The sequence below is a fragment of the Burkholderia cenocepacia genome (assembly GCF_014211915.1).
Classification (GTDB): Bacteria; Pseudomonadota; Gammaproteobacteria; order Burkholderiales; family Burkholderiaceae; genus Burkholderia; species Burkholderia orbicola.
This window is the reverse complement of sequence record NZ_CP060039.1, coordinates 1-57,223: the sequence shown is the minus strand read 5'-3', so window position 1 is coordinate 57,223 and position 57,223 is coordinate 1. Positions and strand designations below refer to the sequence as shown.

Annotated in this window: 48 protein-coding genes, 3 pseudogenes and 1 riboswitch (1 of these 52 cut by a window edge); of the genes and pseudogenes, 26 read left to right on the top strand and 25 right to left on the bottom strand. The window is 68.1% G+C overall.

The window, feature by feature from the left end:
* The 12 genes from ubiB to SY91_RS00200 form a co-directional block, all read left to right on the top strand.
* Positions 1 to 1,032, top strand: partial view of a ubiquinone biosynthesis regulatory protein kinase UbiB gene (gene ubiB / locus SY91_RS00255; protein WP_006487907.1) — the 3' portion only. It extends 546 nt beyond the left edge of the window; 1,032 of the gene's 1,578 nt are visible here — the last part of the coding sequence; the start codon falls outside the window, past its left edge; its stop codon occupies positions 1,030 to 1,032.
* 17 nt (positions 1,033 to 1,049) lie between these two features.
* Complete coding sequence (locus SY91_RS00250) at positions 1,050 to 1,676, top strand: SAM-dependent methyltransferase (protein WP_023477303.1); 627 nt, start codon at positions 1,050 to 1,052, stop codon at positions 1,674 to 1,676.
* A 95-nt stretch (positions 1,677 to 1,771) separates the two neighbouring features.
* The gene (locus SY91_RS00245; protein ID WP_011546185.1) at positions 1,772 to 2,125 is read left to right on the top strand and encodes an FmdB family zinc ribbon protein; all 354 of its coding nucleotides are present in this window, start codon (positions 1,772 to 1,774) and stop codon (positions 2,123 to 2,125) included.
* A gap of 61 nt (positions 2,126 to 2,186) precedes the next feature.
* Complete coding sequence (locus tag SY91_RS00240; protein WP_006477842.1) at positions 2,187 to 2,837, top strand: DUF502 domain-containing protein; 651 nt, start codon at positions 2,187 to 2,189, stop codon at positions 2,835 to 2,837.
* 67 nt (positions 2,838 to 2,904) lie between these two features.
* Positions 2,905 to 4,707 carry an aspartate--tRNA ligase gene (gene aspS, locus SY91_RS00235; RefSeq protein WP_006477843.1) on the top strand — a complete coding sequence of 601 codons (1,803 nt, stop codon included), beginning with the start codon at positions 2,905 to 2,907 and terminating at the stop codon, positions 4,705 to 4,707.
* Positions 4,708 to 4,865: 158 nt separating this feature from the next.
* Positions 4,866 to 5,360 carry a dihydroneopterin triphosphate diphosphatase gene (gene nudB / locus SY91_RS00230; protein WP_011546183.1) on the top strand — a complete coding sequence of 165 codons (495 nt, stop codon included), beginning with the start codon at positions 4,866 to 4,868 and terminating at the stop codon, positions 5,358 to 5,360.
* The gene (gene clsB, locus SY91_RS00225; RefSeq protein WP_006477845.1) at positions 5,357 to 6,631 is read left to right on the top strand and encodes a cardiolipin synthase ClsB; all 1,275 of its coding nucleotides are present in this window, start codon (positions 5,357 to 5,359) and stop codon (positions 6,629 to 6,631) included. Before nudB ends, clsB begins: the two co-directional genes overlap by 4 nt.
* 199 nt (positions 6,632 to 6,830) lie before the next feature.
* The gene (locus SY91_RS00220) at positions 6,831 to 7,430 is read left to right on the top strand and encodes a TetR/AcrR family transcriptional regulator (RefSeq protein WP_006477846.1); all 600 of its coding nucleotides are present in this window, start codon (positions 6,831 to 6,833) and stop codon (positions 7,428 to 7,430) included.
* A gap of 58 nt (positions 7,431 to 7,488) precedes the next feature.
* Positions 7,489 to 9,276 (top strand): acyl-CoA dehydrogenase C-terminal domain-containing protein, encoded by a 1,788-nt coding sequence (locus SY91_RS00215; protein WP_006477847.1) that lies wholly within the window; start codon positions 7,489 to 7,491, stop codon positions 9,274 to 9,276.
* 118 nt (positions 9,277 to 9,394) lie between these two features.
* Positions 9,395 to 11,830, top strand: a complete 2,436-nt coding sequence (locus tag SY91_RS00210) for a 3-hydroxyacyl-CoA dehydrogenase/enoyl-CoA hydratase family protein (RefSeq protein WP_023477434.1) — start codon at positions 9,395 to 9,397, stop codon at positions 11,828 to 11,830.
* Between the two features lie 22 nt (positions 11,831 to 11,852).
* Complete coding sequence (locus tag SY91_RS00205) at positions 11,853 to 13,052, top strand: acetyl-CoA C-acyltransferase (protein WP_006477849.1); 1,200 nt, start codon at positions 11,853 to 11,855, stop codon at positions 13,050 to 13,052.
* A gap of 91 nt (positions 13,053 to 13,143) precedes the next feature.
* The gene (locus SY91_RS00200; protein ID WP_006477850.1) at positions 13,144 to 13,911 is read left to right on the top strand and encodes an enoyl-CoA hydratase; all 768 of its coding nucleotides are present in this window, start codon (positions 13,144 to 13,146) and stop codon (positions 13,909 to 13,911) included.
* A 51-nt stretch (positions 13,912 to 13,962) separates the two neighbouring features.
* On the opposite strand, the gene fdhD is transcribed toward SY91_RS00200, so the two are convergent.
* Positions 13,963 to 14,817: a formate dehydrogenase accessory sulfurtransferase FdhD gene (gene fdhD, locus SY91_RS00195; protein ID WP_006477851.1), complete on the bottom strand. Its 855-nt coding sequence runs from the start codon at positions 14,815 to 14,817 to the stop codon at positions 13,963 to 13,965.
* Between the two features lie 114 nt (positions 14,818 to 14,931).
* Between fdhD and SY91_RS00190 the strand changes: the two genes are divergently transcribed.
* Positions 14,932 to 15,414 carry a nitrate reductase associated protein gene (locus SY91_RS00190; RefSeq protein ID WP_006477852.1) on the top strand — a complete coding sequence of 161 codons (483 nt, stop codon included), beginning with the start codon at positions 14,932 to 14,934 and terminating at the stop codon, positions 15,412 to 15,414.
* 36 nt (positions 15,415 to 15,450) lie between these two features.
* On the opposite strand, the gene SY91_RS00185 is transcribed toward SY91_RS00190, so the two are convergent.
* Entirely contained in the window at positions 15,451 to 15,846 is a 396-nt protein-coding gene (locus SY91_RS00185; protein ID WP_006485741.1) for an acyl-CoA thioesterase, read from the bottom strand.
* Positions 15,847 to 16,021: 175 nt separating this feature from the next.
* On the opposite strand from SY91_RS00185, the gene SY91_RS00180 reads away from it, so the two are divergent.
* Positions 16,022 to 17,893, top strand: a complete 1,872-nt coding sequence (locus SY91_RS00180) for an ABCB family ABC transporter ATP-binding protein/permease (RefSeq protein ID WP_023477432.1) — start codon at positions 16,022 to 16,024, stop codon at positions 17,891 to 17,893.
* A gap of 215 nt (positions 17,894 to 18,108) precedes the next feature.
* Here the strand turns inward: SY91_RS00180 and murU are convergent, their stop codons facing one another.
* A complete protein-coding gene (gene murU / locus SY91_RS00175) occupies positions 18,109 to 18,831 on the bottom strand; it encodes an N-acetylmuramate alpha-1-phosphate uridylyltransferase MurU (RefSeq protein WP_034174409.1) in 723 nt (240 codons plus the stop codon).
* Positions 18,832 to 18,856: 25 nt separating this feature from the next.
* Positions 18,857 to 19,906 carry an aminoglycoside phosphotransferase family protein gene (locus tag SY91_RS00170; protein ID WP_006477857.1) on the bottom strand — a complete coding sequence of 350 codons (1,050 nt, stop codon included), beginning with the start codon at positions 19,904 to 19,906 and terminating at the stop codon, positions 18,857 to 18,859.
* 221 nt (positions 19,907 to 20,127) lie between these two features.
* Here SY91_RS00170 and SY91_RS00165 point away from each other — a divergent pair, with 221 nt between their 5' ends.
* From SY91_RS00165 to rsmA, 4 genes are read left to right on the top strand one after another with little or no spacing between them, the layout of a single operon-like run.
* Entirely contained in the window at positions 20,128 to 22,488 is a 2,361-nt protein-coding gene (locus SY91_RS00165) for an LPS-assembly protein LptD (RefSeq protein ID WP_011546173.1), read from the top strand.
* A gap of 51 nt (positions 22,489 to 22,539) precedes the next feature.
* Positions 22,540 to 23,898 (top strand): peptidylprolyl isomerase, encoded by a 1,359-nt coding sequence (locus SY91_RS00160; RefSeq protein ID WP_011546172.1) that lies wholly within the window; start codon positions 22,540 to 22,542, stop codon positions 23,896 to 23,898.
* 10 nt (positions 23,899 to 23,908) lie between these two features.
* Positions 23,909 to 24,898 (top strand): 4-hydroxythreonine-4-phosphate dehydrogenase PdxA, encoded by a 990-nt coding sequence (gene pdxA, locus SY91_RS00155; protein ID WP_023477429.1) that lies wholly within the window; start codon positions 23,909 to 23,911, stop codon positions 24,896 to 24,898.
* Between the two features lie 47 nt (positions 24,899 to 24,945).
* Positions 24,946 to 25,773 carry a 16S rRNA (adenine(1518)-N(6)/adenine(1519)-N(6))-dimethyltransferase RsmA gene (gene rsmA, locus SY91_RS00150; protein ID WP_006477861.1) on the top strand — a complete coding sequence of 276 codons (828 nt, stop codon included), beginning with the start codon at positions 24,946 to 24,948 and terminating at the stop codon, positions 25,771 to 25,773.
* Positions 25,774 to 25,866: 93 nt separating this feature from the next.
* Here rsmA and SY91_RS00145 read toward each other — a convergent pair whose 3' ends face one another.
* The gene (locus SY91_RS00145; RefSeq protein ID WP_023477428.1) at positions 25,867 to 26,802 is read right to left on the bottom strand and encodes a DMT family transporter; all 936 of its coding nucleotides are present in this window, start codon (positions 26,800 to 26,802) and stop codon (positions 25,867 to 25,869) included.
* Positions 26,803 to 27,164: 362 nt separating this feature from the next.
* Here SY91_RS00145 and gloA point away from each other — a divergent pair, with 362 nt between their 5' ends.
* Positions 27,165 to 27,548, top strand: a complete 384-nt coding sequence (gene gloA, locus SY91_RS00140) for a lactoylglutathione lyase (RefSeq protein ID WP_006477863.1) — start codon at positions 27,165 to 27,167, stop codon at positions 27,546 to 27,548.
* A gap of 108 nt (positions 27,549 to 27,656) precedes the next feature.
* Here gloA and SY91_RS00135 read toward each other — a convergent pair whose 3' ends face one another.
* From SY91_RS00135 to glyQ, 5 genes are read right to left on the bottom strand one after another with little or no spacing between them, the layout of a single operon-like run.
* Positions 27,657 to 28,544, bottom strand: coding sequence for a M48 family metallopeptidase (locus SY91_RS00135; protein ID WP_006477864.1), 888 nt, complete (start codon positions 28,542 to 28,544; stop codon positions 27,657 to 27,659).
* Positions 28,545 to 28,589: 45 nt separating this feature from the next.
* The gene (locus SY91_RS00130) at positions 28,590 to 29,354 is read right to left on the bottom strand and encodes a lysophospholipid acyltransferase family protein (protein WP_006477865.1); all 765 of its coding nucleotides are present in this window, start codon (positions 29,352 to 29,354) and stop codon (positions 28,590 to 28,592) included.
* Positions 29,355 to 29,397: 43 nt separating this feature from the next.
* Positions 29,398 to 29,961 carry a D-glycero-beta-D-manno-heptose 1,7-bisphosphate 7-phosphatase gene (gmhB, locus tag SY91_RS00125; RefSeq protein WP_023477426.1) on the bottom strand — a complete coding sequence of 188 codons (564 nt, stop codon included), beginning with the start codon at positions 29,959 to 29,961 and terminating at the stop codon, positions 29,398 to 29,400.
* 10 nt (positions 29,962 to 29,971) lie between these two features.
* Complete coding sequence (gene glyS / locus SY91_RS00120) at positions 29,972 to 32,083, bottom strand: glycine--tRNA ligase subunit beta (RefSeq protein ID WP_409557526.1); 2,112 nt, start codon at positions 32,081 to 32,083, stop codon at positions 29,972 to 29,974.
* 9 nt (positions 32,084 to 32,092) lie between these two features.
* Positions 32,093 to 33,097 (bottom strand): glycine--tRNA ligase subunit alpha, encoded by a 1,005-nt coding sequence (gene glyQ / locus SY91_RS00115; protein ID WP_006477868.1) that lies wholly within the window; start codon positions 33,095 to 33,097, stop codon positions 32,093 to 32,095.
* 283 nt (positions 33,098 to 33,380) lie between these two features.
* On the opposite strand from glyQ, the gene SY91_RS00110 reads away from it, so the two are divergent.
* A complete protein-coding gene (locus SY91_RS00110; protein WP_185920993.1) occupies positions 33,381 to 35,063 on the top strand; it encodes a hypothetical protein in 1,683 nt (560 codons plus the stop codon).
* Between the two features lie 54 nt (positions 35,064 to 35,117).
* Here SY91_RS00110 and lnt read toward each other — a convergent pair whose 3' ends face one another.
* The 8 genes and pseudogenes from lnt to SY91_RS00070 form a co-directional block, all read right to left on the bottom strand.
* On the bottom strand, positions 35,118 to 36,818 hold the full coding sequence (gene lnt, locus SY91_RS00105) for an apolipoprotein N-acyltransferase (RefSeq protein ID WP_034174412.1): 1,701 nt from the start codon (positions 36,816 to 36,818) through the stop codon (positions 35,118 to 35,120).
* A gap of 52 nt (positions 36,819 to 36,870) precedes the next feature.
* On the bottom strand, positions 36,871 to 37,758 hold the full coding sequence (locus SY91_RS00100) for an HlyC/CorC family transporter (RefSeq protein WP_006477871.1): 888 nt from the start codon (positions 37,756 to 37,758) through the stop codon (positions 36,871 to 36,873).
* 295 nt (positions 37,759 to 38,053) lie between these two features.
* Positions 38,054 to 38,203, bottom strand: coding sequence for a hypothetical protein (locus SY91_RS00095; protein ID WP_171984331.1), 150 nt, complete (start codon positions 38,201 to 38,203; stop codon positions 38,054 to 38,056).
* An 88-nt stretch (positions 38,204 to 38,291) separates the two neighbouring features.
* Positions 38,292 to 38,924 carry a gamma-glutamylcyclotransferase gene (locus tag SY91_RS00090; RefSeq protein WP_011546161.1) on the bottom strand — a complete coding sequence of 211 codons (633 nt, stop codon included), beginning with the start codon at positions 38,922 to 38,924 and terminating at the stop codon, positions 38,292 to 38,294.
* Between the two features lie 12 nt (positions 38,925 to 38,936).
* Positions 38,937 to 39,712 (bottom strand): annotated as a pseudogene (ybeY, locus tag SY91_RS00085) (rRNA maturation RNase YbeY).
* Between the two features lie 141 nt (positions 39,713 to 39,853).
* Complete coding sequence (locus SY91_RS00080; protein WP_006477874.1) at positions 39,854 to 40,900, bottom strand: PhoH family protein; 1,047 nt, start codon at positions 40,898 to 40,900, stop codon at positions 39,854 to 39,856.
* 33 nt (positions 40,901 to 40,933) lie between these two features.
* A complete protein-coding gene (gene miaB / locus SY91_RS00075) occupies positions 40,934 to 42,307 on the bottom strand; it encodes a tRNA (N6-isopentenyl adenosine(37)-C2)-methylthiotransferase MiaB (RefSeq protein ID WP_185920992.1) in 1,374 nt (457 codons plus the stop codon).
* A 207-nt stretch (positions 42,308 to 42,514) separates the two neighbouring features.
* The gene (locus SY91_RS00070) at positions 42,515 to 43,447 is read right to left on the bottom strand and encodes a LysR family transcriptional regulator (protein ID WP_006477876.1); all 933 of its coding nucleotides are present in this window, start codon (positions 43,445 to 43,447) and stop codon (positions 42,515 to 42,517) included.
* Between the two features lie 147 nt (positions 43,448 to 43,594).
* On the opposite strand from SY91_RS00070, the gene SY91_RS00065 reads away from it, so the two are divergent.
* The 3 genes from SY91_RS00065 to ribB all read left to right on the top strand — a co-directional run bounded on the left by SY91_RS00065 (position 43,595) and on the right by ribB (position 46,841).
* Complete coding sequence (locus SY91_RS00065; RefSeq protein ID WP_043887575.1) at positions 43,595 to 44,770, top strand: MFS transporter; 1,176 nt, start codon at positions 43,595 to 43,597, stop codon at positions 44,768 to 44,770.
* A gap of 219 nt (positions 44,771 to 44,989) precedes the next feature.
* Positions 44,990 to 45,676: a helix-turn-helix domain-containing protein gene (locus SY91_RS00060; RefSeq protein ID WP_011546157.1), complete on the top strand. Its 687-nt coding sequence runs from the start codon at positions 44,990 to 44,992 to the stop codon at positions 45,674 to 45,676.
* Positions 45,677 to 45,863: 187 nt separating this feature from the next.
* A riboswitch (FMN riboswitch) is annotated at positions 45,864 to 46,012 on the top strand.
* A gap of 118 nt (positions 46,013 to 46,130) precedes the next feature.
* Positions 46,131 to 46,841, top strand: coding sequence for a 3,4-dihydroxy-2-butanone-4-phosphate synthase (gene ribB / locus SY91_RS00055; protein WP_023476272.1), 711 nt, complete (start codon positions 46,131 to 46,133; stop codon positions 46,839 to 46,841).
* A 70-nt stretch (positions 46,842 to 46,911) separates the two neighbouring features.
* On the opposite strand, the gene SY91_RS00050 is transcribed toward ribB, so the two are convergent.
* From SY91_RS00050 to SY91_RS00030, 5 genes are all read right to left on the bottom strand, one after another.
* Positions 46,912 to 47,598, bottom strand: coding sequence for an HAD family hydrolase (locus SY91_RS00050; protein WP_006477880.1), 687 nt, complete (start codon positions 47,596 to 47,598; stop codon positions 46,912 to 46,914).
* 188 nt (positions 47,599 to 47,786) lie between these two features.
* Entirely contained in the window at positions 47,787 to 48,773 is a 987-nt protein-coding gene (gene iolG, locus SY91_RS00045) for an inositol 2-dehydrogenase (RefSeq protein ID WP_023476270.1), read from the bottom strand.
* A 74-nt stretch (positions 48,774 to 48,847) separates the two neighbouring features.
* Positions 48,848 to 49,672 (bottom strand): TIM barrel protein, encoded by an 825-nt coding sequence (locus SY91_RS00040; RefSeq protein ID WP_023476269.1) that lies wholly within the window; start codon positions 49,670 to 49,672, stop codon positions 48,848 to 48,850.
* Positions 49,673 to 49,712: 40 nt separating this feature from the next.
* Positions 49,713 to 50,714 (bottom strand): hypothetical protein, encoded by a 1,002-nt coding sequence (locus tag SY91_RS00035; RefSeq protein ID WP_023476268.1) that lies wholly within the window; start codon positions 50,712 to 50,714, stop codon positions 49,713 to 49,715.
* Positions 50,715 to 50,857: 143 nt separating this feature from the next.
* Positions 50,858 to 51,922, bottom strand: coding sequence for a LacI family DNA-binding transcriptional regulator (locus tag SY91_RS00030; protein ID WP_006477884.1), 1,065 nt, complete (start codon positions 51,920 to 51,922; stop codon positions 50,858 to 50,860).
* 165 nt (positions 51,923 to 52,087) lie between these two features.
* Between SY91_RS00030 and SY91_RS00025 the strand changes: the two genes are divergently transcribed.
* The 3 genes from SY91_RS00025 to SY91_RS00015 are packed head-to-tail and all read left to right on the top strand — an operon-like array spanning position 52,088 to position 54,770.
* Entirely contained in the window at positions 52,088 to 53,170 is a 1,083-nt protein-coding gene (locus SY91_RS00025) for a fatty acid desaturase family protein (protein ID WP_043887572.1), read from the top strand.
* Between the two features lie 36 nt (positions 53,171 to 53,206).
* Complete coding sequence (locus tag SY91_RS00020; protein WP_006477886.1) at positions 53,207 to 53,515, top strand: non-heme iron oxygenase ferredoxin subunit; 309 nt, start codon at positions 53,207 to 53,209, stop codon at positions 53,513 to 53,515.
* 4 nt (positions 53,516 to 53,519) lie between these two features.
* The gene (locus SY91_RS00015) at positions 53,520 to 54,770 is read left to right on the top strand and encodes an NAD(P)/FAD-dependent oxidoreductase (RefSeq protein WP_023476265.1); all 1,251 of its coding nucleotides are present in this window, start codon (positions 53,520 to 53,522) and stop codon (positions 54,768 to 54,770) included.
* A 60-nt stretch (positions 54,771 to 54,830) separates the two neighbouring features.
* On the opposite strand, the pseudogene SY91_RS00010 reads toward SY91_RS00015, so the two are convergent.
* Positions 54,831 to 55,546 (bottom strand): annotated as a pseudogene (locus SY91_RS00010) (MIP/aquaporin family protein).
* 80 nt (positions 55,547 to 55,626) lie between these two features.
* Positions 55,627 to 57,127, bottom strand: a pseudogene (gene glpK / locus SY91_RS00005) (glycerol kinase GlpK).
* Positions 57,128 to 57,223: the final 96 nt, after the last annotated feature.

Here is a 57,223-nt window from a genome sequence, read left to right as displayed (position 1 = left end):
CGCCTGAAGCCGCGCGAGGTCGTCGCCGAATTCGACAAGTACCTGCACGACGAGCTCGACCTGATGCGCGAGGCCGCGAACGGCAGCCAGCTGCGCCGCAACTTCGCGGGCCTCGACCTGCTGCTCGTACCCGAGATGTTCTGGGATTTCTCGACGTCGCAGGTGCTCGTGATGGAGCGCATGACGGGCGTGCCTATCAGCCAGGTCGAGACGCTGCGTTCGGCCGGCGTCGACATCAAGAAGCTCGCGCGCGAAGGCGTCGAGATCTTCTTCACGCAGGTGTTCCGCGACGGCTTTTTCCATGCGGACATGCACCCGGGCAACATCCAGGTGAGCCTCGACCCGAACACGTTCGGCCGTTATATCGCGCTCGATTTCGGGATCGTCGGCGCACTGTCCGATTTCGACAAGAATTACCTCGCGCAGAACTTCCTCGCGTTCTTCAAGCGCGACTATCACCGTGTCGCGACGCTCCACCTCGAATCGGGCTGGGTGCCGCCCGAGACGCGCGTCGAGGAGCTCGAAAGCGCGATCCGCGCGGTGTGCGAGCCGTATTTCGATCGCGCGCTGAAGGACATCTCGCTCGGCCAGGTGCTGATGCGCCTGTTCTCGACGTCGCGCCGTTTCAACGTCGAGATCCAGCCGCAGCTCGTGCTGCTGCAGAAGACGATGCTGAACGTCGAAGGGCTCGGCCGCTCGCTCGATCCCGAACTCGACCTGTGGAAGACCGCGAAGCCGTATCTCGAGCGCTGGATGACCGAGCAGATCGGCCTGCGCGGCTGGTACGAGCGGTTCAAGGTCGAGGCGCCGCAGTGGAGCAAGACGCTGCCGCAACTGCCGCGCCTGATCCACCATGCACTGGCCGCGCGCCACGACGCGCCGCGTGCCGCGAGCGAGGAGCTGATGCGTCAGGTCCTCGTCGAGCAGAAGCGGACGAACCGGCTGCTGCAGGCGTTGCTGATCTTCGGCCTGGCCGTCGGCGTCGGGGCGCTCGTCGCGCGCGTGCTGCTCGCGCTCGCGTACGGCGCTTGATCGAAAGGAGCGCGGCGATGTCCGATCCGAAGCAACCGGCCGCACCGTCGGCCGCCGATTTCGCGACGCGCGACCCCGGTAGCGCATCGTTCTGGGACGAGCGTTTCGCACGCGGCGTGACGCCGTGGGAATTCGGCGGCGTGCCGGACGGGTTTCGCGCATTCGCACAGCGGCACGAGCCGTGCGCGGTGCTGATTCCCGGCTGCGGCAGTGCGCAGGAGGCCGGCTGGCTCGCGCAGGCCGGCTGGCCGGTGCGTGCGATCGATTTCGCCGCGCAGGCGGTCGCTGCGGCGAAGGCGCAGCTTGGCGCGCATGCGGACGTCGTCGAGCAGGCCGATTTTTTCGCGTATCGGCCGCCGTTCGACGTGCAGTGGGTGTACGAGCGCGCGTTCCTGTGCGCGTTGCCGCTGAGCCTGCGCGCCGGTTATGCGGCGCGGATGGCCGAGCTGCTGCCCACGGGCGGATTGCTGGCCGGCTATTTCTTCGTGGTGGCCAAACCGAAGGGGCCGCCGTTCGGGATCGAGCGAGCGGAACTCGATGCGCTGCTCGCGCCGCACTTCGCGCTGCTCGAGGATTTGCCCGTGACCGATTCGCTGGCCGTGTTCGACGGGCACGAGCGCTGGCTCACGTGGCGCCGTCGCTGATGCGCGGGCGTCGCGGCCATTGCCGGAGCGCGCCGGGGTTTCGGCTATAATTCAAGGTTTTGCAAGCCGTTTCCAGTTTCTGCGGGAAAAATATCATGCCGATCTACGCCTATCGATGCGAAGCGTGCGGTTTCGCGAAGGACGTGCTCCAGAAGATGAGCGACGCGCCGCTGACGCAATGTCCTGAATGCGGGAAGGATGCTTTTCGCAAACAGGTGACCGCCGCCGGTTTCCAGCTGAAGGGCTCGGGGTGGTATGTCACCGATTTCCGCGGCGGCTCGGGCGGCGCCAGCGCACCGGCGACGGCGTCGGGCGACGCGGCGCCGGCAGCACCCGCGGCGGAAGCCGCACCCGCCGCTGCCGCGCCGGCTGCGGCGAGCAGTTCGGGCAGCACCACGACGACGAGCGCCGCGCCGGCTCCGGCCGCGACGCCCGCCGCCGGCAGTTGACCGTCGCGGCCCGGCCGGGTCGCGACCCACTCGCGCCGCAGGCGCGGTTCATTGACGGCAGATGATGAAAAAGACGACCCTGAAAACGGTGTTCCTGACCGGCTTGCTGGTTCTCGTCCCGCTCGCGATCACGCTGTGGGTGCTCGGCCTCATCATCGGCACGATGGACCAGACGCTGCTCCTGCTGCCCGAATCGTGGCAGCCCGAGCGGATGCTCGGCTTCCATCTGCCGGGGATCGGCGCGGTGCTGACGCTCGCGTTCATCTTCGTCGTCGGGCTGGCCACGCAGAACTTCATCGGCCAGAAGCTCGTCACGTGGTGGAACGCGGTGGTGCGCCACATCCCGGTCGTCGGGCCGATCTACACGAGCGTCAAGCAGGTATCGGACACGCTGCTGTCGAGCAGCGGCAACGCGTTCCGCAAGGCGCTGCTGATCGAATACCCGCGCCGCGGCTCGTATACGATCGCGTTTCTGACCGGCACGCCCGGCGGCGACGTGGTCAACCATCTGACGGAAGAGTACGTGAGCGTGTACGTGCCCACGACGCCGAACCCGACGTCGGGCTTCTTCCTGATGTTGCCGAAGAGCGAAGTCATCGAACTCGACATGTCGGTCGATGCCGCGCTCAAGTACATCGTCTCGATGGGCGTCGTGGCGCCTTCGGCGCCTGCTCCGGCGCCCGCCCGCCGTCCCGTCGAGCCGCCGCTGTAAGTAAAGAATCATCGCCCGGGCCGCGCGTTGCGGCGCCCGTTGATCAAACCGAACGAAAGCAAACATCATGTCGATGCGTACTGAATACTGCGGTCTCGTGACCGAACACCTGCTGGGCCAAACCGTGTCGCTGTGCGGCTGGGTGCAGCGCCGCCGCGATCACGGCGGTGTGATCTTCATCGACCTGCGCGATCGTGAAGGCCTCGTGCAAGTGGTGTGCGACCCGGATCGCGCCGAGATGTTCGCGACCGCCGAAGGCGTGCGCAACGAGTTCTGCGTGCAGATCAAGGGCCTCGTGCGCAACCGTCCGGAAGGCACGGTCAACGCCGGCCTGAAGAGCGGCAAGATCGAAGTGCTGTGCCACGAACTGAACGTGCTGAACGCGTCGGTCACGCCGCCGTTCCAGCTCGACGACGACAACCTGTCGGAAACGACGCGTCTCACGCACCGCGTGCTCGACCTGCGTCGCCCGCAGATGCAGCACAACCTGCGCCTGCGCTACCGCGTCGCGATCGAGGCGCGCAAGTACCTCGACGAGCAGGGCTTCATCGACATCGAGACGCCGATGCTGACGAAGAGCACGCCGGAAGGCGCGCGCGACTACCTCGTGCCGTCGCGCGTGAACGCGGGCCAGTTCTTCGCGCTGCCGCAGTCGCCGCAGCTGTTCAAGCAGCTGCTGATGGTCGCGAACTTCGACCGTTACTACCAGATCACCAAGTGCTTCCGCGACGAGGATCTCCGCGCGGACCGTCAGCCGGAATTCACGCAGATCGACTGCGAGACGTCGTTTCTCGGCGAGCAGGAAATCCGCGACCTGTTCGAGGACATGATCCGTCACATCTTCAAGACGACGATCGACGTCGAGCTCGACGCGAAATTCCCGGTGATGCCGTACTCGGAAGCGATGGCGCGTTTCGGTTCGGACAAGCCGGACCTGCGCGTGCAGCTCGAATTCACCGAGCTGACCGACGCGATGAAGGACGTCGACTTCAAGGTGTTCAGCACGCCGGCCAACGCGAAGGACGGCCGCGTCGCGGCGCTGCGCGTGCCGAAGGGCGGCGAGCTGTCGCGCGGCGACATCGACGGCTACACGGAATTCGTGCGGATCTACGGCGCGAAGGGCCTCGCGTGGATCAAGGTCAACGAGAAGGCGAAGGGCCGCGACGGCCTGCAAAGCCCGATCGTCAAGAACCTGCACGACGCGTCGATCGCGGCGATCCTCGAGCGCACCGGCGCCGAAGACGGCGACATCATCTTCTTCGCGGCCGACCGCGCGAAGGTCGTCAACGACAGCCTCGGCGCGCTGCGCCTGAAGATCGGCCATTCGGAATTCGGCAAGGCGAACGGTCTGGTCCAGGCCGGCTGGAAGCCGCTGTGGGTCGTTGACTTTCCGATGTTCGAATACGACGACGAAGATGCACGCTACGTCGCCGCGCACCACCCGTTCACGAGCCCGAAGGACGAGCACCTCGAGTATCTCGAGACCGACCCGGGTCGTTGCCTCGCGAAGGCCTACGACATGGTGCTGAACGGCTGGGAAATCGGCGGCGGCTCGGTGCGTATCCACCGCGAGGAAGTGCAGAGCAAGGTGTTCCGCGCGCTGAAGATCGGCGCGGAAGAAGCGCAACTGAAGTTCGGCTTCCTGCTGGACGCGCTGCAGTACGGCGCGCCGCCGCACGGCGGTATCGCATTCGGTCTCGACCGCATCGTCACGATGATGGCCGGCGCCGATTCGATCCGCGACGTGATCGCGTTCCCGAAGACGCAGCGTGCGCAGGATCTGCTCACGCAGGCGCCGAGCCCGGTCGACGAGCGTCAATTGCGCGAGCTGCACATCCGTCTGCGTCAGCCGGAGCAGCCGAAGGCGTAACGCGCTTTCGCCCCCGGTCGTGTGTGCGGTCACGCACGCACGGCACCCTGAAAAAGGCGCAGTGATGCGCCTTTTTCGTTTTTTGCGGTACAGTCGCAGCACTTGCCGCACGTTCGGGCGCAGGCCCGGCGCACGGCCCTGTGCCGCATGAAACAAAGATGACGAAGCCGCCGAAAATCCCCGAATCCGTTCTCGTCGTGATCTACACGCCCGACCTCGATGTGCTCGTGATCAAGCGTGCCGACCAGCCCGATTTCTGGCAATCGGTCACCGGCTCGAAGGACACGCTCGACGAGCCGCTCGCGCTCACCGCCGCGCGTGAAGTGGCCGAGGAAACCGGCATCGCGGTCGGCACGCCGGACGTGCCGGCCAGCGCGCTCGTCGACTGGCATCACCGGATCGAGTACACGATCTATCCGCAATACCTGCATCGCTATGCGCCGGGCGTCACGCGCAACGTCGAGCACTGGTTCGGCCTGTGCGTGCCGCATCGCGTCGACGTGACGCTGTCGCCGCGCGAGCATGTCGACCATGCGTGGCTGCCGTTCCGCGAGGCGGCCGCGCGCTGCTTCTCGCCGTCGAACGCCGAGGCGATCCTGCAATTGCCCGCACGCGTGGCCCTCGCGCGTGCGCCGCACGGCTCGTCCGCATGAATGCGGAGACCCGCAAGCGCTTCGCGCAATTGCGGCAGATGTTCCTGCAGGAGCGCGGCTCCGCGTCGCGGCTCGCGTTTACGGCCGGCAACACGGTGCGGCTGTGCGAAACCGGCGGCGAATTCTTCCACGCGCTGATCGAGCGGATCGACGCCGCCCGCGAGCAGGTGATGCTCGAAACCTACATCTTCTGCGACGACGAGGCCGGCCGTCCGGTGTCCGACGCGCTGATCCGCGCGGCGCAGCGCGGCGTGCGCGTGCGTGTGATCACCGACGGCATCGGCACCGCGCGCCTGCCGCTGTTCGACACATGGGCCGAAGCCGGCGTCGAGCACTGCATCTACAACCGTTTCCTGTTCGGCCGTTTCGGCTTCTCGCGCACGCACCGCAAGCTCGCGGTGATCGACCAGACGGCCGCGTTCTGCGGCGGCATCAACATCGTCGACGACTACACGCAGGGCAGCGCGACGCTGCCGTTTCCGCGCTGGGATTTCGCGGTCGAGATGGCCGGGCCCGCGGTGTCCGACGTGCGCGCCGCGTTCGAGCTGCAGTGGCACCGGATCCAGTTCGGCCACAAGCCGTATGCGCAGTACGCGGCCGGACTGCACGGCGGCGAAGCGTTCCCCGACATGTTCCGGCGCTGGATGCGCAGCCACCGGTGGGTCAAGGCCGGCGCGCTGCGGGTCGTGACGGAGCCGAGCGTCGCGTTCGTCGCGCGCGACAACGTCGTGAACCGCCGCGCGATCGAAAAGGCGTATCTCGCGGCGATCGGCCAGGCGCGCCAGCGCATCCTGCTCGCGAATCCGTACTTCATGCCGGGCCGCAAGCTGCGCCGCGCGCTGACGGGCGCGGCACGGCGCGGCGTCGACGTGCAGGTGCTGATCGGCCGCAAGGAGTTCACGGCGCTCGATACGGCCGTGCCGTTCCTGTATCACTCGCTGTTGCGCGCGGGCGTGCGCGTGGCCGAATACGACAAGACGATCCTGCACGGCAAGGTCGCCGTGATCGACGACAACTGGGCGACGGTCGGCTCGTCGAATCTGGACGCGCTGAGCCTGATGCTGAACAATGAAGCGAACGTCGTGCTGGTGCGCTACGATGCAGTGACGAACCAGTTGCGCGACGCGATCGCCACCGCGTTTGCCGAAGGGCGGGAGATCGACGCCGCGCACTATGCCGCCCGCCCGCGCATCGAACGGCTGCTGAACTGGCTCGCGTACACCACGTACCGCGTCGTGATGAAGGCGCTGACGGTCGGCGGTTACGACTGACGCCGACTAAGTATCCGCTTCAAAAATCTGTCCGCACGTTCGTGCGGAAAAGCCGCTCCGGTCCCGCCGGAATCGCGCAAAATAGCGGCTCGGTTAGACACCGGTTTCTAATAATTTCCTTGTTTCGCGAGCGGCCGCACTCAATAATAGTACGGCCGTTCGATTTTATTCGAACCCCCGAACGGTTACAGAAATAGCTATGCGAAAAGGCGAACAGACGCGTGCCGCGATACTTGAAGCTGCTTTGGACCTCGCCAGCCGTGACGGGCTGGAGGGGCTGACGATCGGCCTGCTGGCCGAGCGCATGCAGATGAGCAAGAGCGGCGTGTTCGCGCACTTCGGATCGCGCGAAGACCTGCAGGTCGAGGTCGTCCGCGAGTACCACCATCGTTTCGAGAACGAGGTGTTCTTTCCGAGCCTGCGCGAGTCGCGCGGTCTGCCGCGTCTTCGGGCGATGCTGGCGCGCTGGATCGAGAAGCGCATCCAGGAGGTGACGACCGGGTGCATCTACATCAGCGGCGCAGTGGAGTACGACGACCGGCCGGACAGCCCCGTGCGCGAGCAGTTGATCGCGAGCGTGACCGCCTGGCGTGCCGCGTTGCTGCGCGCCATTTCGCAGGCGATGGAAGAAGGGCATCTGCGTGCGGATACGGATCCGGAACTGATGCTCTTCGAGTTGTACAGCTTCACGCTCGGCCTGCATCACGACGCACGCTTCCTGCATTCGCCGGACGCCGTGCGCCTCACGTGGGCCGCGCTGGAAAAGACGATTGTTTCGTATCAGAGCGAGAGCCGTTAGCGGCGCGTGACCCGCCCGCCAGGAGCTCGAGCCGATTTGCCCACCTTTGGAGAGAGTCATGGGACAGTACGCCGCGCCGCTGCGCGACATGCAATTCGTGTTGCACGAGCTTCTGAACGTCGAAGCCGAAGTCAAGCAAATGCCCAAGCATGCGGACCTCGACGCCGACACGATCAACCAGGTCCTCGAGGAAGCGGGCAAGTTCTGCTCCGAGGTACTGTTCCCGCTGAACCAGGTCGGTGACCGCGAAGGCTGCACGTATGAAGGCGACGGCGTCGTGAAGACCCCGACCGGCTTCAAGGAAGCCTACCAGCAGTACGTCGAGGCCGGCTGGCCGGCGCTCGGCTGCGATCCGGACTACGGCGGCCAGGGCCTGCCCGCGTTCGTGAACAACGCACTCTACGAAATGCTGAACTCGGCGAACCAGGCGTGGACGATGTATCCGGGCCTGTCGCACGGCGCGTACGAATGCCTGCACGCGCACGGCGCGCCGGAACTGCAGCAGCAATACCTGCCGAAGCTGGTGTCGGGCGAATGGACGGGCACGATGTGCCTGACCGAGCCGCACTGCGGCACCGACCTCGGCATCCTGCGCACCAAGGCCGAACCGAACGGCGACGGCTCGTACTCGATCAGCGGCACGAAGATCTTCATCTCGAGCGGCGAGCACGACATGTCGAAGAACATCATCCACCTCGTGCTCGCGCGCCTGCCGGACGCGCCGCAAGGCACGAAGGGAATCTCGCTGTTCATCGTGCCGAAGTTCATTCCGGACGCCGCGGGCGAGCCGGGCGAGCGCAACGGCATCAAGTGCGGCTCGATCGAGCACAAGATGGGCATCCACGGCAACTCGACGTGCGTGATGAACCTGGACGGCGCGAAGGGCTGGATGGTCGGCGAGCCGAACAAGGGCTTGAACGCGATGTTCGTGATGATGAATGCCGCGCGCCTCGGCGTCGGCATGCAGGGCCTCGGCCTCACGGAAGTCGCGTACCAGAACTCGCTGACGTACGCGAAGGAACGCCTGCAGATGCGCTCGCTGACGGGCCCGAAGGCACCGGACAAGCCGGCCGACCCGATCATCGTGCATCCGGACGTGCGCCGCATGCTGCTCACGCAGAAGGCCTACGCGGAAGGCGCGCGCGCGTTCACGTACTGGTCCGCGCTGCAGATCGACAAGGAGCTGTCGCACGCCGACGAAGCGGTGCGCAAGGAAGCGGCCGACCTCGTCGCGCTGCTCACGCCGATCATCAAGGCGTTCCTGACCGACAACGCGTTCGAGTCGACCAACCACGCGATGCAGATCTACGGCGGCCACGGCTTCATCTCCGAGTGGGGCATGGAGCAGTACGTGCGCGACGCGCGGATCAACATGATCTACGAAGGCACCAACTCGATCCAGTCGCTCGACCTGCTGGGCCGCAAGGTGCTCGGCGACATGGGCGCGAAGCTGAAGAAGTTCGGCAAGCTCGTGACCGAATTCGCGGAAACCGAAGGCGTGAAGCCGGAAATGGCCGAGTTCATCAACCCGCTCGCCGACATCGGTGAAAAGGTGCAGAAGCTGACGATGGAAATCGGCATGAAGGCGATGCAGAACCCGGACGAAGTCGGCGCGGCCGCCGTGCCGTACCTGCGTACCGTCGGCCACCTGGTGTTCTCGTACTTCTGGGCGCGCATGGCGCGCCTCGCCCTCGACAAGGAAGCGTCGGGCGATCCGTTCTACAAGTCGAAGCTCGCCACCGCCCGCTTCTACTTCGCGCGTCTGCTGCCCGAAACGGCATCGACGATCCGCGCCGCGCGCGCCGGTTCGAAGACGCTGATGGAAGTCGACGAATCGCTGTTCTGACGCGAGTCCGGGCGGTGCGCGCCGCGTGCCGCGCCGCCCGAACGCAACGGTTCCTGGTACTCACTTCGCCGTGCAGCCCTCACATTCCGCGCTGCACGACACTATCCGGAGACATCCCGTGAGCAATTTCCTGATTCGCAAGGTCGCCGTGCTGGGCGCCGGCGTGATGGGCGCGCAGATCGCCGCGCACCTCGTCAACGCGCGCGTGCCGGTGCTGCTGTTCGACCTGCCGGCCAAGGAAGGCCCGAAAAACGCGATCGCGCTGAAGGCGATCGAAAACCTGAAGAAGCTGTCGCCCGCGCCGTTCGGCGTGAAGGACGATGCGAAGTACCTCGAGGCGGCGAACTACGAAGACGACATCGCGAAGCTCGCCGAATGCGACGTCGTGATCGAAGCGATCGCCGAGCGGATGGACTGGAAACACGACCTGTACAAGAAGGTCGCGCCGCACATCGCGCCGAACGCGATCTTCGCGACCAACACGTCGGGCCTGTCGATCACGAAGCTGTCCGAAGGTTTCTCGGACGAGTTGAAGGCGCGCTTCTGCGGCGTGCACTTCTTCAACCCGCCGCGCTACATGCACCTCGTCGAGCTGATCCCGACCGCGCATACGCGTCCGGAAATCCTCGACCAGCTCGAAACCTTCCTGACGAGCGTCGTCGGCAAGGGCGTCGTGCGCGCGAAGGACACGCCGAACTTCATCGCGAACCGCGTCGGCATCTTCTCGATCCTCGCGGTGATCACCGAGGCCGCGAAGTTCGGCCTGCGCTTCGACGAAGTCGACGATCTGACCGGCAGCCGCCTCGGCCGCGCGAAGTCGGCGACGTTCCGCACCGCGGACGTGGTCGGCCTCGACACGATGGCGCACGTGATCAAGACGATGCAGGACAACCTCGCCGACGATCCGTTCTTTCCGGTCTACCAGACGCCCGCCGTGCTCGCCGAACTGGTGAAGCAGGGCGCGCTCGGCCAGAAGACGGGCGGCGGGTTCTACAAGAAGGAAGGCAAGGCGATCAAGGTGCTCGACGCGAAGACGGGCAGCTACGTCGATTCCGGCGCGAAGGCGGACGAAACGGTCGGCCGCATCCTGAAGCGCCCGCCGGCGGAACGCCTGAAGCTGCTGCGCGAGACGGATCATCCGCATGCGCAGTTCCTGTGGTCGATCTTCCGCGACGTGTTCCACTACATCGGCGTGCATCTCGAGTCGATCGCCGACAACGCGCGCGACGTCGACCTCGCGATCCGCTGGGGCTTCGGTTGGAACGAAGGCCCGTTCGAAGGCTGGCAGGCCGCCGGCTGGAAGCAGGTCGCCGAGTGGGTGCAGGAAGACATCGCGGCCGGCAAGGCGCTCGCGAACGTGCCGCTGCCGTCGTGGGTGCTCGAGGGCCCGGTCGCCGAGAAGGGCGGCGTGCACACGGCCGAAGGCTCGTGGGCGCCGGCATCGAAGCGCTTCGTGCCGCGTTCGGACCTGCCCGTGTACCGCAAGCAGGTGTTCCGCGCGCCGCTGCTGGGCGAAGCGGGCGCCGATCCGAAGACGTACGGCAAGACGCTGTTCGAGACCGACGCGGTGCGCGCGTGGGTCGACGACCGTGCCGGTGAAGACGACGTCGTGATCGTGTCGTTCAAGTCGAAGATGAACACGATCGGACCGAGCGTGATCGACGGCCTCGTGCAGGCGATCGAACTCGCGGAGAAGGACTACAAGGGCGTCGTGATCTGGCAGCCGACGTCGCTGAAGCTCGGCACGCCGGGCGGCCCGTTCTCGGCCGGCGCGAACCTCGAAGAGGCGATGCCCGCGTTCATGATGGGCGGCGCGAAGGGCATCGAGCCGTTCGTGAAGAAGTTCCAGGAAGGCATGCTGCGCGTGAAGTACGCGAACGTGCCGGTCGTGGCAGCCGTGTCGGGCATCGCGCTCGGCGGCGGGTGCGAGCTGATGCTGCACAGCGCGAAGCGCGTCGTGCACGTCGAGAGCTACATCGGCCTCGTCGAAGTGGGCGTCGGCCTCGTGCCGGCCGGCGGCGGCCTGAAGGAAGCGGCGCTGCGCGCGGCAGACGCCGCGACGGCCGCGAACGCGACCACCGACATCCTGAAGTTCGTCACGAAGTCGTTCGAGAACGCGGCGATGGCGAAGGTGTCGGCGTCCGCGCACGACGCACGGGCGATGGGCTACGTGAAGCCGTCCGACACGATCGTCTTCAACGTGTTCGAACTGCTCGACACCGCGAAGAAGGAAGCGCGTGCGCTGGCCGATACCGGCTATCGCGCACCGCTGCGCGCGAAGGACGTGCCGGTCGCGGGCCGCTCGGCGATCGCGACGATCAAGGCATCGCTCGTCAACATGCGTGACGGCCGCTTCATCAGCGACCACGACTACCTGATCGCGAGCCGCATCGCCGAAGCCGTGTGCGGCGGCGACGTCGAAGCCGGCAGCCTCGTCGACGAAGAATGGCTGCTCGCGCTGGAGCGCCGCGCGTTCGTCGAGCTGCTCGGCACGCAGAAGACGCAGGAACGGATCATGGGCATGTTGCAGACCGGCAAGCCGGTGCGTAACTGAGCGAGCAGACAAGGAGTCTGAAATGAGCAAACAACTGCAAGACGCATACATCGTCGCCGCCAGCCGCACGCCGATCGGCAAGGCCCCGCGCGGTGTCTTCAAGAACACGCGCCCCGACGAGCTGCTGGTTCACGCGATCAAGTCGGCCGTCGCGCAGGTGCCCGGTCTCGACACGAAGGTGATCGAGGACGCGATCATCGGCTGCGCGATTCCGGAAGCCGAGCAGGGCCTGAACGTCGCGCGCATGGGCGCGCTGCTCGCCGGCCTGCCGCAGACGGTCGGCGGCGTGACGGTCAACCGCTTCTGCGCGTCGGGCATCACCGCGCTGGCGATGGCGGCCGACCGCATCCGCGTCGGCGAATCGGACGCGATCTTCGCGGGCGGCTGCGAATCGATGAGCATGGTGCCGATGATGGGCAACAAGCCGTCGATGTCGCCGCACATCTTCGATCGCAGCGAAGACTTCGGCATCGCGTACGGGATGGGCCTGACGGCCGAGCGCGTCGCCGAACAGTGGAAGGTGAGCCGCGACGACCAGGACGCGTTCTCGGTCGAGTCGCACCGCAAGGCGCTCGCCGCGCAGCAGGCCGGCGAGTTCGGCGACGAAATCGCCGCGTACACGATCACCGAGCGGTTCCCGAACCTCGCGACCGGCGAAGTCGACGTGAAGACGCGCGAGATCAAGCTCGACGAAGGTCCGCGCGCCGATACGTCGCTCGAAGGCCTCGCGAAGCTGCGCACGGTGTTCGCGAACAAGGGTTCGGTCACGGCCGGCAACAGCTCGCAGACGTCGGACGGCGCGGGTGCGCTGCTCGTCGTGTCGGAGAAGGTGCTCAAGGAATTCAACCTGACGCCGCTCGCGCGCTTCGTGAGCTTCGCGGTGCGCGGCGTGCCGCCGGAAATCATGGGGATCGGTCCGAAGGAAGCGATTCCGGCCGCGCTGAAGGCCGCGGGCCTGAAGCAGGACGATCTCGACTGGATCGAGCTGAACGAGGCATTCGCCGCGCAGTCGCTGGCGGTGATGCGCGACCTCGGTCTCGATCCGTCGAAGGTCAACCCGATGGGCGGCGCGATCGCACTGGGCCACCCGCTCGGCGCGACCGGCGCGATCCGCGCGGCGACCGTCGTGCACGGCCTGCGCCGCCGCAACCTGAAGTACGGGATGGTCACGATGTGCGTTGGCACCGGCATGGGTGCGGCGGGCATCATCGAACGCCTGTAAGCGGGACACGACGAGAAGCGACGACGGTGCGCGGGCCACGAGCTCGCGCACCGTTTTTTCATTCCGGTAGAGACAGTCAAAGGAGACGGTTGTGGCCGACATTCAAGTGGAACGCGCCGACGGCGTGATGACGATCACGATCGCGCGCCCGGCGAAGAAGAATGCGCTGACGGCGGCGATGTACCAGACGATGGCCGATGCGCTCGCCGACGCGCAGGAAGACAAGGCGACGCGCGTGATCCTGCTGCGCGGCAGCGACGGCAATTTCAGCGCGGGCAACGATCTCGAGGATTTCCTGAAGGCACCGCCGCAGGACGACACCGCGTCGGTGTTCCAGTTCCTGGCGCGGATCAGCAGCGCGAGCAAGCCGGTCGTGGCCGCGGTGCCGGGCATCGCGGTCGGCGTCGGCGTGACGATGCTGCTGCACTGCGATCTGGTCTACGCGGCCGACACCGCGACGTTCTCGCTGCCGTTCGTGCAGCTCGGGCTGTGCCCGGAAGCTGCGTCGAGCGCACTGCTGCCGCGCCTGGCAGGCCATCAGGTCGCCGCCGAGAAGCTGCTGCTGGGCGAGGCGTTCGACGCGCTGGAAGCGCACCGGATCGGCATCGTCAACCGCGTGCTGCCGGCGGCCGAACTCGACGCGTTCGCGGCGAAGCAGGCGGCGAAGCTGGCCGCGTTGCCGGCGGCATCGCTGCGGGTGACGAAGGCGCTGCTCAAGGATACGGGCGGCGTGGCGACGCCCGCGCGGATGGCCGAGGAAGCCGCGCACTTCTCCGAGATGCTGCGCGCGCCGGAGGCGCGCGAGGCGATGACCGCGTTCTTCGAGAAGCGCAAGCCGGATTTCCGTCAGTTCGACTGACGGACCGGCGCGCGCCAGCGGGAGACCGTCGGCGCGCTCGCACGGTCTGGATCAGGCCGTGCCGTAATCGACGTGGCCGGTTTCGCGGCAGAAGCTGACGAGCCGCAAGCCGGCCGCCTTCGCGATCTCGATCGCGAGCGACGACGGCGCGGAGATGGTCGCGACCAGCGGGATGCCGACCCGCGCGGCCTTGCGTACGAGCTCGTAGCTCGCGCGGCTCGACAGGAACACGAAGCCGTCGGTGGTATCGGCGCGCGACAGCACGAGCGAGCCGATCAGCTTGTCGAGCGCGTTGTGGCGGCCGACATCCTCGAATGCCGCGCGAATCGCGCCTGTTGCGTCGCACCACGCGGCCGCGTGCAGGCCGCCGGTCAGTTTCGTGAGCGCCTGATGCGCCGGCAGCGCATGCGCGGCGCGCGCCAGCGCGTCGGGCGCGAGGCGCGCGAGAAAACCGGTATCGGGCACGCGTTCGGGCGCGAGGTCGAGCAGGTCGATGCTCTCGATGCCGCAGACGCCGCAGCCCGTGCGCCCCGCGAGCGCGCGGCGCCGGTCCTTCAGCGCGGCGAACGCCTGCTGGACCACTTCCAGATGGACTTCCGCATGCGGCAGCGGCGCGTCGGCGTGCAGGATCACCTCGATGTCCTTGATGTCGCTGCCGCGCGCGACGATGCCTTCCGAGATCGCGAAGCCGACCGCGAACGCTTCGAGGTCGCATGGCGTACACATCATCACCGCGTGCGAGATGCCGTTGAAGACGAGTGCGACCGGCCATTCCTGGCCGACGAAGTCGTGCGCGGTTTCGACCGCGCCGCCGCGCGTGCGGCTCACGGGCAGCTCGATCGCGCCGCGCGGTTCGTCGCGCAACGTGTCGCGCAGTTCGTCTGATTGGGTCGGATTCACGAGCACTCCCGTTGATTCGAAGCGCGGCCGGCGACGATCGTGCCGCCGCCCGCGCGCAGAGGTTCTAAAATACCCCAGGCAAGCCGGCCGCGCCGGCATCCGCCACGTCAGGTAACGACCATGGGACTCAGCGACGCTCCGTTGCTCTTCAACTTCGAACACGATTCGTCGGAAAACTTCACGTACATCCCGATGATCGTGCGTTTCAATCTCGACCGCTTCGGGCTGCGGATTTCGCTCGAACAGTGGCAACTGCTGCCGCTCGAGGACCGCAAGCTGCTCGCGCGCTTTCCGGCCGACGACGACACCGCGATCGAGCCCAATTTCGATCACGCGCTGTTCGAAATGCTGCGCACGCACGCCGATCTGGAGCCGTCATGGTTCCACCCCGACGAGCAACCGGCCTGGCGCGCCGTCGACACGGTGCCGGCGTCGCTCGTGCAGCAAAGCGCGCTGGCCGGGCTGCCGGCGCCGGCGCTCGCGCAGTGGCAGCGGCTTGCGCCATTCCAGCGCTACGTGCTGGTCAAGCTGTCGCGCAAGCCGACGCTGAATCACGATTTCGTGCCCGCGATGCGGGAGTTCGGGCTGGCCGCCACGCACTGACGGCCGCATGCCGCGCTGCGGCGCGGCGCGTGCGCGTCAGAGCGGCGGCAGTTGGCGCGGCTTGCGGTCCGGGCCGGTCGCGACGTAGGTGAGCGTCGCTTCGGTGACTTTCACGACTTCGCCCATCAGGCGCATGCGCTGTGCGTACACCTCGACGTCGACGGTGATCGACGTGTTGCCGGTGCGCATGATGGTGGCGTAGAAGCTCAGCAGATCGCCGACGAATACCGGCTGCTTGAACACGAACGAGTTGACCGCGACCGTCGCGACGCGGCCGTTCGCGCGCTGGCTCGCGGGGATCGAGCCGGCGATGTCGACCTGCGACATGATCCAGCCGCCGAACACGTCGCCGTGGACGTTCGCGTCGTGCGGTTGCGGGACGACGCGCAGCGCGGGTTGCTTCTGCGGGAGTTCGAGGGTCGAATCGGTCATGGCGGGGGCTTTCATCCTGTAATAAATGAGCCGCCGCGCGCAGGCTTGGCCGGCGAGGGCGCCGGCAGCGGCGCGAAGCGGCTTCTGCGACAATACAACGTTCACAAATTGTACGAGAAAGCGCGCGAGCCGGCCGTCGAGACACGGTTGGAGCCCCGCCGCGGAACCCTTCCCCATGCGCCGATTTCCTGCTTCCGGCGAGCCCGCGCCGGCTTCGACCGGGCCTCGCAACGACTGGCAGACCATCCGGTCGCTGCTGCCGTACCTGACCACCTACAAATGGCGCGTCGCGCTCGCGCTCGGCTGCCTGATCGGTGCGAAGGTCGCGAACCTCGGCGTGCCGGTCGTGATGAAGCGCATCGTCGACCATCTGTCCTACGTTCAGCAGCTCACCGCGCTCGGCCGTGCCGAACAGTCGGCCGGCATCGTGCTCGCGGGCGGCGTCGGGCTGCTGGTGGTCGCGTATGCGCTCGTGCGGCTGTCGACGTCGCTCTTTACCGAGCTGCGCGAGATCCTGTTCTCGAAGGTCACCGAGAGCGCGGTGCGCCAGCTCGCGCTGCAGGTGTTCCGGCATCTGCACGGGCTGTCGCTGCGGTTTCATCTCGAACGCCAGACGGGCGGCATGTCGCGCGACATCGAGCGCGGCACGCGCGGCATCCAGCAACTGATTTCGTATTCGCTGTACAGCATCCTGCCGACGCTCGTCGAGGTCGGGCTCGTGCTCGGCTTCTTCGTGGTCAAGTACGAGGCCTACTACGCGTACGTGACGTTCGCCGCGCTGGTCACGTACATCGTGTTCACCGTGAAGGTCACCAACTGGCGCACGCACTTCCGCCGCACGATGAACGAGCTCGATTCGCGCGCGAACTCGCGGGCCATCGATTCGCTGATCAACTACGAGACGGTGAAGTACTTCGGCAACGAGGAGTGGGAGGCGCAGCGCTACGACGAGAACCTGAAGCGCTACCGGAAGGCCGCGATCCGCTCGCAGAACTCGCTGTCGGTGCTGAACTTCGGCCAGCAGGCGATCATCGGCACGGGCCTCGTGTTCATCCTGTGGCGGGCGACGCAGGGCGTGCTCGCGGGCAAGCTGACGCTCGGCGATCTCGTGCTGATCAACACGTTCATGCTGCAGCTGTACATTCCGCTGAACTTCCTCGGCGTCGTCTATCGCGAGCTGAAGCAGAGCCTGACCGACATGGACCGGATGTTCGGGCTGCTGTCCGCGCCGAAGGAAGTGGCCGACCGGCCCGATGCGCGGCCGCTCGCGGTGGCCGGCGCGCAGGTGCGCTTCGAGCACGTGAACTTCGCGTACGAGCCGTCGCGGCAGATCCTGCACGACGTGACGTTTACGATCGAGGCCGGCACGACGACCGCGGTGGTCGGCCACAGCGGTTCGGGGAAATCGACGCTGTCGCGGCTGCTGTTCCGCTTCTACGATCTCGACCGCGAGACGGGCGGTGCGATCCGGATCGACGGTCAGGACATCCGCGACGTCACGCAGGAGTCGCTGCGCGCATCGATCGGGATCGTGCCGCAGGACACCGTGCTGTTCAACGACTCGATCTACTACAACATCGCGTACGGCCGGCCGACGGCGACCCGCGACGAGGTGGTCGCGGCCGCGCGCGCCGCACACATCCACGATTTCATCGAAACTTTGCCGAAGGGCTATGACACGCCGGTGGGCGAGCGCGGGCTGAAGCTGTCGGGCGGCGAGAAGCAGCGCGTCGCGATCGCGCGCACGCTGCTGAAGGACCCGCCGGTGCTGCTGTTCGACGAAGCGACGTCGGCGCTCGATTCGCGCTCGGAGCGTGCGATCCAGCACGAACTCGACCAGATCGCGCGGCATCGCACGACGCTCCTGATCGCGCACCGGCTGTCGACGGTCGTGCACGCGCAGCAGATCCTCGTGATGGACCACGGGCGGATCGTCGAGCGCGGCACGCACGACGAACTCGTGCGCGCCGACGGGCTGTATGCGCAGATGTGGGCGCTGCAACGGCAGCGCGCGGCGGCGGGTGGGGAAGAGGCCGAGGCTGCTTGAGCGTGGGTGCCGCGCGACACGGCGGGTGGCTGGAGCGGATGGTGGGTCGGCTGTCCGGCGGCGTGCAGCGTGACGCCGTCACGGCCGGGTGAGCCGGCGGGGCGTTCCCGGCATTCGATCCCGGATCGGTTCGCGGCCGGTTGACCAGGCACCGTCATCAGCCTGTGAGTCCATCGGCCGCCACGCCGGGGAACCGGCAGTCAGTCGCGAAACGATCAGCTTGCCGCGGCGCGCAGCCGCGCGTCGAGTTCGCCGAGCTGTGCGGGCGTGCCGACGTTCTCCCAGATGCCTTCGTACAGTTCGCCGCTTGCGTGGCCGGCTTCGATCGCCGCGCGATAGTACGGTGTCAGCGCGCGCCGCGTGCCGGGCTCGAGATCGCGGAACATCCGCGTGTCGTACAGGCCGATGTTGCCGAACGTGAAGCGCGCGGCGCCGTCGAGCGCCAGACAGCCGTCGTCGCCGAGCGCGAAGTCGCCGGCCGGGTGGAACGGCGGGTTCGGCACCATCACCAGGTGCATCGCCGGCGTGTCGAGCGCGGCCATCCGGGCGGCGCGCGGGGCGAGCGTCCGGTAGTCGAACGCGCAGTACACGTCGCCGCTGACGGCCGCGAACACGGCCGGCTGCCCGTCGCGCTCGATGAGCGGCAGCGCCTGCGCGATGCCGCCCGCGGTCTCCAGCGCGTCGCCTTCGGCCGAATACGCGAGCCGCACGCCCCAGCGCGAACCGTCGCCGAGCGCCGCCTCGATCTGCTCGCCGAGCCACGCGTGGTTGATCACGATCGTCTCGATGCCCGCCCGCGCGAGCGCCTCGATCTGCCACACGATCAGCGGCTTGCCGCCGACTTCGAGCAGCGGTTTCGGGCGGGTGTCGGTCAGCGGGCGCATCCGCTCGCCGCGTCCGGCGGCGAAGATCATCGCCGTGGTCAGGGTAGTGCTCATGTTCGACTGGGTGGCGTGAGGACGGTCAGAACGTATAGCCGACGTCGGCCGGCGCGTTGCCCTCGAGCTCGTCGAGCAGCTTCGCGAACGGCACGAGCGGGCGATAGCGCAGCGCGACCTTGCGCGCATAGGTCAGGAAGCGCGGCAGGTCGTTCAGGTAATGCGGCTTGCCGTCGCGATAGTTGATGCGCGCGAACAGGCCAAGGATCTTGATATGGCGCTGCAGCCCCATCCATTCGAGCTGGCGGTAGAACTCGCCGAAATCCGGATCGACCGGCAGGCCGGCCTTTTTCGCCTTTTCCCAGTAATACGCGAAGCAGTCGAGCTCGAACTCCTCGTCCCAGCTGATGAACGCGTCGCGCAGCAGCGACACGACGTCATACGTCAGCGGTCCGTACACGGCGTCCTGGAAGTCGAGCATGCCCGGGTTCGGCTCGCAGACCATCAGGTTGCGCGGCATGAAGTCGCGCAGCATGAAGCCCTGCGGCTGCGCGTGCGCGCTCGCGACCAGCAGCGCGAAGGTGCGGTCGAGCGTGCCGCGCATCGCGTCGGTGACCGGCTTGCCGAGGTGGCGGCCGACGAACCATTCGGGCAGCAGCTCCATTTCGCGGCGCAGGAACGCTTCGTCGAACGGCGGCAGCACGTCGGGCTTCGACGTGAGCTGGAAGCGGATCAGCGCATCGAGCGCGGCGCGCATCAGCGGGCGTGCGGCGGCCGGGTCGGCCGGATCGAGCACCGAGATGTACGACGTGCGGCCGAGGTCGGTCACCAGCATGAAGCCCGCGTCGAAATCGTGGGCCAGCACGTCCGGCACGTGGTCGCCGGCCGCGGCGAGCAACTGCGCGACCTGGACGAACTCGCGGCACTTCTCGGGCGGCGGCGCATCGACCGCGATCAGCGTGCCGCCGGCGCTCGTAGCCGACGCGACGCGGAAATAGCGGCGGAAACTGGCGTCCGACGAGGCGGGCGCGAGGGTCGACAGGTCGAGGGCGTAGCGCTCGGCGAGCGGGTGCAGCCACGCGGTGAGCGCGTCGAGGCGGGCGTCGGGCTGGGATGCGGCGGATGGGGGCGTCATGAAACTCGGCGGAGGGGGGAACGTCTTGCCATATAATACCCCACGACTTTTTTGACGCGCCCCGCGTCAGCTTCCGCCGTGCAGGCCCGCCGCCTGTCGCGCCGTCCGCCCGATCGCCTCCCCGGTTTGCGAAGAGCCGCAGTCGCGGCTCGACGGCGCGGCCGCCGCGCGCGAGGTGCCGTGCTGGCGCGGTTGACAAGGGGCGATTCGCCAAACGATAGATGCCGCCCAAACCGCTATTCCCGAATGTTTTCCCCGGTGACGGGGCGCCGCGCAAACGGCGGCTCGCGCTCGCGCTCCTGGCCGTGCCCGGCCTCGTGCCGGCCGTGTCGTATGCGCAGCTGTCGGGCGCGGCTGCGCAGCCGCAGCCGCTCGACTCGCCGTGGGATCTGCGTCTCGCGCCCCAGCTCGAGGATCATCCGCTGAAGGACGGCGCGAAGCCGGCCGCCTTCGTGATCGCCGACCATACGAGCGGCACCGCCGAGCAGGATCTCGCCGCGAAGGGTTCGGCCGAGCTGCGGCGCGGCGACGCCGTCGTGAAGGCCGACGCGATCCACTACGATCAGGATACCGACATGGCCGATGCGTACGGCCAGGTCAAGGTGATCAATGGCGGCACGTCGTTCGCCGGGCCCGAGGCGCACCTGAAGATCGAGGCGAACCAGGGCTTCATGACCGCACCGAAGTATCACTTCAACGTGACGGGCGGGTCAGGCAGCGCGGAGCGTGTCGACATGGTCGACAACGAGCGCTCGGTGTTCGTCAACGGCACGTACACGGCGTGCCAGTGCTCGACGAACCCCGCGTGGTACATCAAGGGCAGTCGCTTCGATTTCGATACGGGCGCCGACGAAGGCACCGCGCGCAACGGCGTGCTGTTCTTCCAGGGCGTGCCGATCTTCGCGAGCCCGTGGATGACGTTCCCGCTGTCGGGCGAGCGGCGCAGCGGCCTGCTGCCGCCGACGTTCTCGATGAACTCGAGCAACGGCTTCGAGCTGTCGCTGCCGTACTACTTCAACATCGCGCCGAACCGCGACCTGACGCTCACGCCGCGCATCATCTCGCGGCGCGGCGTGATGACCGAAGCGACGTTCCGCTATCTGTCGCCGTCGTATTCGGGCACGTTTACGGCCAATTACCTGCCGGATGACCGGCTCGCGCACCGCAACCGCTACGCGATCTACTGGCAGCACCAGCAGAACTTCGGCGGCGGCTTCGGCGGCTACGTCTATTACAACAAGGTCTCGGACAACACGTATCCCGAAGACCTCGGGTCGGCGAACCAGTTCATCAACGGGACGCAGACGCTGTACCAGCAGGAAGCGGGCCTCACGTACAACAACGGGCCGTGGTCGGTGCTCGCGCGCTACCAGCACTGGCAGACGCTGCCGCCGTCGATCGCGCCGTACAGCCGCGAGCCGCAGTTGAACGTGAAGTACACGAAGTACAACGTCGGCGGGTTCGACTTCGGCGCGGAAGCCGACTATTCGCGGTTCCGCATCACGACCGCCGATGCGACCGAAGGCGACCGGATCGTCTTCAACCCGTACATCTCGTACGGCGTGTACGGCCCCGGCTACTTCGTCGTGCCGAAGGTCCAGTACCACTTCGCGTCGTACGACCTGAACTACCTGTCGTCGACCACGCCGAACAGCCCGAAGCGCTTCACCGAGTCGATCCCGACCGTGACCTTCGACACGGGCCTGATCTTCGATCGCTCGGTGCGCCTGTTCGGCCAGGACTTCATCCAGACCCTCGAGCCGCGCCTGTACTACGTGTACACGCCGTATCGCGACCAGTCGAACGCGCCGCTGTTCGACACCGCGGAATCGGACTTCGGCCTCGCGGAGATCTACCAGCCGAACACGTTCGTCGGTAACGACCGGATCGCCGATGCGAACCGGATCACGGCCGGCCTGACGTCGCGCTTCATCGATCCGCGCACCGGCGACGAGCGCGCGCGCTTCGTGATCGCGCAGCAGTACTACTTCGCCGATCAGCGCGTCACGCTGAACCCCGGGCAGGCCGCCGTGCTGGCGCGCCACTCCGACCTGATCGTCGGCGCCGCGCTGAAGCTCGGCTCGGGCTTCATGTCGGAAACGGCATTCCAGTACAACCAGAACAACAACCAGCTCGTGAAGTCGAGCGTCGGTTTCGGCTACAGCCCGGGCGAGCGCCGCGTGATCAACGTCGGCTACCGCTATACGCGTGCGAACACCACGCTCGACAACCAGCCGATCAACCAGTTCCTGGTGTCCGCGCAATGGCCGCTCACGCGCCGCCTGTATGCGATCGGCCGTTTCAACTACGACCTCGCCGGAGATCGCGTGGTCGACGGTCTGGTCGGCTTACAATACGACGCGGATTGCTGGGCGCTCGGGGTCGGGGTGCAGCGGGCCGCGAACGGCATCAATTCGTCGGGACAGCAGAACTCGTCGACGCGATTCATGATGCAGCTGACGCTCAAGGGCTTGTCGACCGTCGACAACGGCCTCGTGTCGGCATTCCGCGCCGGGGTGCCGGGCTACACGCCGTTGCCGCCGCCGCCGCCGCCGATGTCCCGCTTCAGCAACTACGAGTAACGCCGGCATGTCTGCACCGGTCAGCACGATTTCAATGGAGTTCCAGTGGCAATGAAGAAAACCCTTCGTTTCGCGGCAGTCGTGTCCAGCCTCGCCGCGTCCGCCGCGCTGCTCGTCGCCGCGCCGGCCGCGGCGCAGGCGCTCGGTTCGCAAGGTGCGCAGCTCGCCGACGAAGTCGTCGCGGTCGTCAACAACGACGTGATCACGGGCCGCGAACTCGACCAGCGCGTCGGCCTGATCGCGCGCCGGCTGCAGCAGCAGAACGCCCCGGTGCCGCCGGCCGACCAGCTGCGCGCGCAGGTGCTGAACCAGATGGTGCTCGAGCGTATCCAGGTGCAGAAGGCCAAGGACGACGGAATCCGTATCGACGACGCGACCGTGCAGGCCACGCTGCAGCGTCTCGCGCAGGCGAACGGGATGACGCTCGACCAGTACCGCGGGCGCCTCGAGGCGCAAGGCGTGCCCTGGAGCATCTTCACGAACGACGCGCGCACCGAGCTGATGCTGTCGAAGCTGCGCGAGCGCGAGGTCGACGGCAAGATCACGGTGTCGGACGCCGAGGTCGCGAACTACATCGCGAGCCAGCGCGGGCCGAACGCGTCGCAGCAGCAGGACCTGCGCTTCCAGCACATCTTCATCAAGGCGCCCACCAACGCGCCGCAGGCCGACATCGAAGCCGCGCAGAAGAAGGCCGACGCGCTGCTGCAGCAGGCGAAGTCGGGCGCCGATTTCGAGCGCCTCGCGAAGAACAACTCCGAAGCGAACGACGCGAAGAAGGGCGGCGATCTCGGCTTCAAGTCGCCGAGCGCGCTGCCGGCCGACGTCGTCGATGCCGCGTCGAAGCTGCGCCCGGGCCAGGTCAACCCGACGCTGATCCGCGTGCCGGACGGCTTCGAGATCGTGCGCCTCGTCGATCGCCGCCAGAGCCAGGGCGCGAGCGCCGCGGCGCCGAAGATCGTCCAGACGCACGTGCGCCACATCCTGCTGCGCGTCGGCGAAGGCAAGTCCGAAGGCCAGGCGCGCCAGCAACTGGTCGACATCCGCAACCAGGTCGAGGCCGGCGGCGATTTCGCGAAGTTCGCGCGTACCTATTCGCAGGACGGTTCCGCGTCGCAGGGCGGCGATCTCGGCTGGATCAGCCCGGGCGAGACCGTGCCGGAATTCGAGCGCGCGATGAACAACCTGCAGGACGGCCAGATCAGCCAGCCGATTCGTACCGAATACGGCTACCACCTGATCCAGGTGCTGAACCGCCGCGAGGCGGAAGGGTCGGTGCAGCAGCAGATGGACATCGCCCGTCAGGCGATCGGCCAGCGCAAGGCCGAGCAGGCGTATGCCGACTGGCTGCGCGAGCTGCGCGACTCGTCGTACGTGCAGTACAAGATCGGCGGCGTCGGCCCGGCGAACTGAGCGAGCATCGATGACCACGCCCGCGCTGCAGATCGCGATCACGACCGGCGAACCCGCGGGAGTCGGCCCGGAGCTGACCGTGCAGGCGCTGCGTGACGCCGCGCAGCGCTGGCCCGACGCGCATTTCACCGTGCTCGGCGATGCGGCGTTGCTCGACGCGCGGGCCGCGGCGGTCGGCGCCGATCCGGCCACGCAGGCCGGTGGCGCGCAGGTGTCGGTCGCGCATCACGCGCTGGCCGTGCCCGCGCGGGCGGGCAAGCTGGACGCGGCAAACGGGCGGTACGTGCTCGGCCTGCTCGACGCGGCGATCGACGGCGCGCTGGCGGGCCGGTACGACGCGATCGTCACCGCGCCGCTGCAGAAAAGCACGATCAACGATGCGGGCGTGCCGTTCACCGGTCATACCGAATACCTGGCCGAGCGCACGCATACGCCGCGCGTCGTGATGATGCTGGCCGGCACCGGCAACCGGCCGCTGCGTGTCGCCCTCGCGACCACGCACCTGCCGCTGAAGGACGTATCGGCCGCGCTGACGATCGACGGGCTCGTCGAGACGCTCGCGATCATCGATCGCGACCTGCGGCGCGACTTCGGTCTCGCCGCACCGCGCATCCTCGTGACGGGCCTGAACCCGCACGCGGGCGAGAACGGTTATCTCGGCCGCGAGGAGATCGACGTGATCTCGCCGGCACTGGCCCGCGCGAACGCGCAACGCATCGACGCGCGCGGCCCGTATCCGGCCGACACGCTGTTCCAGCCGCGCCATCTGGCCGATGCCGATTGCGTGCTCGCGATGTTCCATGACCAGGGTCTGCCCGTGCTGAAGTACGCGACGTTCGGCGAGGGCATCAACGTGACGCTCGGGCTGCCGATCATCCGCACGTCGGTCGATCACGGCACCGCACTCGATCTGGCCGGCACGGGCCGCGCGGAACCGGGCAGCATGATCGCCGCGCTCGATACGGCCGTCACGATGGCGCGCCATCGCCGCGCAGCCTGACGCTGCCGGTTTACCCCATTCGTCGTATTTTTCGTTTCATTCAGTCGATGTCGAACAGCAGACAGCACCAAGGCCATTTCGCGCGCAAGCGCTTCGGGCAGAACTTCCTCGTCGATCACGGTGTGATCGACTCGATCGTCGCGACGATCGGCCCCGCGCGCGGCCAGCGGATGGTCGAGATCGGCCCGGGGCTCGGCGCGCTGACCGGGCCGCTGATCGAGCGTCTCGCGACGCCCGAGTCGCCGCTGCACGCGGTCGAGCTCGACCGCGACCTGATCGGGCGCCTGCAGCAACGCTTCGGCGCGCTGCTGGAACTGCACGCGGGCGACGCACTCGCGTTCGACTTCCGGTCGCTCGCAGCGCCCGGCGACAAGCCGTCGCTGCGGATCGTCGGCAACCTGCCGTACAACATTTCCAGCCCGCTGCTGTTTCACCTGATGACGTTCGCCGATGCGGTCATCGACCAGCATTTCATGCTGCAGAACGAAGTCGTCGAGCGGATGGTCGCGGAGCCGGGCACGAAGGCGTTTTCGCGGCTGTCCGTGATGCTGCAGTACCGGTACGTGATGGAAAAGATGCTCGACGTGCCGCCGGAATCGTTCCAGCCGCCGCCGAAGGTCGATTCGGCGATCGTCCGGATGATTCCGTACGAGCCGCACGAACTGCCGGACGTCGATCCCGCGCTGCTCGGCGAAATCGTCACGGCCGCGTTCTCGCAGCGTCGCAAGATGCTGCGCAATACACTCGGCGACTACCGCGAGACGATCGATTTCGATGCGCTCGGCTTCGATCTCGCGCGCCGTGCGGAGGACGTGAGCGTGGCCGAATACGTGGGCGTCGCGCAGGCGCTGGCGGCGCTGCGCAAGGCCGGATGACGGACGCGCGTGGCGCGAGCCCGCCACCGTTGTATCGAAGAGGGCTGCCCGACCGGCAGCCTTTTTTATTGCCTGCGCGTGTTGCGCCGGCCGTCACGCCCGCCGGCGCGGCGGCGCGTTGACGAGCGCGATGCCGATCAGCACGAGCGCGGCCGCCGACATGAAGCGCCAGCCGACCGATTCGCCGAGCAGCAGCACGCCGAACGCGACGCCGAACAGCGGCGACAGGAACGTGAAGACGGACAGCCGGGACGCGCTGTAGCGCGTCAGCAGCCAGAACCACGACAGGTAGCTGACGAACGCGACGATCACCGACTGGTACGCGAGGCTCGCCAGCGCGAGCGGCGTAACCTGCGCGAACGACATCTGGCCGCACAGCGCGGCGAGCGCGACCAGTACGAGCGCCGATACCGCGAGCTGGTAGAACAGCGTCTTGCTCGCGCTGGCCCGCGCGAGCGCCGTCGCGCGCACGACGACCGTCGTCGCGGCCCACATCGCACCGCCGAGAATGCCGAGCGCGTCGCCGGCGAGCCCGGCGAGCACGGATGCGCCGGGCATGCGCGGCTTCAGGAAGCCGTCCGCGAACGCGAGCGCGATGCCGGCGAATGCGAGGCCGACGCCGGCCCATTGCGCGCGCTGCAGCCGCTCGCCCGGTGCGAACAGGTGCAGGCCGAGCGCGGTGAAGCACGGCGCCGTGTACAGGAAGATCGCCATGTGCGACGCGCTCGTCAGCGTCAACCCGAAGAACACGCAGATGAATTCGCCGGCGAACAGCGCACCGGCCGCGAGCCCCGCACCGAACGTGCCGTCCGCCTGAAACAGCGGCGTGCCGCGCGAGCGCGCCCAGCCCCATAGCAGCAGCGCGGCGATCGCCGAGCGCAGCCCGGCCTGGAACATCGGCGCAATCGCGGCATTCGTGCTTTTGATCGCGACCTGCTGGAAGCCCCAGATCGCGCACAGCAGCAACATCAGGCCGACGGCGCGTGTATCGAGGGCGCGGCGCACGGGGGCGGCGGCAAGCGCGGTCATCGGCGCGCCTCGGGCGGGCATGGCGGCAACGAGGTAGGGCGGGCGGCGCGTCCGGCGCGCTCGAATCGGCGGTTTCGCACGGCAGTGTGGCGGCAACGAAAGAGGGTGGTCGCGGTCGGGCGGCGGCTCGCATGCCCGCTTTTGGTGCGAAGTGGAGGGATGTTACCTGATCGGCGCGGTGATCGGGCGAGCCGGGTCGTGGCGTTTCCGCCGCTGCGTTCGCGCGGTTCAACCGATGCGCCGCCCGGGCCGCCCCGGCTGGGCGCCCCCGGCTAGGCGCCCCCGGCTAGGCGCCCCCGGCGAATTTCACCCGACTCCGGTAGAATTTCCGGTTCTGGAAAGTCCCCACAGGAGTACAACACATGCGTTTGCTGCATACGATGCTGCGAGTCGGCGATCTCGACCGCTCGATCAAGTTCTATACCGAATTGCTCGGCATGAAGCTGCTGCGCCGCGAGGATTATCCGGAAGGCAAGTTCACGCTCGCGTTCGTCGGCTACGAAGACGAGAGCACGGGCACCGTGATCGAGCTGACCCACAACTGGGAGACGCCGTCCTACGATCTCGGCAACGGCTTCGGCCATCTGGCGGTGGCGGTCGACGATGCGTACGCGGCCTGCGAGAAGATCAAGGCGCAAGGCGGCAAGGTCACGCGCGAAGCGGGCCCGATGAAGCACGGCACGACCGTGATCGCGTTCGTCGAGGATCCGGACGGCTACAAGATCGAGTTCATCCAGAAGAAGTAAGTGCCGGACGAACCGGGCCGCGGCGTGCGACGTGCGCCGCGGCAGCGAAAAAGGGCGATGCGGGGTAATCCGCATCGCCCTTTTTCGTTGGCGCCGAAGCCGTGCGCGTCAAAGCGACGGCAGCAGCTCGGGCGGGTGATGCTTGAGCGTGTGCCGCGCTTCGCGGAACTCGGGGAAGATCGATTCGACGGTCTGCCAGAAGGCCGGGCTGTGGTTCATCTCGCGCAGGTGCGAAAGCTCGTGCGCGACGACGTAGTCGATGATCGACATCGGGAAATGAATCAGCCGCCAGTTCAGGCGGATCTTGCCGTCGCTCGAGCAGCTGCCCCAGCGCGTCGCGGCCGACGACAGCGCATACATCGAATACGTGACGCCGAGCTTTTCCGCGTAGACCACGAGGCGTTCGCCGAAGATGCGTTTCGCTTCGCCCTGCAGCCAGCCCTGCACGCGATCCTTGATCTGCTGCATGTCGGCCTGCACGGGCAGCGGCAGCGACAGCCGCAGCGCATCGGCGTCGAACGCGACGGCGCCCGCGCCGAGCGCGATCGTCACCGTCTTGCCGAGATACGGCAGCTGCGCGCCGTCGCGCCAGTCGATTTGCGGCAGCGCGCGCTGCTCGGTGCGCGTCTTCCACTCCGCGAGCTTCGCGAAGATCCAGCGTTGTTTCTCGGCGATCGCCGCTTCGATATCGGCGAGCGTGACCCAGCGCGGCGCGGTGATCGACAACCCGCTGCCGTCGATCGTGAAGCCGATCGTGCGGCGCGCGGAGCGCTTCAGCCGGTATTCGAGCACGCGGCTGTCGAGCGCGAACGTGCGCACGCGCGAGCGATCGGGCGCCCGGCCCGGATCGAGCGGCGCGGCGGGGGCGGCTTCGGGCGGTGCCGGCGGGGCGGCAGGCGCCGACGGCGCAGCGGCCGGCCCGTCGAAGAGCGGCAGATCCATCTGGCGATGATCGAGGGCCACGACGGCAGGCCGTGGCCGCGGACGCTGTTTCATCAGTTCGCTTCTTTTTGTCGTACGCAACGGCTGCAATCCGGGGCGTCAGGCGCGCGCGGCATCGCGGGTGCCGGCGTTGCCCGCCTGACGATACGCATCGGGATCGATGCGGCGCATTTCCGCTTCGATCCACGCTTCGACCTGCGAGTTCAATGCGTCGGGCGTCAGTCCTTCGCTCGCGATCGGCTTGCCGATCGACACCGTGACGACGCCCGGGAATTTCGTGAACGAGTTGCGCGGCCACACACGACCTGCATTGTGCGCGATCGGCACGACCGGCGTGCCGGTTTCGATCGCGAAGCGCGCGCCGCCCGTCTTGTATTTGCCCTGCTTGCCGACCGGCGTGCGCGTGCCTTCGGGGAACATGATCATCCATGCGCCTTCCGACAGGCGCTTCTTGCCCTGGCGGATCACCGACGCGAACGCGTTCTTGCCTTCCTTGCGGTTGATGTTGACCATGTGCAGCAGCCCGAGCGCCCAGCCGAAGAACGGCACGTACAGCAGCTCGCGCTTGAACACATAGCACAGCGGCTTGGGCATCAGCGCCGGAAACGCGAGCGTCTCCCACGCGGACTGGTGCTTCGACAGCAGCACGGCCGGGCCGTCGGGCAGGTTCTCGAACCCTTCGATCCGGTAGCGGATGCCGTTCAGCCAGCGCACGACCCACAGCGTCGACTTGCACCAGCCGGCCGCCATCCAGTAGCGCGCGTCGGGGCGCATGAACGGGAACGCGATGAAACACGCGGTGGCGTAGGGCACCGTGTACAGGATGAAGTAGATCAGCAGCAGCAGGGAGCGGACGAAGCGCATCGGCGTGAGTCTGGCGTTGGGGAGGATGCGCGCGGCAGCCGCATCACTCGTGTTCGTGTGAAAGAAAATCGAGCGCAAACGCGCGCAGATCGTCGTGGACCTTCGTGCCGTCCGGCAGATTGCCTGCGGCGAGCGTCTTCTTGCCCTTGCCGGTCAGCACGAGGTGCGGCTGGAAGCCGACCGCGACGCCGGCCAGCAGGTCGCGCAGCGAATCGCCGACGACCGGCGTGTGATCGGGATCGATCTCGAAGCGTTCGGCGATCATCTGCATCATGCCCGGTTTCGGCTTGCGGCAGTCGCAGTGATCCTCGGCCGTGTGCGGGCAGAAGAACACCGCGTCGATGCGCGCGCCGACCGCGGCCGCCGCGCGATGCATTTTCAGGTGCATCTCGTTGAGCGCGGCCATGTCGAACAGCCCGCGACCGATGCCGGACTGGTTGGTCGCGACGACCACGCGGTAGCCCGCGTGGTTGAGCCGGGCGATCGCCTCGAAGCTGCCGGGCAGCGCGATCCATTCGTCGGGCGTCTTGATGAACGCATCCGAATCGACGTTGATCACGCCGTCCCGGTCGAGGACGACGAGCTTTCGGTTGGGGCTGGTCGGCATCGTGCGGCCCTTATGCGGCGAGCTTCGAGATGTCGGCGACGCAGTTCATCTGCTGGTGCAGCGCGGACAGCAGCGCGAGACGGTTCGCGCGCAGGGCCGGATCTTCCGCGTTGACCATCACGTCGTTGAAGAACGTGTCGACCGGCGCGCGCAGCGCGGCGAGCGCCGACAGCGCGCCCGTGTACGCACGCGCCTCGAGTTGCGATTGCACGTGCGGCGTGACGGCCGCGAGCTGTTCGTGCAGCGCCTTCTCGGCGGCCTCGACGAGCAGCGTCGGCTGTACCGCGCCGTTCGCGCCGCCTTCCGACTTCTTCAGGATGTTCGAGATCCGCTTGTTCGCGGCCGCGAGTGCTTCGGCTTCCGCGAGGCGCGTGAATTCGCGCACCGCGTCGAGGCGCGCGACGAGATCGTCGATGCGCGTCGGGTTCAGGCTCAGCACCGCGTCGATTTCACCGGCCGAATAGCCGCGCTCGCGCAGCAGGCCGCGCAGGCGATCCATGAAGAACGCGAAGATCGCGTCCGTCGACTCGGCGACGCCCGGCACGCCGGCAAAGCGTGCGTGGGCCGTGCGCAGCAGCGACACGAGATCGAGTGGCAGCTGCTTTTCGAGCAGCAGGCGCAGCACGCCGAGCGCGTGACGGCGCAGCGCGAACGGGTCCTTCTCGCCGGTCGGCGCGAGGCCGATGCCCCAGATGCCGACGATCGTTTCGAGCTTGTCCGCGAGCGCGACGGCGGTCGACACCGGCGTCGTCGGCAGTGCGTCGCCGGAGAAGCGCGGCTGGTAGTGCTCGGCGCATGCGAGCGCGACGTCGTCGGCTTCGCCGTCGTGGCGCGCGTAGTACGTGCCCATCGTGCCCTGCAGTTCCGGGAACTCGCCGACCATGTCGGTCAGCAGGTCGGCCTTCGCGAGACGCGCGGCGCGCTTCGCGTGCGCGGTGTCGGCGCCGATCGCCGGGGCGATCTCGCCGGCCAGCGCCTCGAGGCGCTCGACGCGCGCGAGCGCCGAACCGAGCTTGTTGTGATAGACGACGTTCGCGAGCTGCGGCACGCGGTCGGCGAGCGGCTTCTTCTTGTCCTGCTCGAAGAAGAACTTCGCATCGGCGAGGCGCGGGCGCACGACGCGCTCGTTGCCTTCGATGATCTCGCCCGGCGTCTTCGTCTCGATGTTCGACACGATCAGGAAGCGCGAGCGCAGCTTGCCGGCGACGTCGGTCAGCGCGAAATACTTCTGGTTCGTCTGCATCGTGAGGATCAGGCATTCCTGCGGCACCTGCAGGAATTCGTCCTCGAAGCGGCACGGGTAGACGACCGGCCATTCGACCAGCGACGTGACTTCGTCGAGCAGCGACTCGGGCATCACGACCGTGTCGCCGTTCGCATGTTCGTTCAGCTGCGTGCGGATCGTTTCGCGGCGATCGGCGAAGTGCGCGATCACGCGGCCCTTGTCGCGCAGCGTGTCGGCATACGCGCGGGCATGCTGGATCGCGACCAGGCCGTCGGAGAGGAAGCGGTGGCCGAGCGTCGTGTCGCCGGCATCGACGCCGAACGCGGTGACGGGCACGACGCGATCGTCGTGCAGCACCGTCAGGCGATGCACGGGGCGCACGAACTTCACGTCCGAGCCGTCCGGGCGCTGGTACGTCATGAATTTCGGGATCGGCAGCTTCGCGAGCGCTTCGTCGAGCGCGGCCTGCAGGCCGTCGGCGAGCGTGGCGCCGGCCGCCGAGTAGTTGATGAAGAACGCTTCGGCCTTGCCGTCCTGCGCACGCTCGAGATCGGCGATCGACGCATTCGGGTGGCCGAGCGCCGCGAGCTTCTTCGCGAGCGGGGCCGTCGGCTTGCCTTCGGCGTCGAGCGCGACCGACACGGGCAGGACCTTTTCGCGGACCTGTTTGTCAGGCGCGACGGCGCGCACGTTCTGCACGACGACCGCGAGGCGGCGCGGCGTGGCGTAGCGCTCGAACACGAGTTCGCCTTCGATGAGGTCGCGCGCCGCGAGGCGTTGCGCGATGCCTTCGGCGAATGCGTCGCCAAGGCGCGCGAGGGCCTTCGGCGGCAGCTCTTCGGTCAGCAGTTCGACGAGCAGGGGGCGGGATGATTGTGCGTCATGGTTGGATTGAATCTCGTCTCGTCAGTCCTGATCGATCTTGCGTTCGACCTTGAGCGGCGGCGCCCATGCCGGCTGCGCGGCGTCCTGGGCGTCGGTGGTGAGGCCCGGCACGCCCGGCGGGTTGCCGAGCATCGGGAAGCCGAGCTTCTCGCGCGAGTCGTAGTAAGCCTGCGCGACGAGACGCGACAGCGCGCGGATGCGGCCGATGTACGCCGCCCGCTCGGTGACCGAGATCGCGCCGCGCGCGTCGAGCAGGTTGAACGTATGGCCGGCCTTCAGCACGAGCTCGTACGCGGGCAGCGCGAGCTGCGCGTCGATCATCTTCTTCGCTTCCGCTTCGTAGCTGTTGAAGAACGTGAACAGCAGGTCGACGTTCGCGTGCTCGAAGTTGTAGGTCGACTGCTCGACCTCGTTCTGGTGGTACACGTCGCCATACGACAGGCGGCGCAGCTCGGGGCCGTTCGGGCCTTGCTCTTCCCACTCGGTCCACACGAGGTCGTACACGTTCTCGACCTTCTGCAGGTACATCGCGAGGCGCTCAAGGCCGTACGTGATCTCGCCGAGCACCGGCTTGCATTCGAGGCCGCCGACTTCCTGGAAATACGTGAACTGCGTGACTTCCATCCCGTTCAGCCACACTTCCCAGCCGAGGCCCCACGCGCCGAGCGTCGGGTTTTCCCAGTCGTCCTCGACGAAGCGCACGTCGTTCTGCTTCAGGTCGAAGCCGAGCGCCTCGAGCGAGCCGAGGTACAGGTCGAGGATGTTTTCCGGCGCCGGCTTGAGCACGACCTGGTACTGGTAGTAGTGCTGCAGGCGGTTCGGGTTTTCGCCGTAGCGGCCGTCCTTCGGGCGGCGCGACGGCTGCACGTACGCGGCGCGCCACGGCTCGGGGCCGACCGCGCGCAGGAACGTATGGACGTGCGACGTGCCCGCGCCGACTTCCATGTCGATGGGCTGGAGCAGGGCGCAACCCTGCTTGTCCCAGTAGGACTGCAGCGTCAGGATGATTTGCTGAAACGTAAGCATGAAGAGCCTTCGTGGCGCTGGCGCTCCGTTGCGGACGGCGCTCCGGGCGGGCCCGGAGGGTCGGCTCGCGCGGCGGCGCGGCTTGTTAGTGTGCTGAAACGCGTAATTTTACCGGATCGGCGACCGGATGCGGCCGGAAGGCGGATGCGCGCACCGCCGCACCGGTCCGGCGGCCTGCGCGCACGTGCGCGGCGCCCATGCCGCGGCGCGTCGCGCGGGCGGTAAGATGCGCGTATTGCGGCGCGCCACGCGTGCCGCGTCACCGCTTGCCGACGCCGACTGCATGGACGACCCGAACGACATCCTGATTCCGCTGCTTCCGCCGTTACTCGCACTGCTCGGGCAGGCCGCCGACGCGCAGGCGCGCGGCGAGCGCGCCGCGCACGATCTGTGGTTGGCCGCTGCCGCCCATCTGCATGCGGTCGATGCCGATGCGCTGGTGCGGCTCACGACGGCGCTCGTCGCGCGGCAGCGCACGGCCGACGCGCTCGCGCTCGCCGAATGCGCGGTGCGCGTGCAGCCGGGCGCGGCCACGCACTTCAACCACGGTTACGCGCTGCAGATGGCCGGCCGTCACGCGGATGCGGTCGCGCCGTACCGCGCGGCGCTCGCGATCGATGCCGGCTGGCCGTCGCTGCGCAACAACCTCGCGATCGCGCTGCGCTTGTCGGGCGCGGATCGCGCGGAAGAAATCGCGCTGCTCGACGCGGCCGTGAAGCACGATCCGCGGGACGTGCAGGCGTGGATCAACCTCGTCGTCGCGCGGATCGCGACGCACGATCTGGACGCTGCGCTCGCGTGCGCCGAGCGGCTCGCCGACCTCGCGCCCGACAACGCGCTCGCGATGAACAACGTCGCGATGGCGATGAAGGAGGCGCAGCGCTGGGACGAGGCCGAGCGCCATGCGGCGCGCGCATGCGAGCTGGCGCCCGACGATGCGTCGTTCCGCTTCAATCTCGCGATCATCCAGCTCGTGCGCGGCAACCACGCGGCCGGCTGGCGCGGCCACGAGGCGCGCTGGGATGGCGCGGGCGAGTTGCGCGGCCGCCGGCCGGCGCTGCCGGGCCCGCGCTGGCAGGGCGAGCCGCTCGCCGGCAAGACGCTGCTGGTGTGGGGCGAGCAGGGGCTCGGCGACGTGCTGCAGTTCTGCCGCTTCGTCGTGCCGCTCGCCGAGCGCGTGCATCGCGAGGGCGGCCGGCTCGCGTGGAATACGTTTCCGGCGCTCGGCACGCTGATGCAGCGCAGCCTCGGTGCGCACGCGGACGTGTTCGGCGCGGGCGGCGGCATCGATGCGTTGCCGGCATTCGATTACGAAGTGCCGCTGATCGGCCTGCCGCTGATGCTCGGCATGGAGGCGTCGACGCTCGCCGCCTCGGTGCCGTACCTGCGGGCCGAACCGGGCGCACGCGACGCGTGGCGCGCGCGGCTCGCGGGCGACGGCCGGCTGAAGGTCGGGCTCGTGTGGACGGGCAGTGCGGGCCACCAGCGCAATCCGTTCCGGCGCGTCGGGCTCGAGCGCTATGCCGACGCGTTTCGCGGCGTCGACGGCGTCACGTTCTATTCGCTGCAGCCGGGTGCGGACGCGGACGTCGCCGCCGCGCGCGCGGCCGGATTCGCGATCGAGGACCATACGGCCGAATTGACGAGCTTCGACGATACGGCCGCGTTCATCGGCGCGCTGGATCTCGTGATCACCGTGTGCACGTCGGTCGCGCATCTGGCCGGCGCGCTCGGCGCGCGCACCTGGGTGCTGCTCGACGTGAATCCGCACTGGCCGTGGCTGCTCGAGCGCCGGGACAGCCCGTGGTATCCGACCGCGACGTTGTACCGGCAGCCGACGTTCGGCGCGTGGGCGCCGGTGATGGAGGAAGTGAGCCGCGATCTGCGGCGCATCGCCGCGCAGCCGGAGCAACTGGACCAACTGGACCAACTGGACCAACTGGACCAATCGGACCGTCAGGCCTGAGCGGCCGGCCGGTTCGCGGTCACGGGCCGCCGCGCGCGGCGGCGGCCCGTCGCGTCATTCCGCTTCGCTGCCGCCGGGCTTCCGGCCATTGCGCCGGCGCAGCCCGGGCCCGAACGTGAAGCCGAACGCGAGCAGCACCAGCGACACCGCGAGCACGATGTTGTTGCCGCTCGTCACGTACGGCGTGAAGCCGCTCGTGCCTTCGATCCGCACGTCGAGCGAGCCGATCGTGAACGGCTTCAACTGGCCGAGTACGCGCCCGTGTGCGTCGATCGCGGCCGTCATCCCGGTATTGGTCGAGCGCAGCATCGGCCGGCCCGTTTCGAGCGAGCGCATCCGCGCGATCTGCAGGTGCTGGTCGAGCGCGATCGTGTCGCCGAACCACGCGAGGTTCGTCACGTTGACGAGCACGCCGGGCGGCTGCGGGTTGTCGCGGATCGTCGCGGCGATTTCCTCGCCGAACAAGTCCTCGTAGCAGATATCGGCCATCACCGGCTGGTTGTGCACGAGGAACGGCTTCTGCACCGGCGCGCCGCGCGCGAAGTCGCCGAGCGGCATCTTCATCAGGTTGACGAACCACCGGAAGCCCCACGGGATGAATTCGCCGAAGGGCACGAGGTGATGCTTGTCGTAGTGATAGATGTCGCGCGAATTCGGCGTCACGCCATACAGGCTGTTCGTGTAGTCGACGTAGTGGCCGTCCTCGGTCACCGACGCGCCGACCGCGCCGAACAGCACGGCCGAACCGGTCGTGTCGCTGAACTTGCGGATCGCGACGGCGAACGGCTCCGGCAGCTCCTGGATCATCACCGCGATCGCGGTCTCGGGCGTGACGATCAGGTCGGCCGGCTTCTCGACGATCATCTGCTGGTACATCTTGATCGCCGCGTCGATGCCTTCCTGCTCGAACTTGATGTCCTGCTTCACGTTGCCCTGCAGCAGCCGCACGGTGAGCGGGGTGTTCGCAGGCACGGTCCACGTGACCTGCGACAGCCCGACGCCGGCCGCGACCAGCGCGACGGCGATGGCGGCCGGCGCGGCGATGCGCACGCGGGCGTTGCCGCGCGGTGCGCCGGCACCGCCGTCACGCCCCGGCGACGGGCGCGCGGCGGCGAGCGCCTGCACGACCAGCGCGGCGAACAGCGCGAGCACCCACGCGATCCCGTACACGCCGACGACCGGCGCAAAGCCCGCGAACGGGCCGTCGACCTGCGGGTAGCCGCTGCCAAGCCACGGAAAGCCGGTGAACACGGTGCCGCGCAGCCATTCGCCGAGCGCCCACGCGCTCGCGAATGCAAACGCGCCGTGCCAGGTGGGCGAGAACGGCCGCGGGTCGGGCTCGCGGCGGTGCCACGCATGGCCCGCGCAGAACGACCACAGCCCGGCCGAGAACGCCGGGTACAGCGACAGGTACAGCGAGAACAGCACGAGCGCGCCGCCCGCGAGCGGCGCGGCCATCTCGCCGTACACGTGCATGCTGATGTAGAGCCACCAGACGCCGGTGATGAAGTTGCCGAAGCCGAACGCGCCACCGGTGAGCGCGGCGCCGCGCCAGCTCGACGTGCGCGTCAGCTGTGCGAAAAACCAGACGAATACGACGAGTTGCAGCCAGCCGCCATGCGGCGTGGGCGCGAAGCTGAGCGTATTGGCCGCGCCGGCGAGCAGCGCGGCCGGATAGTGCCAGCGCGGCAGCGCGCGGCCGGGCGCCGGCGCGAGAAGGCCGCCAGCCGGGCGGGACGGGATCGGATCGTCCATGTGAAGCGGAAGAGGGCGAGCGGTTGAAGGAGGCGCGGCTGGCGCGGAGCGGTCAGTCTTCGTGCGAGGTTTCGGCGCGACGGCTGGCGAGCGGGTTGCGGCGCACCAGCAGCACATGAACCTGGCGCGCATCGCCGCGCTGGATTTCGAACACGAGGTTGCCGAGCTGCAGCTTCTCGCCGCGATGCGGCACGCGTCCGAAATGATGGGTGATCAGCCCGCCGATCGTGTCGACTTCGTCGTCGGGGAAATCGGTGCCGAACACCTCGTTGAACTGCTCGATCTCGGTGAGCGCGCGCACGCGGTAGCGGCCGTCCGGCCCCGAGATGATGTTGCCGGCTTCCTCGTCGAAGTCGTATTCGTCCTCGATGTCGCCGACGATCTGTTCGAGCACGTCCTCGATCGTGATCAGGCCCGCGACGCCGCCGTATTCGTCGACGACGATCGCCAGGTGGTTGCGGTTCACGCGGAAGTCGTGCAGCAGCACGTTCAGGCGCTTCGATTCCGGAATGAACACGGCCGGGCGCAGCATCCCGCGCACGTCGAACTCTTCCTCGGCGTAGAAGCGCAGCAGATCCTTCGCGAGCAGCACGCCGATCACGTTGTCGCGGTTCTCCTCGAACACGGGATAGCGCGAGTGCGCCTTTTCGAGGACGAACGGGATGAAATCCTCGGGCTTGTCGGCGATGTTGATCGCGTCCATCTGCGCGCGCGGCACCATGATGTCGCGCGCGCACAGATCGGAGACCTGGAACACGCCTTCGATCATCGACAGCGAATCGGCGTCGATCAGGTTGCGTTCGTGGGCGTCCTGGAGGATTTCCAGCAGCTCGCCGCGGGATTCGGGCTCGGGCGAGATGAAGTCGGTCAGGCGCTCGAGCAGCGAGCGCTTTTCTTGCGGTTTGTCGGTTGGCTTACGACTGGGATACGAATCGTTCATGGTGGTGCGCCCGGGTCATGCCGGAGCGCGCGGTCACGGAGTAGGCAAGGATACACCAAGGGCACGACGCGACCGTGTCACCCCGGCCGCACGGCCAGGATGGGCGGCTCGCGCGGGCCCCGCTCGCGGACGGCCGCGCCGGGCGCGGCGTCGTCTTCGGGTCCATCCTATCGCAGAAAGGGTCGGCGGGGCGTGGCGGCCAAAAAACGCTGGCGGGAAGCGCGGCGCGGCCCGACGCGGGAAATCGGCCGTGACGGCGGCATTCTGCCGCAGGCGGGCGCCGCCGGCGCGCCGCTCAGAATCGCATGCCGGCCGAGCAGCCGCCGGCGGCCGCGCCGTTGGTGGCTGCGCCGCCGCAGCCGAGTATGCCGCAGCCGGACAGCGCGACGCTCGCGGCGACGAGCAGCGCGGCGATCCTGCAACGCGACCAGCGTGACGGTTTCATCGGGTGTGTCCTCGTGCGGATGCGCGGGATGCGCTGGCTGAGCGGTGTCGCATGGCGGCGGGCCGCGCGTCGTGCGGGATCAGCGGGATCAGCGGCATCGCGCCAGCAGCCCTTCCAGCGCGCGATCGGGGATGCCGCTCGCGCGCAGCGCGTCGACCGTGCGGCTCACGTAGTCGAGCGTCGTGCCGTAGCGGCCGGCCGCGCAGCCGAACACTTCCTTCACGACGGGGTCGGGCAGCTTGCCCGTATAGGTCGGTGCGTCGCGGCGCATCACGAACGCGAGCGCGTTCACGCGTTCGCCGGTCTCGAGCGAGCACGGCAGCCACGCAGGCCGGTACGAGCCCATCGGCATCTCGCGTTTCCACAATGTCTCGAGATGCGGCTGCGCGGTCGGGCCGGAGAGCCGGAATGCGATGCCCGAGCACGAGCCGCCGCGATCGAGCGCGAGCACGAGGCCCGGCCGTTCGGGGGTGCCGCGGTTCACGCGCGACCACAGGTAGAGCCCGCGGTGATAGCCGTGCACCTTGCCGCGCACGGCGGCGACGGTCGGCAGGCCGGGGTTCCAGATCAGCGAGCCATAGCCGAACAGCCAGAGATCCTGCTGGCCGTCCCAGTCGCGCATCGTATGCGCGAGCGACGCCGCGAGCTCGTCTTCCGTCAGCAGACGGCCTTCGCCGATCGACGGCGGGTAGGCGGGCGGCAGCATCGCGGCGTTACGCATCGGGCGGACGGCTTACTGGTACGGGTTCGGGAAACCCAGTTTCGCGAGGATGTCGACTTCGAGCGCTTCCATTTCGGCCGCGTCCTCGTCGCTCGTCTCGTGGTCGTAGCCCTGCGCGTGCAGCGCGCCGTGCACCAGCAGGTGCGCGTAATGGGCCGCGAGCGGCTTGCCCTGGTCGTGCGCTTCCTTCTCGACCACCGGGCAGCACAGCACGAGGTCGCCGATCACGGTGCCGTCGGGCGCCGCGTCGTACGCGAAGGTCAGCACGTTGGTCGGATAGTCCTTGTGGCGGTAGCCGGCATTCAGCGTCCGGCCTTCGTTTTCGCCGACGAAGCGCACGGTGAGCTGCGCGCTCGCGAACAGCGCCGGCTCGATCCACTCGGCGATCAGCTTGCGCTTCGGCAGCGTCTTGCGCACGTCGCTCGTGATCTCGTCGCCGTACTGCACGGACAGGTCGAGCTCCAGCGCGCGCGGCTCGTCTTCGGGGTCGTCCTCGCGCGGCGCGAACTCGGCGCCGACGTGCAGCGTCACGCTGTCGTAGTGCTCGGGCTGCAGCGCGAGCTTCGCGCGCATCGCCGGATCGTTGTGCTGCGCGACGATCGCGACGGCCGCGTCGCCCGAGCTGCCCGACAGGTCGAACATCAGGCTGCGGCCGTCCGGGAAGTCGATCCGCAGCCCTTGCGCGTTGACGGTGCGGGCTTTGCCCTTCGCGTCGAACAGCGAAAGGCGGGGGATTCGGGCGCGGCGGACGGGGCGCGGCCGGACTTGCGGGAACGGGAGGATTTCATGACGCGTACGGCGATTGGGACGCGTTGAGGATACACCAAACGGCCGATCGCGCCCGAATTCGGACCGGCTGCGTACGGGCGGAAAAAAGCCCGGCGCGCCGTCTGGCGGGCCGGGCCGGGGCAGCGCGCAGGCGCCGCCGCTCAGCCGTCCTGGTGCTGCGCGTGGAATTCGTCGTACGCCTCGACGATGCGCGCGACGAGCGGATGGCGCACCACGTCCGCGCTCGTGAAGCGCGTGAGCGCGATGCCGCGCACGCCGCCGAGTACCTGCTGCGCCTCGACGAGGCCGCTCTTGTGGCCGCGCGGCAGGTCGACCTGGCTCGTGTCGCCGGTCACGACCGCCTTCGAGCCGAAGCCGATCCGCGTGAGGAACATCTTCATCTGCTCGGGCGTCGTGTTCTGCGCCTCGTCGAGGATGATGAACGCGTGGTTCAGCGTGCGGCCGCGCATGTACGCGAGCGGCGCGATCTCGATCATCTGACGCTCGAACATCTTGGCCGTCTTGTCGAAGCCGAGCAGGTCGTACAGCGCGTCGTACAGCGGCCGCAGGTACGGGTCGACCTTCTGCGCGAGATCGCCCGGCAGGAAGCCGAGCCGCTCGCCGGCCTCGACGGCCGGGCGCGTCAGCACGATCCGCTTGACCTGGTCGCGCTCGAGCGCATCGACTGCGCACGCGACCGCGAGGTAGGTCTTGCCGGTGCCGGCCGGCCCGATGCCGAACGTCACGTCGTGCTGCAGGATCTGCTTCAGGTATTCGCGCTGGGCGGGCGTGCGGCCGCGCAGGTCGGCGCGCCGCGTATAGAGCTTCGGCCCCGGCTCTTCCTCCGGCTCGCTGGCGTCGAGCTGCGCGACGGGTTCGTCGAACGGATGATCGGGATCGCCGCGAAAGCGCACGTCGACCGTGTCCTGGCGGCCGTTGCCGGCCGTATGGCGCACTTCGACCAGCGCGAGCTGGATGTCGTCGACCGACAGCGGATCGCGCGCGCGGTTGTAGAAGTTTTCGAGCGCCGCGAGCGCGAGCTTGGCGCCGCGCCCGCGGATCGTGATCCGGTGGCCGCGTCGCGCGAGCGTGACGTCGAGCGCCTGTTCGATCTGCCGCAGGTTCTCGTCGAGCGGGCCGCAGAGGTTGGCGAGGCGCGCGTTGTCATCGCGCGGGGCGGTGAATTCCAGTGCTTGGACGGTCTTCAAAGTAGCGTCGGGCTCCTGTCGGGCGTCAGTCGGTCAGTGGGTGGCCGTGCTCGCGTCGTCGCTGACGAGCACGAGCTCGCCGCGCAGCGAGTGCGGATACGCATGGTTGATCTTCACGTCGATCATCTGGCCGATCAGGCGCGGGTGCGACGCAAGCGGCGCCGGGAAATTCACCACGCGGTTGTTCTCGGTGCGGCCCGCGAGCTCGTTCGGGTCCTTGCGCGACGGGCCCTCGACGAGGATTCGCTCGACCTTCCCCACCATCGACTGGCTGATGCGCGCGACGTTCTCCTCGATCGTCGCCTGCAGATGTTGCAGGCGTTTGAGCTTCACTTCGCGCGGCGTGTCGTCGGCGAGGTTCGCGGCCGGCGTGCCGGGGCGCGGGCTGTAGATGAACGAGAAGCTGGTGTCGTAGCCCATCTCGTGCACGAGCGCCATCATCTTGTCGAAATCGTCCTCGGTCTCGCCGGGGAAGCCGACGATCATGTCGGTCGACAGCGACAGGTCGGGGCGGATCGCGCGCAGCTTGCGGATCACCGACTTGTATTCGAGCACCGTGTAGCCGCGCTTCATCGCCATCAGGATGCGGTCGGAGCCGTGCTGGACCGGCAGGTGCAGGTGGCTCACGAGCTTCGGCACCTTCGCGTACGTGTCGATCAGGCGCTGCGTGAATTCCTTCGGGTGCGACGTCGTGTAGCGGATCCGCTCGATGCCGGGGATGTCGGCGACGTATTCGATCAGCGTCGCGAAATCGGCGATGTCGGTCGAACCGGCCGTCAGCACGCCGCGATAGGCGTTCACGTTCTGGCCGAGCAGCGTGACTTCGCGCACGCCCTGGTCGGCGAGGCCGGCCACTTCGGTCAGCACGTCGTCGAGCGGGCGCGACACTTCATCGCCGCGCGTGTACGGCACCACGCAGTAGCTGCAGTACTTCGAGCAGCCTTCCATGATCGACACGAACGCGCTCGGCCCCTCGACGCGCGCGGGCGGCAGATGGTCGAACTTCTCGATTTCGGGGAACGTGATGTCGACCTGCGCGCGGCCGCTCGCGCGGCGCGCGTCGATCATCTGCGGCAGGCGGTGCAAGGTTTGCGGGCCGAACACGAGGTCGACGTACGGTGCGCGCGACACGATCGACGCACCTTCCTGGCTCGCGACGCAGCCGCCGACGCCAATCAGCAGGCCCGGCTTCGCTTCCTTCAGCTCGCGCACGCGGCCGAGATCGGAGAACACCTTCTCCTGCGCCTTCTCGCGCACCGAGCACGTGTTGAACAGGATGATGTCCGCGTCTTCCGGCGTGTCGGTCTTTTCGAGGCCTTCGGCCGCATTGAGCACGTCCACCATCTTGTCCGAGTCGTACTCGTTCATCTGGCAGCCGAAGGTCTTTACGTAAACTTTCTTGGTCATGGGGATTCGCCGTTCGCAGTGGTTGACCTGGGGGCGTCGTCAAGGGTGAATCGGGACGGTCGGGCGCGGCACGCGAATCGCGCGCATCGGGCAGGAAAGGCCGTCGGGAAAGCCTTCCATTATAGCTTTTCGTGCCACGACGGGCGGCCGCCCGGTTGCGGGCGCGCGACGCCGGCTCCAGGGTTCCGACCCCCCAAGGAGCGGCCATCAATGGCACGCATTCAGCAGGTCGTCGAGCGCGGCTTCCTCACGGGCGAAGCGCTCGGCGAGAAAGTCGAGCAGCACGCGCACGCGCGGCGCCATGTAGCGCTTGCTGTGATAGATCGCGTGCAGCGGCGCGTCCTGGTGCCGCCAGTCGGGCAGCAGCACGCGCAGCCGGCCCGCGCGGACGTCGTCGGCGATGTCCCACAGCGACTTCAGCGCAATGCCGTGGCCGCGCAGCGTCCATTCGCGCGTGAGGCCGCCGTCGTTGGTCTCGAACGCGGTCGATACCGGCACCGTGTGGATCTGCACTTCGTCGCCGCGCGTGAAATGCCAGGTGTTCATCGGACCGGATGCGATCGTGATCACGTTGCATGGAAAGCGGGCCAGATCGTGCGGATCGGCCGGCAGGCCATGTCGTTCGACGAACGACGGCGCCGCGCACAGCACGCGCCGGTTGGTCGCGAGCCGGCGGGCGATCAGCGCGCCGTCGGGCGGCGCGGCGAAGCGGATCGCGAGGTCGATCTCGTCCTGCCACAGGTTCGACGACGAATCGGACGCCGTCAGCGAGAACGTGACGCCCGGATGCAGCGTCGTGAATTCGTGGAGCCAGTCGAGCAACTGGTGGCGGCCGAAATCGGACGTCGACGACAGCCGCACCTTGCCGCTCACGACGTTGCGGCCTTCCTGCAGCATCGCATCCGCGTCGTCGAGCGCCTGCAGCGCCTGGCGGCAGCAGTTCAGGTACAGCTTGCCTTCGTCGGTGAGCCGCAATTGCCGCGTCGAGCGCTCGAACAGCCGCGTCGCGATCTTCGCCTCGAGTTTTGCAAGCCTCGCGCTCGCGGCGGCCGGCGTGAGGTTCAGCTTGCGCCCGGCGGCGGACAGGCTGCCCAGTTCCGCCGCCTCGACGAACAGCCGGATATCGCCCAGTCGGTCCATGCGATTTTCCAGAAATTTTTGAAAATGGTTCAAATGTCACGCCAATTATCAAATATAGGCGTCTTCGGGACAATGCGCGCACATCCCGCTTTCTTGTGCGGTGCGGCACCGACGCGGCGCCGCGGCCGCCGCCTTCCGGAGAACGTCATGCCCATTCCGCTCCTGGCGCTCGCGATCAGCGCCTTCGCCATCGGCACCACCGAATTCATCATCATGGGCCTGCTGCCCGAAGTCGCGCACGACCTCGCCGTGTCGCTGCCGTCGGCCGGCCTGCTCGTCACCGGCTACGCGCTCGGCGTCGCGGTCGGCGCGCCGCTGCTCGCGGTGCTGACGAGCCGCATGCCGCGCAAGGTCGCGCTGCAGTTGCTGATGGGGATCTTCATCGTCGGCAACGTGCTGTGCGCGACCGCGTCCGGCTACGCGATGCTGATGGTCGCGCGCGTCGTCACGTCGTTCGCGCACGGCTCGTTCTTCGGCATCGGCGCGGTGGTCGCCGCGTCGCTCGTGCCGGCCGACAAGCGCGCAAGCGCGATCGCGCTGATGTTCACCGGGCTCACGCTGTCGAACGTGCTCGGCGTGCCGTTCGGCACGTTCGTCGGCCAGTTGCTCGGCTGGCGCGCGTCGTTCTGGATCGTCGCCGCGCTCGGCGTGCTGGCGCTCGGCGGCGTGGCCGCGCTGGTGCCGAACCGCCACGACAGCGGGCCGGTCGGCCTCGGCCACGAAGTGCGCGTGCTGAAGGAGCCGCAGGTGTGGCTCGCGCTGCTGATGACGGTGCTCGGCTTCGGCGGCGTGTTCGTCGTGTTCACGTACATCGCGCCGATTCTCGAGACCGTGTCGGGTTACTCGCCGCGCGCGGTCGCGCTGATCCTCGTGCTGTTCGGCGCGGGGCTGACGATCGGCAATACGATCGGCGGCAAGCTCGCCGACCGCGCGCTGATGCCGTCGCTGATCGCGATCCTCGTCGCGCTGATGGCCGTGATGGCCGTGTTCGCGAAGACGAGCCACCTGCCGGTCGCGGCCGCCGTGACCGTATTCATCTGGGGGATCGCCGCGTTCGCGACGGTGCCGCCGCTGCAGGCGCGCGTGGTCGAGAAGGCCGCGAGCGCGCCGCATCTGGCGTCGACGCTGAACATCGGCGCGTTCAACGTCGGCAATGCGGGCGGCGCGTGGCTTGGCGGCCTCGCGCTGGAACACGGCTTCGCGCTCGATGCGCTGCCGTGGGTCGCGGTCGCGGTGACGTTCGCGGCGCTGGTCGTCACGTGGCTCGCGATGCGGCTCGACACGCGCGGCCCGGCGCGCGGGGCGGCGCCGGCGGCGCAGTAAGCGGTCGCCACGACGCCTTGCGCGGCGACGCCATAGCGGCAGGAAAAGGTTCGCGAGAAACGTATTCCTCCGCGATGCTGATAACGGTGTGAAGATAACTTCGTTTGCCCGTGCCAGGCCGGGTGATAGCGTCTCGATACGCGCCAATGACCGGCGCAACCCGATTCCTGTTCCGGCTTACCCCTACGCAGGGCCGCGCAGCGGCCCGGAGGCAATGCTATGTCTTCATCCCTGGCGCTCGTGCGCGACGTGTCTTCCTTCGAGTCCGGCAATGCCGCCGACGGGCGCGGCTCCGCGTCGCTCGACGTCCTCGAGCAAGTCGTCGGCGTGAATCTCGCGCGCTTGCGCGCCGAGCGGCAACTGTCGCTCGACGCGCTCGCGCGGCTGTCCGGCGTGTCGCGCGCGATGCTCGCGCAGATCGAATCGGCGCGCAGCGTGCCGTCGATCAAGGTGCTTTGCAAGATCGCGGCGGCACTGAAGGTGTCGGTCGCCGCGTTCCTGCGGCGCCATGCGGTGAACGGTTTCGAGCACCTGGCGGCCGAGCGCGCGTCGCGCGTGGTCAGCTCGAACGGCCGTTTCTCGGCGCGTGCGCTGTACCCGGAAGGCGAGCCGGCCGCGGCCGAATTCCACGAGCTGCGGATCGCACCGCTGCATACGGAGCCCGGCGCGCGCCGCGCGCCCGGCACGACGGTCAACCTGGTCGTCAGCGAAGGCACGCTCGAAGTCAGCGTGCACGACCGCCGCCAGTTGCTCGCGACCGGCGACGCGATCGTGTTCGACGCCGACCAGCCGTACAGCCTGCGCAACCCGGGCGACAGCGAAGCGCGTGCGTTCCGCGTGACGGTGAGCCCGGAGGTGCCGCCGCGCTGGCTCGTGCCCGACGCGGCGCACGCGGCCGTCAACTGATCGCGCGGGCCGCGCGGCGCGACTGCGTTCCCGGATGGTCGCGGGGTCGCGGGATCGCCCGCCGGCCGTTCGGGCGATGCCGTTAGACGGGGTCGTCAGTAAGGTTTTACCGGTAGTTGGCTGCGCGTCGTGCGCGGCTGTTGTATGCTTGGCCCGCCGGTGACGGGGCGTTCCCGTCCGGCAATCAGTGCGTCTTCAGGGCGGGGCGAAATTCCCCACCGGCGGTAGGCTGGCGTAAGCCGGCGAGCCCGCGAGCGCCCGCGCATCCGCGCGGGGTCAGCAGATCTGGTCGAATGCCAGAGCCGACGGTCACAGTCCGGATGAGAGAAGATGTGCAGATAGTCATGTCCGTCAGGGCCGCTTCGCGCTGCATGCGAAGCGGGTTGTCGTTCTGTCTGTTTGCAATGCCCTGAAACGTTTTTCGCCCTAATCGTATTTGCGAGGAGCGTTTCACATGTCCTTGATGTCCGTTTCGTCGGCGCCTGCCGACGCCTTTGCCGATCTCCCCCTGCTGGATGCCGAACCGGTGCCGCCGCGCATCGCCGCCGCGCTCGACGCGATGCGTGCCGGCCGCGCGGTCGTGCTGCAGGACGACCACGACCGCGAGAACGAAGCCGACCTGATCGTCGCCGCCGAGCGCATCACGCCCGAGACGATGGCGCTGCTGATCCGCGAGTGCAGCGGCATCGTCTGCCTGTGCCTGACCGACGACACGGTGCGCGCGCTCGAACTGCCGCCGATGGTGCAGACCAACGAAAGCCGCAATGGCACCGCGTTCACCGTCTCGATCGAGGCGCGCGAAGGCGTGCATACCGGTGTGTCGGCCGCCGATCGCGTGACGACGATCCGCGCGGCGATCGCCGACGGCGCGAAGCCGCACGACATCGTGCGCCCCGGCCACGTGTTTCCATTGCGTGCGCAACCGGGCGGCGTGCTGGCGCGCCGCGGTCATACCGAAGGCACGGTCGACCTGTCGATCCTCGCGGGCCTGAAGCCGGCCGGCGTGCTGTGCGAGCTGATGAATCCGGACGGCACGATGACGCGCGGCGACGATGTCGAGCGCTTCGCGCGACGGCACGGGCTGCCGATGCTGACGATCGCGGAACTCGTCGAGTTCCGCGAGGCATTGGCGGCCGCGCGCGAACGCTGCTGCGAGCCGGCCTGAGCGAAGGAAAGGCGGGCGCGTTCGCGCGCCCGTGGCGCGGCCGGATCGACCGATCCGGCCCGAATGACGATCAGGACTGCACGTCGCCGAATTCGCCGCGCATGCCGGCTTCGACGAGCGCCGGCAGTTCGTCCATCTTGCGCATGATCCGCGTGATGCCCATCGCGCGCAGCGCGTCCGCGTAGTTGTCGGGGATGTGGCTCGCGCCGACGAACGCGATCGTCTTCATCCCGGCCGCCCGTGCGGCATTCAGCCCCGAAATGCTGTCCTCGACGACGACGCAGCGCGCCGGCTCGACGCCGAGCGTGTGCGCCGCGTGAAGGTAGACGTCGGGGTAGGGCTTCGGCCGCGCGACCTGTTCGGAACTGAACACCCGCTCGCCGAAGATCTCGGTGAGCGACGCGCGCTTCAGCGAATTGCGCACGCGCACGAGCCGACTGTTCGACACGACGGCGGCCGGCAGCGTGACCTTTAGCAGCGCGTCGCGCACGCCGCTGATCGGCGCGAGCGATTGCGCGAGCGCGATCTCGATGTTGTGCTCGATGGTCTCGATGAAGTTGGCGGGCATTTCGATGCCGAAGCGGGATTCGATGCCGGTGAGGAAGCGCGACGTCTGCTGGCCGAATGCCGACTTCGCGGCGGCTTCGAAATCGAGGTTCGGGAACGTGGCGGACAGCGTGTCGAGCAGTACGCGGTCGGCGATGACTTCGCTGTCGACGAGCACGCCGTCGCAGTCGCAGATGAGGTGATCGAGCATGGTGATGAAAATGCGGGATATCGGCGACGCCGATCGATTCGTCATCATACGTGCTTTCACGCGCATGCCGCGCGACGTGGCGGCAAATTTGCCCGATGCCGCCGTGAGGTTGCGGCAGGTCGTGCCGGGGCGCCGCCGCTCGCGCAGCGGCGGCTCGCTTGCCCGGATCGCGGCCGCCGTTTGCCGCGTCACAGCTCGATCACGCGCCCCGTTTTCCACGACGTCATCGCGGCTTCGGCCAGTTCGAGCGCGGCGAGCCCGTCGTCGATCGTCGTCCTGACCGGCGTGCCGTCGCGCAGCGCGTCGACGAAATGCGCGATCTCGGCCGCATACGCATGCCGGTAGCGTTCGAGAAAGAACGGCTCCGGCACGTCGGTCGCGATGCCGCCCGCGAGCCAGGCACTCACCTCGGTCGGCCGCACGTTGCCGGCCAGCAGCATCCCTTGGCTGCCGAGCAGTTCGAAGCGCTGGTCGTAGCCGTAGGCCGCGCGCCGCGACGTGTTGATCTGGCACAGCAATCCGCGCCGCGTGCGGATCGTCACGGCGGTCGAATCGATGTCGCCCGCGTCGTGCACGGCCGGATCGGTCAGGCAACTGCCCGTCGCGTGCAGCGTCTGCGCTTCGTCGCCGAGGATCCAGCGGAACACGTCGAAGTCGTGGATCAGCATGTCCTTGAAAATGCCGCCCGAGCTGCGGATGTAATCGGCCGGCGGCGCGCCCGGATCGCGGCTCGTGACGACCAGCATTTCCGGCGCGCCGATCTCGCCGTGCTCCACGCGTGCCTTCAGCGCCGCGAAGGTCGGGTCGAAGCGGCGCTGGAAGCCGATCATGCAGGTCGCGCCGGTGCGCCGCACGACGTCCGCGCACGCACGCGAGCGCTCGACGGTGAGGTCGACCGGCTTCTCGCAGAACACGGCCTTGCCCGCGTTCGCGGCCGCGATGATGAGGTCCGCATGCGTGTCGGTGCTCGATGCGATCACGACGGCCCGCACCGACGCATCGCCGAGCGCGCGCTCGACGTCGGCGACCTGCGCGTCGTGCGTGCGGGCGAGCGCTTCCGCCGACGGTGCATGCCGGTCGATCACGTACTTCAGTTTTGCGCCCGGATGGCGCGCGAGATTCGCCGCGTGGATCTTGCCGATCCTGCCCGCGCCGAACAAAGCGAATTCGATCATTCCGTTTTCCTATGGATTCCGCTGGTTTACCGATGCACGGTCAGCATGGGGCGCGCGCCGTCATGACGGTCCGCTCAGCGATCCGCCAGCTCGCCGCGCACGTAGTCGATGCTGGCGCGCAGCCGGTTCTCGATGTCGCCGGCTTCGGCGATTTCGTTTGCGAACGGCTCGAACGACAGCGCGCCGCGGTAGCCGCGCGCGAGCAGCTCGCGCAGTTGCCGGATGTTGCCGAGCCGGTCCGCGCCGCCGACCAGCACGCGGTGACCGTCGCGCATCCGGTCGACCGGCAGGTCGGCGTCCTCGACGCCCGAGATGTGCACGAGGCCCGTCAGGCTCGGGAAGAAGATGTCCTCGCCGGCGAGGTGATGATGGAACGTGTCGTGCACGAGCCGGAACACCGGCTCGCCCGCCGCCGCGTAGATGCCCTTCACCGCGTCCGACTTGCGGCGCAGCGCGCATTCCTCGAAGCCGAGCGGTTCGATGAAGCCGAGCAGGCCGCGGGCTTCGAGGATCGGTTTCAGCGCCTTCAGCGCCGTGACGAGATCCGCATGGCGGGCGTCCGCGCTGCGCGTGTCGCCGTGGCTGTTGGTCGGGCACAGCACCAGCGCACGCGCGCCGCATTGCGCCGCGTAGTCGGCCAGCACGGTCGCTTCGTCCGCGCGCTCGGCGTTCCATTGCTCGAAGCGCTGCAGCGCGTTGATCGTCAGGATCGTCACGCCGCCGGCTTCGGCCGTCGCGCGGACGGCGGCCGCCGGCGTGCCATCGGCGAGCTCGACGCCGTCGAGATCGTTGCGGATTTCGATCGTGTCGACGCCAAGGCGCCGGCACAGCGCGACGTAGCGGTCGAGCGGCAAGCGCGGCGCGCTCATCCGGTTCAGCGAAAAGTGGAAGGTTTGCATCGTCGTTCTGTCCTTGAGGCTGGAGTGGGGCGGGTCCGAATCAGGTGCCGGTGCGCGCGGCAAGTGTCTGCCACGTGTCGCGCAGCCAGTGCGCGCACGCGACGTTGTTGTCGAAGATCGAATAGCGCGCGCCGCCGCCGTAGTCGGGAAACGGGATGAACTCGCAGCTGATCTGCGCGAGCAGCGGTGGCCGCGCGTGAGCCTGCGTTCGCAGCAACTGACGCAGCGCGGCTTTCCACGTGTCCAGCGCATCCGCGCGCCATTCGCCGCGATACGCGCCCGGCGCGGGCGCGACGAACGGGTACTGGATGCCGCGGCCGGGGCTGCCGTCCGCGCGGCGCATCCAGCGGTTCTCGGGGTTGTTCGGCGTCACGCTGCGCGCATGCGCATGCCGGACCCAGCCGCGCGCGATCCAGTCGGCGTAGATCGCGGCGGCCGACGCCGGGTCGAGCAGCGCATGGCCACCGTCGGCCGATTCGCGCAGGCCCGATGCGTCGAGCTCGGCGCGGTTGCCGATCTTGAACAGCAGGTGCGAATGATCGAGCGTGATACGGAACGGTGCGCCGGCCTGCTCGACAAGCTGCGCGACGCGCGCCACGCGCATGAAGTCCTCGCTCCACATGTCGACGTGCACTTCGAGGCTCGGCAGGCAGCCGACCGGCTCGCCCAATGCGTACGCACGCAGGTAGAAATCGGCGACTTCGCGGTCCGACAGCAGGTGGCCGTCCGCGTGACGCGCATGTAGCTGGCAGTTGAGCACCGTGCTGCCGAACCGCGCACCCGCGGCGACGATCTCGGCGACATGCGCTTCGTCGCGGCCCGCGCACCAGATGCCGCCGATCACGCGGATCGGCAGCGCGTGGCGATCGACCAGCGCGAAATACGGCGACAGGTCCTCGCCGCGCGCCGGGTTCTTTTCGATGTAATCGAACACGCCGGCAGCGGCGACCCTCCGGAAACGTTCGGCGGGCGTGGGCGGCGGCAGCCCGTCGTGTTCGAGCACGCCGTCGAGGTTCACGCCGATGAGGATCGGTTCAGCCATCGTCTCCTGTCCGTTGTTGTCCGTGGATGGCTGATCAATGTACGGATGCGCGGCGCGGGCTGCATGACAAAGGTTGACGAAAAATCGCCCATGCCGTGGTCGATTTTTTCATCGTGCGCACACGGTGTGCCGCACGGCGGGATTCACGCCTGCAGGTACGCGCTCGTCCTCACGTTCGCCGGACAGAACACGCGGAATTCGACCGGGTCGTCCGGCGGCGGCTGTTCGACGATGCCGCACGCATGCAGCACGTGCTGCAGCGCGGAAATCGCCTGCCCGTCCGGATCCTGGTCGATCGCGAGATCCATCGCGCCGGCTTCGATGAAGGTACGGTGCAGGTCGATCATCTCGTGGCCGATCCACACCACGCGCCCGATCGCGCCGGCCTTGCGCAGCGCCGCTTCGATGCCGGCCGAACCGGCGCCGCTGTTGTAGATCGCGACCACGTCGTCGTGCGCCTGCAGCGCCTTCGACACCGCGCGGTAGCAGCGGTCGTCCTGGTCGAGCGTCTCGATCGGTTCATCGTCGCAGCGCACGGCGGCGAACGCGTCGGCGAGCTGGTCGCGGCAGCCGGCCATCCGGTCGGCGTGCGCGCGGTAGCCCATCCGGCCGCCGAGCAGCAGCACGCGGCCAGGGCGCGCGGCGAGGCGGCCGATGTAGTAGCCGGCCGTGCGCCCGGCGCGATAGTTATCGATGCCGGCGAAGTGCGCGCGGTCGATGCCGCCGATGTCGGTGACCATCGTGACGACGGTTTCGCCCCGCGCGATCGCGGCAGCCAGTGCGTCACGCACGCGGGCCGTGTCGTGCGCGGTGACGATCAGCGCCGCGCGCCGGTACGCGGGCCGTTCGATCAGCGCGGCGGCGCGCGCGTCGTCCGCGGCGGGCAGGATCGTCCGGTGCACGACCACGCGCCGGTCGAGCATCTGCAGCGAGCGCTGCAGCGCCTGCTGCAATCGTCGGAAGAACGGCGCGTCGGTGTCCGGCAGCAGCACGTCGACGTGGATCAACCCGTGCCGCGTGTCGGGCAACTGTCGCGGCACGCCGAGTTGCCGCGCGGCCGCCACCACGCGTTCGCGCGCCTGCGCGGAGACGCTGCCACGCTCGTTCAGCACGCGGTCGACGGTCGTCGTGCTGACGCCGGCGAGCGCCGCGATCTCGTCGAAGCGCGCGGTGCGCTTGCGCCAGCGCGGCCCGGATTCACCTGCCATGGTCGTCTCCATCATGAGGGTCGCCATCGATCGCGTGGCGTTGTCGGGAACGCTAAAGCGATGGCGAAATTTCGTCAACGTTTCGATTGAGGCGGGGCGGCCGGTCGCCTAATTTCGTTCCTGTGGCGAAGCGCTTGCCGCGCACAAGAACCCCAGGAGACAGAAGTGGCCCAACCCGACGACCCGGCACGCGAACCCACGGCGGCGCGCCGTCAGGCATACCGAATGATCGGCGGCGCCGGCGAGCGCGCACACGCGGCCGGGCTCGTCAACGCCGCGTGGTACCGGTGCGCGGTGCCGCGGCCGCTGATGAAGCAGCTGATGCAGCGCGGCGATGCGCGGGCGATTCGCGACACGCTGATCTGGTATGCGGCGATCGCGATCAGCGGCGCGCTCGCGTGGCTGGCGTGGCGCGCGCATTCGGCGTGGGCGATTCCCGCGTTCTTCGTGTACGGCACGCTGTACTGCAGCCCGGCCGATTCGCGCTGGCACGAATGCGGGCACGGCACCGCGTTCCGCACGCGCTGGATGAACGACGTGCTGTACCAGGTCGCGTCGTTCCAGGTGTTCCGCCGCGCGACCGCCTGGCGCTGGAGCCATGCGCGCCATCACACCGATACGCTGGTCGTCGGGCGCGATCCGGAAATCGCCGCGCCGAAGCCGACCGACTGGCTCGCGCTCGCGCTGAACGTCGTCGCGCTGAAGCACGTGGCCGGCGAGCTGCGCAAGATGATCGCGGTGTCGTTCACCGGCCGGCTCGACGACGAGGAACGCACCTACGTGCCCGAGTCGGAATGGCCGAAGGTCGTGCGCGAGTCGCGCATCCATCTCGCGATCTACGCGCTCGTGACGGGCGCGGCGGTGTACTGGCACACGCTCCTGCCGCTGCTCTACATCGGGCTGCCGAGCCTCTACGGCGCATGGCTGTACCTGTACTTCGGCCTCACGCAGCACGCGGGCATGCCGGAGAACGTGCTCGATCACCGGCGCAACTGCCGGACCGTGATGATGAATCCGGTGTTCCGCTTCCTGTACTGGAACATGAACTATCACGTCGAGCACCACATGTTCCCGATGGTGCCGTTCCATGCGCTGCCGAAGCTGCACGAAGTCGTGAAGGCCGACATGCCGCCGCCGTACCGCAGCACGCTGGCGGCCTATGCGGAGATCGTGCCGGCGCTGGTCCGGCAGACGCGCGACCCGTCCGATTACGTCGTGCGGCCGGTGCCGGATGCCGCGCGCGCCTGACCGCTACCGAACCTCACAACGAAGGAGACACGCACCATGACGCAATGGATCGACACCGGCGCGCTCGACGACATCGACGACGAAGACGTCGCGCGCTTCGATCACGCCGGCCGCACGTATGCGATCTACCGGATCGACGGCGAGGTTTACGCGAGCGACGGTCTGTGCACGCACGAGCAGGTGCATCTCGCGGACGGGCTCGTGATGGATCACGTGATCGAGTGCCCGAAGCACAACGGCCGCTTCGACGTGCGCGACGGCCGGCCGCTGTCGGCGCCCGCGTGCGAGAGGCTGCGCACGTACCGCGCGAAGATCGAGGACGGCCGCATCCTGATCGAGGTATGACGCGATGACCAGCGACCGGGTGATGGCGATCGTCGGCGCGGGCCATGCCGGCGGCCGCGCGGCGCAGGTGCTGCGCGCGTCCGGCTGGCGCGGGCGCATCGTGCTGATCGGCGCGGAGCCGCATCCGCCGTACGAGCGGCCGCCGTTATCCAAGGGCGTGCTGACGGGCGAGCGCAGCGCGGTGCAATGCCGGTTGCGCGATGCCGACGCATGGACGGTCGACCGCATCGAGCGGATCGTCGCGACCGTCGAGCGTATCGATCCGCACGCACGCGAAGTGCGCATGTCCGGCGGACACGTGTTCGGCTACGACGCGCTGCTGCTGGCCACCGGCGGCCGTGCGCGCCGTCTGGCCATTCCTGGCGCGGCGCTCGACGGCGTAGTCGCGTTGCGCACGCTCGACGATGCGGCGGTACTCGGCGCGCGGCTCGTGCCCGACGCGCGGATCGTGCTGATCGGCGGCGGTTTCATCGGTCTCGAAGTCGCGGCGTCGGCGCGTCGGCGCGGCTGCCGCGTGACCGTGCTCGACGCGGCGCCGCGACTGCTCGGCCGCGCTGTGCCGGAAGCCATCGCGACGCGCGTGCATGCGGCGCACGATGCGCAGGGCGTGGCGATTCGCCTGAACCGAAAGCCGGTTGCGATCGAGCGGACGTCGGGCGGTGCGCTGGCCGTCGTGCTCGACGACGGCGACACGCTACTCGCCGACACGGTCGTGGCCGGCATCGGCATCGAACCGGCCGATGAACTGGCGCGCGATGCGGGCCTCGCGGTCGAGCGCGGCATCGTCGTGAATGCGCAGCTCGAGACATCGGCGCGCGGCATCTACGCGGCCGGCGACGTCGCGGTGTTTCCGAGCGCGTTATCGGGCCAGCCGGTTCGACAGGAGACCTGGCACGGCGCCGAGACGCAAGCGCACGTCGCCGCCCGCAACATGCTCGGTGCGGGCGAAGCGTATCGCGACACGCCGTGGTTCTGGTCCGATCAATACGATGCGCAGTTGCAGGTGGCCGGGGAGCCGGCGCTCGGTACGCAGTCGGTCGCACGCAGCCTTGGCGACGATGCGGAAATCCATTTCCATTTCGATGCGCTCGCGCGGCTCGTCGCGGCGAGCGGCTTCGGCCGGGCGGCGGGATTCGTGAAGGAAATGCGCGTGGCGAGGATGCTGGTCGAACGCGGGATCGACGTGACGCCGGCGGCGGTCGCGGACGTCGACGTGAAGCTGAAGTCGCTGGTGACGGCCGTGAATGACCGGTAGCGGAAAGGAGGGAAATGAAGCGCGCGGCAGCGAACGCCGCGCGCTTCGTTCAGACCGCGATCAGGCCATCGCGTGCAGGCGCAGATACAGGCCGGCTGCCGCCGCGCCGCCGAGCAGCGGGCCGACGACGGGCACCCACGCATAGCGCCAGTCGCTGTCGCGCTTGCCGGGAATCGGCAGCAGCGCATGCATGATGCGCGGCGACAGGTCGCGCGCGGGCTCATCGCGTAGCCGGTCGGGCCGCCGAGCGAGATGCCGATGCCGAGCACGAGCAGGCCGACGGGCAGCGCGTCGAGTGCGCCGAGGCCGACTTGCGGCGACGCGAGATACAGCACGCCGAGGATCAGCACGAACGTGCAGATCGCTTCGGTCAGCACGTTGTGCGTGGTGCTGCGGATCGCCGGCGCCGTGCAGAACACCGCGAGCTTCAGGTCCGCATCGGCTTCCTTCGCGAAGTGCTGGCGATACGCGAGCCACACGAGCAGCGCGCCCGCCATCCCGCCGAGCATCTGCGAGAGCACGTAGCCGCCGACTTTCGACCACGCGAACTTGCCCGCGAGCGCGAGGCTGATCGTGACGATCGGGTTCAGGTGCGCGCCGCTGAACGACGCGGTCACGTAGACCGCGACGAATACCGCCATCGCCCAGCCCATCACGATCACGATCAGATCCGCGCCTTTGCCCTTGGTCTTTGCAAGCAGCACGTTTGCGACCGCGCCGTTGCCGAGCAGCACGAGGATCGCCGTGCCGATGAATTCTGCAATATAAGGTGACATGATTGTCTCTCGAAGTCACGGCGGACTCGCGCGCTGCGCGGTCCGCCGGTGTTGTTGTATGTCGTTTGGAGTAGTTCGGATTACCGGGTGTCGTCGGCCCATGCCTTCGCGGCGCGCACCGCACGCTGCCAGCCGGCCATGCGCTGCTCGACCTGCTCCTTCGGCATCGACGGTGCGAAGCGGCGATCGAGCTGCCACTGGTCGCGCACTTCGTCGAGGTTCTTCCAGTAGCCGATCGCGAGACCCGCGAGGTAGGCCGCGCCGAGCGCGGTCGTCTCGGTGATCTGCGGACGCACCGCGTCGACGCCGAGCAGGTCGGCCTGGAACTGCATCAGCAGGTCGTTCGCGCTGGCGCCGCCGTCGACGCGCAACTCGCCGATGCTGATGCCCGAATCGGCTTCCATCGCGGCCAGCACGTCGAGCGACTGATACGCGATCGCATCGAGCGCCGCGCGCGCGAGATGCGCGGCGCTCGTGCCGCGCGTGACGCCGAACACCGAGCCGCGCGCCCGTGCGTTCCAGTGCGGTGCGCCGAGGCCGGCGAACGCGGGCACGAGATACACGCCGTCGGTGTGCGGCACGCTCGCGGCGAGCGCCTCGATTTCCGCGGCCGTCTTGATGAGGCCGACGCCGTCGCGCAGCCACTGCACGACCGCCCGCGATGAAGATGCTGCCTTCGAGCGCGTACTGCACGTCGTCGCCGATCTGCCAGGCGATCGTCGTGACGAGGTTGTTCTTCGATTCGATCGGCTTGTCGCCGGTGTTCATCATCAGGAAGCAGCCGGTGCCGTAGGTGTTCTTTACCATGCCCGAGGTCGTGCACATCTGGCCGAACAGCGCCGCGTGCTGGTCGCCGGCGATGCCCGCGAGCGGGATCTTCGATGCGAACACGGTGGTCTTGGTGTGGCCGTAGATTTCCGACGATGCCTTCACTTCCGGCAGCATGCTGCGCGGGATGTCGAGCAGTTCGAGCAGCTCGCTGTCCCATTCGCGCGTATGGATGTTGAACAGCATCGTGCGCGACGCGTTCGTCACGTCGGTCACGTGCAGTTCGTGCTTCGTGAAGTTCCACACGAGCCAGCTGTCGACGGTGCCGAACGCGAGCTTGCCCTGGCGCGCCTTGTCGCGCGCGCCCGGCACGTTGTCGAGGATCCAGCGGATCTTCGTCGCGGAGAAGTACGAGTCGATCGGCAGGCCGGTCTTCGCGCGCACCTTCGCTTCGAGGCCCTGCTTCTTCAGCGAGTCGCAGAAATCGGCGGTGCGGCGATCCTGCCAGACGATCGCGTTGTAGACCGGCTGGCCCGTCTCGCGATCCCAGACGATGGTCGTTTCGCGCTGGTTCGTGATGCCGATCGCCGCGATCGACGTGCCGTTCAGGCCCGTGCGCGTGACGGCTTCCGCGGCGACGCCGGCTTGCGTCGACCAGATTTCCTGCGGGTCGTGCTCGACCCAGCCGGGTTGCGGGTAGATCTGTTCGAATTCCTTCTGGGCGATCGATACGATGTTGCCCTGGCGATCGAACAGCATCGCGCGGGAACTCGTGGTGCCCTGGTCAAGCGCGAGGATGTACTGGTCCTGCATGTCTCTCATCTCCATCCGTGGATTGGCTTAGTTGTGGTGCGCGCCGCATGTGGGGCGGCGCGTCGGTGAATCAACGTCGGTCAGGCAAAACTACCA

Coding starts and splice junctions, on each gene's coding strand:
- nudB (WP_011546183.1), top strand. CDS start 4,866: ATGACGAAGCCGCCGAAAATCCCCGAATCCGTTCTCGTCGTGATCTAC.
- ribB (WP_023476272.1), top strand. CDS start 46,131: ATGTCCTTGATGTCCGTTTCGTCGGCGCCTGCCGACGCCTTTGCCGAT.
- lnt (WP_034174412.1), bottom strand. CDS start 36,818: ATGGACGATCCGATCCCGTCCCGCCCGGCTGGCGGCCTTCTCGCGCCG.
- gmhB (WP_023477426.1), bottom strand. CDS start 29,961: ATGCCGACCAGCCCCAACCGAAAGCTCGTCGTCCTCGACCGGGACGGC.
- SY91_RS00035 (WP_023476268.1), bottom strand. CDS start 50,714: ATGGCTGAACCGATCCTCATCGGCGTGAACCTCGACGGCGTGCTCGAA.
- SY91_RS00090 (WP_011546161.1), bottom strand. CDS start 38,924: ATGCGTAACGCCGCGATGCTGCCGCCCGCCTACCCGCCGTCGATCGGC.
- pdxA (WP_023477429.1), top strand. CDS start 23,909: ATGACCACGCCCGCGCTGCAGATCGCGATCACGACCGGCGAACCCGCG.
- miaB (WP_185920992.1), bottom strand. CDS start 42,307: ATGACCAAGAAAGTTTACGTAAAGACCTTCGGCTGCCAGATGAACGAG.
- SY91_RS00160 (WP_011546172.1), top strand. CDS start 22,540: ATGAAGAAAACCCTTCGTTTCGCGGCAGTCGTGTCCAGCCTCGCCGCG.
- rsmA (WP_006477861.1), top strand. CDS start 24,946: ATGTCGAACAGCAGACAGCACCAAGGCCATTTCGCGCGCAAGCGCTTC.
- SY91_RS00185 (WP_006485741.1), bottom strand. CDS start 15,846: ATGACCGATTCGACCCTCGAACTCCCGCAGAAGCAACCCGCGCTGCGC.
- SY91_RS00240 (WP_006477842.1), top strand. CDS start 2,187: ATGATGAAAAAGACGACCCTGAAAACGGTGTTCCTGACCGGCTTGCTG.
- aspS (WP_006477843.1), top strand. CDS start 2,905: ATGTCGATGCGTACTGAATACTGCGGTCTCGTGACCGAACACCTGCTG.
- SY91_RS00050 (WP_006477880.1), bottom strand. CDS start 47,598: ATGCTCGATCACCTCATCTGCGACTGCGACGGCGTGCTCGTCGACAGC.
- SY91_RS00245 (WP_011546185.1), top strand. CDS start 1,772: ATGCCGATCTACGCCTATCGATGCGAAGCGTGCGGTTTCGCGAAGGAC.
- SY91_RS00205 (WP_006477849.1), top strand. CDS start 11,853: ATGAGCAAACAACTGCAAGACGCATACATCGTCGCCGCCAGCCGCACG.
- SY91_RS00180 (WP_023477432.1), top strand. CDS start 16,022: ATGCGCCGATTTCCTGCTTCCGGCGAGCCCGCGCCGGCTTCGACCGGG.
- SY91_RS00110 (WP_185920993.1), top strand. CDS start 33,381: ATGGACGACCCGAACGACATCCTGATTCCGCTGCTTCCGCCGTTACTC.
- SY91_RS00215 (WP_006477847.1), top strand. CDS start 7,489: ATGGGACAGTACGCCGCGCCGCTGCGCGACATGCAATTCGTGTTGCAC.
- SY91_RS00100 (WP_006477871.1), bottom strand. CDS start 37,758: ATGAACGATTCGTATCCCAGTCGTAAGCCAACCGACAAACCGCAAGAA.
- SY91_RS00130 (WP_006477865.1), bottom strand. CDS start 29,354: ATGCGCTTCGTCCGCTCCCTGCTGCTGCTGATCTACTTCATCCTGTAC.
- murU (WP_034174409.1), bottom strand. CDS start 18,831: ATGAGCACTACCCTGACCACGGCGATGATCTTCGCCGCCGGACGCGGC.
- gloA (WP_006477863.1), top strand. CDS start 27,165: ATGCGTTTGCTGCATACGATGCTGCGAGTCGGCGATCTCGACCGCTCG.
- SY91_RS00095 (WP_171984331.1), bottom strand. CDS start 38,203: ATGAAACCGTCACGCTGGTCGCGTTGCAGGATCGCCGCGCTGCTCGTC.
- SY91_RS00190 (WP_006477852.1), top strand. CDS start 14,932: ATGGGACTCAGCGACGCTCCGTTGCTCTTCAACTTCGAACACGATTCG.
- SY91_RS00015 (WP_023476265.1), top strand. CDS start 53,520: ATGACCAGCGACCGGGTGATGGCGATCGTCGGCGCGGGCCATGCCGGC.
- SY91_RS00165 (WP_011546173.1), top strand. CDS start 20,128: ATGCCGCCCAAACCGCTATTCCCGAATGTTTTCCCCGGTGACGGGGCG.
- SY91_RS00040 (WP_023476269.1), bottom strand. CDS start 49,672: ATGCAAACCTTCCACTTTTCGCTGAACCGGATGAGCGCGCCGCGCTTG.
- glyQ (WP_006477868.1), bottom strand. CDS start 33,097: ATGCTTACGTTTCAGCAAATCATCCTGACGCTGCAGTCCTACTGGGAC.
- SY91_RS00065 (WP_043887575.1), top strand. CDS start 43,595: ATGCCCATTCCGCTCCTGGCGCTCGCGATCAGCGCCTTCGCCATCGGC.
- clsB (WP_006477845.1), top strand. CDS start 5,357: ATGAATGCGGAGACCCGCAAGCGCTTCGCGCAATTGCGGCAGATGTTC.
- SY91_RS00170 (WP_006477857.1), bottom strand. CDS start 19,906: ATGACGCCCCCATCCGCCGCATCCCAGCCCGACGCCCGCCTCGACGCG.
- SY91_RS00135 (WP_006477864.1), bottom strand. CDS start 28,544: ATGAAACAGCGTCCGCGGCCACGGCCTGCCGTCGTGGCCCTCGATCAT.
- SY91_RS00220 (WP_006477846.1), top strand. CDS start 6,831: ATGCGAAAAGGCGAACAGACGCGTGCCGCGATACTTGAAGCTGCTTTG.
- SY91_RS00250 (WP_023477303.1), top strand. CDS start 1,050: ATGTCCGATCCGAAGCAACCGGCCGCACCGTCGGCCGCCGATTTCGCG.
- iolG (WP_023476270.1), bottom strand. CDS start 48,773: ATGATCGAATTCGCTTTGTTCGGCGCGGGCAGGATCGGCAAGATCCAC.
- SY91_RS00070 (WP_006477876.1), bottom strand. CDS start 43,447: ATGGACCGACTGGGCGATATCCGGCTGTTCGTCGAGGCGGCGGAACTG.
- SY91_RS00060 (WP_011546157.1), top strand. CDS start 44,990: ATGTCTTCATCCCTGGCGCTCGTGCGCGACGTGTCTTCCTTCGAGTCC.
- SY91_RS00030 (WP_006477884.1), bottom strand. CDS start 51,922: ATGGCAGGTGAATCCGGGCCGCGCTGGCGCAAGCGCACCGCGCGCTTC.
- SY91_RS00145 (WP_023477428.1), bottom strand. CDS start 26,802: ATGACCGCGCTTGCCGCCGCCCCCGTGCGCCGCGCCCTCGATACACGC.
- SY91_RS00020 (WP_006477886.1), top strand. CDS start 53,207: ATGACGCAATGGATCGACACCGGCGCGCTCGACGACATCGACGACGAA.